The organism is Mesorhizobium sp. LjRoot246 (assembly GCF_964254115.1).
Taxonomy (GTDB): domain Bacteria; phylum Pseudomonadota; class Alphaproteobacteria; order Rhizobiales; family Rhizobiaceae; genus Mesorhizobium.
The window spans coordinates 5,570,427-5,628,097 of sequence record NZ_CAXUSN020000001.1 but is presented as its reverse complement, the minus strand read 5'-3'; the positions used below and the strand labels follow the sequence as shown (position 1 = coordinate 5,628,097).

General features: G+C 61.9%; 43 protein-coding genes (2 of these 43 cut by a window edge). 13 read left to right on the top strand and 30 right to left on the bottom strand.

Features of this window, described 5'->3' with window-relative positions; translation table 11 throughout:
- From ACSQ3L_RS27515 to tagH (ACSQ3L_RS27485), 7 genes are all read right to left on the bottom strand, one after another.
- Window positions 1-1,885, bottom strand: the 5' portion of a protein-coding gene (locus ACSQ3L_RS27515) for a M23 family metallopeptidase (RefSeq protein WP_436162765.1). The gene continues 446 nt to the left of window position 1, outside the view; 1,885 of the gene's 2,331 nt are visible here — the first part of the coding sequence; it begins with the start codon at window positions 1,883-1,885; its stop codon lies off the left edge, out of view.
- Window positions 1,882-2,292, bottom strand: a complete 411-nt coding sequence (locus tag ACSQ3L_RS27510) for a DUF1036 domain-containing protein (RefSeq protein ID WP_436162764.1) — start codon at window positions 2,290-2,292, stop codon at window positions 1,882-1,884. Before ACSQ3L_RS27510 ends, ACSQ3L_RS27515 begins: the two co-directional genes overlap by 4 nt.
- 108 nt (window positions 2,293-2,400) lie before the next feature.
- Window positions 2,401-4,851 (bottom strand): protein kinase domain-containing protein, encoded by a 2,451-nt coding sequence (locus ACSQ3L_RS27505; protein ID WP_436162763.1) that lies wholly within the window; start codon window positions 4,849-4,851, stop codon window positions 2,401-2,403.
- Entirely contained in the window at window positions 4,851-5,630 is a 780-nt protein-coding gene (locus tag ACSQ3L_RS27500) for a PP2C family protein-serine/threonine phosphatase (protein WP_436162762.1), read from the bottom strand. The genes ACSQ3L_RS27505 and ACSQ3L_RS27500 overlap by 1 nt, the downstream gene beginning before the upstream one ends.
- 168 nt (window positions 5,631-5,798) lie before the next feature.
- Complete coding sequence (gene tssM / locus ACSQ3L_RS27495; protein ID WP_436162761.1) at window positions 5,799-9,365, bottom strand: type VI secretion system membrane subunit TssM; 3,567 nt, start codon at window positions 9,363-9,365, stop codon at window positions 5,799-5,801.
- A 22-nt stretch (window positions 9,366-9,387) separates the two neighbouring features.
- Window positions 9,388-10,893, bottom strand: coding sequence for a type VI secretion system protein TssL, long form (gene tssL / locus ACSQ3L_RS27490; protein WP_436162760.1), 1,506 nt, complete (start codon window positions 10,891-10,893; stop codon window positions 9,388-9,390).
- Between the two features lie 302 nt (window positions 10,894-11,195).
- Window positions 11,196-12,251, bottom strand: coding sequence for a type VI secretion system-associated FHA domain protein TagH (tagH, locus tag ACSQ3L_RS27485; RefSeq protein ID WP_436162759.1), 1,056 nt, complete (start codon window positions 12,249-12,251; stop codon window positions 11,196-11,198).
- 260 nt (window positions 12,252-12,511) lie between these two features.
- Here tagH (ACSQ3L_RS27485) and tssI point away from each other — a divergent pair, with 260 nt between their 5' ends.
- The 3 genes from tssI to ACSQ3L_RS27470 are packed head-to-tail and all read left to right on the top strand — an operon-like array spanning window position 12,512 to window position 15,610.
- The gene (gene tssI, locus ACSQ3L_RS27480; RefSeq protein WP_436162758.1) at window positions 12,512-14,839 is read left to right on the top strand and encodes a type VI secretion system tip protein TssI/VgrG; all 2,328 of its coding nucleotides are present in this window, start codon (window positions 12,512-12,514) and stop codon (window positions 14,837-14,839) included.
- Window positions 14,840-14,846: 7 nt separating this feature from the next.
- A complete protein-coding gene (locus ACSQ3L_RS27475; RefSeq protein WP_436162757.1) occupies window positions 14,847-15,272 on the top strand; it encodes a DUF6484 domain-containing protein in 426 nt (141 codons plus the stop codon).
- Window positions 15,272-15,610: a hypothetical protein gene (locus tag ACSQ3L_RS27470; RefSeq protein WP_436162756.1), complete on the top strand. Its 339-nt coding sequence runs from the start codon at window positions 15,272-15,274 to the stop codon at window positions 15,608-15,610. The genes ACSQ3L_RS27475 and ACSQ3L_RS27470 overlap by 1 nt, the downstream gene beginning before the upstream one ends.
- 129 nt (window positions 15,611-15,739) lie before the next feature.
- Here the strand turns inward: ACSQ3L_RS27470 and ACSQ3L_RS27465 are convergent, their stop codons facing one another.
- Genes ACSQ3L_RS27465 through tssA form a run of 17 tightly spaced genes read right to left on the bottom strand, consistent with a single transcriptional unit; the run spans window position 15,740 to window position 35,976 of the window.
- Window positions 15,740-16,780, bottom strand: a complete 1,041-nt coding sequence (locus ACSQ3L_RS27465) for a hypothetical protein (protein WP_436162755.1) — start codon at window positions 16,778-16,780, stop codon at window positions 15,740-15,742.
- A gap of 60 nt (window positions 16,781-16,840) precedes the next feature.
- Window positions 16,841-17,782, bottom strand: a complete 942-nt coding sequence (locus ACSQ3L_RS27460) for a DUF4150 domain-containing protein (RefSeq protein WP_436162754.1) — start codon at window positions 17,780-17,782, stop codon at window positions 16,841-16,843.
- A complete protein-coding gene (locus ACSQ3L_RS27455) occupies window positions 17,779-18,804 on the bottom strand; it encodes a beta-ketoacyl synthase N-terminal-like domain-containing protein (protein WP_436162753.1) in 1,026 nt (341 codons plus the stop codon). Before ACSQ3L_RS27455 ends, ACSQ3L_RS27460 begins: the two co-directional genes overlap by 4 nt.
- Window positions 18,801-19,907, bottom strand: coding sequence for a DUF2169 family type VI secretion system accessory protein (locus ACSQ3L_RS27450; RefSeq protein ID WP_436162752.1), 1,107 nt, complete (start codon window positions 19,905-19,907; stop codon window positions 18,801-18,803). The genes ACSQ3L_RS27455 and ACSQ3L_RS27450 overlap by 4 nt, the downstream gene beginning before the upstream one ends.
- Window positions 19,907-20,449 (bottom strand): type VI secretion system-associated protein TagF, encoded by a 543-nt coding sequence (tagF, locus tag ACSQ3L_RS27445; RefSeq protein ID WP_436162751.1) that lies wholly within the window; start codon window positions 20,447-20,449, stop codon window positions 19,907-19,909. Before tagF ends, ACSQ3L_RS27450 begins: the two co-directional genes overlap by 1 nt.
- The gene (gene tssM, locus ACSQ3L_RS27440; RefSeq protein ID WP_436162750.1) at window positions 20,431-23,970 is read right to left on the bottom strand and encodes a type VI secretion system membrane subunit TssM; all 3,540 of its coding nucleotides are present in this window, start codon (window positions 23,968-23,970) and stop codon (window positions 20,431-20,433) included. The genes tagF and tssM (ACSQ3L_RS27440) overlap by 19 nt, the downstream gene beginning before the upstream one ends.
- Window position 23,971: 1 nt before the next feature.
- Complete coding sequence (gene icmH, locus ACSQ3L_RS27435; protein WP_436162749.1) at window positions 23,972-25,294, bottom strand: type IVB secretion system protein IcmH/DotU; 1,323 nt, start codon at window positions 25,292-25,294, stop codon at window positions 23,972-23,974.
- A gap of 4 nt (window positions 25,295-25,298) precedes the next feature.
- Window positions 25,299-26,633 carry a type VI secretion system baseplate subunit TssK gene (gene tssK, locus ACSQ3L_RS27430; RefSeq protein ID WP_436162748.1) on the bottom strand — a complete coding sequence of 445 codons (1,335 nt, stop codon included), beginning with the start codon at window positions 26,631-26,633 and terminating at the stop codon, window positions 25,299-25,301.
- Between the two features lie 39 nt (window positions 26,634-26,672).
- Window positions 26,673-27,125, bottom strand: a complete 453-nt coding sequence (gene tssJ / locus ACSQ3L_RS27425) for a type VI secretion system lipoprotein TssJ (protein WP_436162747.1) — start codon at window positions 27,123-27,125, stop codon at window positions 26,673-26,675.
- A gap of 3 nt (window positions 27,126-27,128) precedes the next feature.
- Window positions 27,129-28,601, bottom strand: a complete 1,473-nt coding sequence (gene tagH / locus ACSQ3L_RS27420) for a type VI secretion system-associated FHA domain protein TagH (RefSeq protein ID WP_436162746.1) — start codon at window positions 28,599-28,601, stop codon at window positions 27,129-27,131.
- A complete protein-coding gene (tssG, locus tag ACSQ3L_RS27415; RefSeq protein ID WP_436162745.1) occupies window positions 28,598-29,662 on the bottom strand; it encodes a type VI secretion system baseplate subunit TssG in 1,065 nt (354 codons plus the stop codon). The genes tagH (ACSQ3L_RS27420) and tssG overlap by 4 nt, the downstream gene beginning before the upstream one ends.
- The gene (gene tssF / locus ACSQ3L_RS27410; RefSeq protein WP_436162744.1) at window positions 29,626-31,500 is read right to left on the bottom strand and encodes a type VI secretion system baseplate subunit TssF; all 1,875 of its coding nucleotides are present in this window, start codon (window positions 31,498-31,500) and stop codon (window positions 29,626-29,628) included. The genes tssG and tssF overlap by 37 nt, the downstream gene beginning before the upstream one ends.
- Window position 31,501: 1 nt before the next feature.
- Window positions 31,502-32,257, bottom strand: a complete 756-nt coding sequence (gene tssE / locus ACSQ3L_RS27405) for a type VI secretion system baseplate subunit TssE (protein ID WP_436163542.1) — start codon at window positions 32,255-32,257, stop codon at window positions 31,502-31,504.
- Window positions 32,244-32,705 carry an Hcp family type VI secretion system effector gene (locus tag ACSQ3L_RS27400; protein ID WP_436162743.1) on the bottom strand — a complete coding sequence of 154 codons (462 nt, stop codon included), beginning with the start codon at window positions 32,703-32,705 and terminating at the stop codon, window positions 32,244-32,246. The genes tssE and ACSQ3L_RS27400 overlap by 14 nt, the downstream gene beginning before the upstream one ends.
- Before the next feature lie 46 nt (window positions 32,706-32,751).
- The gene (gene tssC, locus ACSQ3L_RS27395) at window positions 32,752-34,254 is read right to left on the bottom strand and encodes a type VI secretion system contractile sheath large subunit (RefSeq protein WP_436162742.1); all 1,503 of its coding nucleotides are present in this window, start codon (window positions 34,252-34,254) and stop codon (window positions 32,752-32,754) included.
- 3 nt (window positions 34,255-34,257) lie between these two features.
- Window positions 34,258-34,797 (bottom strand): type VI secretion system contractile sheath small subunit, encoded by a 540-nt coding sequence (gene tssB, locus ACSQ3L_RS27390; RefSeq protein ID WP_436162741.1) that lies wholly within the window; start codon window positions 34,795-34,797, stop codon window positions 34,258-34,260.
- Window positions 34,798-34,803: 6 nt separating this feature from the next.
- On the bottom strand, window positions 34,804-35,976 hold the full coding sequence (gene tssA / locus ACSQ3L_RS27385) for a type VI secretion system protein TssA (protein WP_436162740.1): 1,173 nt from the start codon (window positions 35,974-35,976) through the stop codon (window positions 34,804-34,806).
- A gap of 330 nt (window positions 35,977-36,306) precedes the next feature.
- Between tssA and tssH the strand changes: the two genes are divergently transcribed.
- From tssH to ACSQ3L_RS27335, 10 genes are all read left to right on the top strand, one after another.
- Window positions 36,307-39,087 (top strand): type VI secretion system ATPase TssH, encoded by a 2,781-nt coding sequence (gene tssH / locus ACSQ3L_RS27380; protein WP_436162739.1) that lies wholly within the window; start codon window positions 36,307-36,309, stop codon window positions 39,085-39,087.
- 796 nt (window positions 39,088-39,883) lie between these two features.
- On the top strand, window positions 39,884-40,864 hold the full coding sequence (locus ACSQ3L_RS27375; protein WP_436162738.1) for a helix-turn-helix domain-containing protein: 981 nt from the start codon (window positions 39,884-39,886) through the stop codon (window positions 40,862-40,864).
- Window positions 40,865-41,030: 166 nt separating this feature from the next.
- Window positions 41,031-43,058 carry a hydantoinase/oxoprolinase family protein gene (locus ACSQ3L_RS27370; protein WP_436162737.1) on the top strand — a complete coding sequence of 676 codons (2,028 nt, stop codon included), beginning with the start codon at window positions 41,031-41,033 and terminating at the stop codon, window positions 43,056-43,058.
- 3 nt (window positions 43,059-43,061) lie between these two features.
- Window positions 43,062-45,029, top strand: coding sequence for a hydantoinase B/oxoprolinase family protein (locus ACSQ3L_RS27365; protein WP_436162736.1), 1,968 nt, complete (start codon window positions 43,062-43,064; stop codon window positions 45,027-45,029).
- 157 nt (window positions 45,030-45,186) lie between these two features.
- Window positions 45,187-46,038: an FAD binding domain-containing protein gene (locus tag ACSQ3L_RS27360; protein ID WP_436162735.1), complete on the top strand. Its 852-nt coding sequence runs from the start codon at window positions 45,187-45,189 to the stop codon at window positions 46,036-46,038.
- Window positions 46,035-46,532, top strand: a complete 498-nt coding sequence (locus tag ACSQ3L_RS27355; protein WP_436162734.1) for a (2Fe-2S)-binding protein — start codon at window positions 46,035-46,037, stop codon at window positions 46,530-46,532. Before ACSQ3L_RS27360 ends, ACSQ3L_RS27355 begins: the two co-directional genes overlap by 4 nt.
- On the top strand, window positions 46,525-48,873 hold the full coding sequence (locus ACSQ3L_RS27350; protein WP_436162733.1) for a xanthine dehydrogenase family protein molybdopterin-binding subunit: 2,349 nt from the start codon (window positions 46,525-46,527) through the stop codon (window positions 48,871-48,873). Before ACSQ3L_RS27355 ends, ACSQ3L_RS27350 begins: the two co-directional genes overlap by 8 nt.
- A 12-nt stretch (window positions 48,874-48,885) precedes the next feature.
- Window positions 48,886-49,617 carry a 5-oxoprolinase subunit PxpA gene (pxpA, locus tag ACSQ3L_RS27345; RefSeq protein WP_436162732.1) on the top strand — a complete coding sequence of 244 codons (732 nt, stop codon included), beginning with the start codon at window positions 48,886-48,888 and terminating at the stop codon, window positions 49,615-49,617.
- Between the two features lie 94 nt (window positions 49,618-49,711).
- The gene (locus tag ACSQ3L_RS27340; protein WP_436162731.1) at window positions 49,712-51,094 is read left to right on the top strand and encodes an aspartate aminotransferase family protein; all 1,383 of its coding nucleotides are present in this window, start codon (window positions 49,712-49,714) and stop codon (window positions 51,092-51,094) included.
- Entirely contained in the window at window positions 51,091-51,759 is a 669-nt protein-coding gene (locus tag ACSQ3L_RS27335; RefSeq protein ID WP_436162730.1) for a nuclear transport factor 2 family protein, read from the top strand. Before ACSQ3L_RS27340 ends, ACSQ3L_RS27335 begins: the two co-directional genes overlap by 4 nt.
- Before the next feature lie 114 nt (window positions 51,760-51,873).
- On the opposite strand, the gene ACSQ3L_RS27330 is transcribed toward ACSQ3L_RS27335, so the two are convergent.
- The 6 genes from ACSQ3L_RS27330 to ACSQ3L_RS27305 form a co-directional block, all read right to left on the bottom strand.
- A complete protein-coding gene (locus tag ACSQ3L_RS27330; RefSeq protein WP_436162729.1) occupies window positions 51,874-53,067 on the bottom strand; it encodes an ABC transporter substrate-binding protein in 1,194 nt (397 codons plus the stop codon).
- 43 nt (window positions 53,068-53,110) lie between these two features.
- Complete coding sequence (locus ACSQ3L_RS27325) at window positions 53,111-54,202, bottom strand: branched-chain amino acid ABC transporter permease (protein ID WP_436162728.1); 1,092 nt, start codon at window positions 54,200-54,202, stop codon at window positions 53,111-53,113.
- A gap of 4 nt (window positions 54,203-54,206) precedes the next feature.
- Window positions 54,207-55,112 carry a branched-chain amino acid ABC transporter permease gene (locus tag ACSQ3L_RS27320; protein ID WP_436162727.1) on the bottom strand — a complete coding sequence of 302 codons (906 nt, stop codon included), beginning with the start codon at window positions 55,110-55,112 and terminating at the stop codon, window positions 54,207-54,209.
- 1 nt (window position 55,113) lies between these two features.
- The gene (locus tag ACSQ3L_RS27315; protein WP_013533157.1) at window positions 55,114-55,848 is read right to left on the bottom strand and encodes an ABC transporter ATP-binding protein; all 735 of its coding nucleotides are present in this window, start codon (window positions 55,846-55,848) and stop codon (window positions 55,114-55,116) included.
- Window positions 55,845-56,597: an ABC transporter ATP-binding protein gene (locus tag ACSQ3L_RS27310; protein ID WP_095483665.1), complete on the bottom strand. Its 753-nt coding sequence runs from the start codon at window positions 56,595-56,597 to the stop codon at window positions 55,845-55,847. The genes ACSQ3L_RS27315 and ACSQ3L_RS27310 overlap by 4 nt, the downstream gene beginning before the upstream one ends.
- Before the next feature lie 249 nt (window positions 56,598-56,846).
- Window positions 56,847-57,671, bottom strand: the 3' portion of a protein-coding gene (locus tag ACSQ3L_RS27305; RefSeq protein ID WP_436162726.1) for a biotin-dependent carboxyltransferase family protein. It continues 147 nt past the right edge of the window; only the last 825 of its 972 coding nucleotides appear in the window; the start codon falls outside the window, past its right edge; its stop codon occupies window positions 56,847-56,849.

Genomic DNA, 57,671 nt, shown 5'->3' with positions numbered 1-57,671 from the left:
GGCGGTACGTGTTCATCATCCTGATCCAGGTTTTCGTTATGAACTGCCCGGCGCCGGTCGCTGAAGAATTCGGGTTCTTGGCGCGAGCGCTGCCGCCACTTTCGACATGAACGATGCGGTCGGTGAGCGTTTCGACAGCGGAATCGTCCGAAGCGATCGCTGTAACCGTGCCCAAGGGGTCGATGGCCACGCCATTTTGATATAGTTCGAAATGCAGGTGTGGCCCGGTCGAAAGGCCAGTGGTGCCGATGTAGCCAATGATATCGCCGGCTTTCACCTTGGTGCCGACACCAGCCTCGATTGCAAATTTCTGCATATGCGCATAGCGCGTCTCGCGTCCGTTTCCGTGTGAAATCTTCACCAGATTGCCATAGCCGCCTCCATCACCCTGGAAGCTGATCTCGCCATCGAAGGCCGCTGCAATCGGCGTGCCCACCGGAGCCGCCCAGTCGACGCCCTTGTGGAGGCGAACGATCCCGAGGATTGGATGCTTGCGTGGCCCGAAGGTCGAAGTCATGACCCCGTTGACCGGCGTGACCATGCCGTTAGTCACCGTCAGCGAGCGAACCTGATCGTCACCGGTGACGCACGCAAACTGGCCGTCGCTCTGCTGGAAGACGAAACAGTCGAGGCTTTTTTCGGTGCCCTGGACGCCCACATACAGCACCCGCCCGGCACCCTCGTCCTTGCCGCGCGGAGTTTGCGAATAGATCAGCACGAGGCGCTGGTCCTCGCTTGCAAAGGCGTCCAGGTCCTGTCCTCTCGAGAGATACATGATCGCTTCGCCGATCACACCGGTCGGGACATTGTTGCGGGCCGCCGTCGAGTAGATCGCGTCGAGCAGACGATATTGCCTTTTGTGCGTGCCTTCCGCTTGCGCGCCCGAATAATTGAACAGGTCTTCGCGGACCCAGGGATCGACTCCCGACACGAACGCGCCGGCGGCGTTGCGCGTTAGCGTGCCGACAAACACGTTCCTGGCGTAGATCGAAACCTGCATGAGGGACATCGTGGCCGTCCCGCGGCTCGGCCTGAAACCGCGCATGGCAACGACATAACCCGGTTCCAAACTGTCCCGATTGAAAAGTGCCTTCAGGGCCGAGCCTGCCAGCTTGGCATCGTCGGCGGAGAAATGCGCATCAAGCACAACACTGTCCAGGCTGCGGTCGTTGAGGATCTTGACGAACGTGTCCTCGGTCGCCTCGAACCGCTGATAATCATTCGCGACGACCGCGACGCTGGTGTTGTTTTCGATCTGGGTCTTCTGGAATGCGGGAAGGGCTGCGTCGCCCGCATCGATTGTCTCGCCCCAGCCGGCTTCGGGATCATCGTCATCCGCCTTCTGGTCCGGAACTGCCGCGGGTTCCTCTGCGGTGGGCGATGGCTCAAGATCGTTCTGCAGATCGCCGGATGGCGCGGCAGCGGTCTTTCTCTGCGCCTGGAAGAATGCGAAATCCTCCTGCGTCGACGGTATCGTCGTCATGAATTTTTCGCTGGCGCTAAGCATGACGTCGGACAGAATTTCGATCTGGGGAGAAACGCCGGCCTGATCGAGTTCCGCCGGGCGCGGCATCGTTCGGCCTTTCGTTGCGGCGCCGGCATCGGGCGCCAGCGTGATCCACATCGGATCCCCGGCAAGGTCGATGATGGCTGGCACATAGACGGATGCATCGGCCGGCACATCGTCCGCGCCTTCGACCGCGTGCAACTCCTCGTCTTCGTCGCCGAACGACCAATAGTCCGCGGTGAGGTAGAAACCGGCGGCGATCGAAAGCAGGAGAACCACCGCGAGACCGGCAATAAGCCTGCGCCAAAGCGTGCGCCTGCGAAGGGCGGCGCGCGCCTGCTTTTTCTGCCTGAAGCTCGTGTCGATATTGTGAGTCACGGATTGCTTCCGGTCAGGAAGAAGGTCCAGCGGACTTGTTCGAGCGTATCGACTTCGAGAAATCTCGCCGCGATATGGCCGCGCTGCCAGCATTCATCGATGCCGCGTATCGAGAAATGTCGCCGCTCGATGCACATTTCTGTCGATCCAGTGAGGATCGCATGACCGAACACGTCCGTGGCATAGATGTAGATGTAGCGGTTCGTCAGTTCCTCGCGGATGACGTTCACGCATTGATTGGCGCCGATGGTCCACCAGCCATCGGTCTGGTCCGCATTGTCGACCTTCTGGCCGACGGCGAGATTGACGACGTCGAGTGTCTGATTGCAGACCGCGAATTCGGCGCGTGCTTCGCTGGATGACAGCACGGCCAGCAGCGCGGCGCCCGCCATGACCGCAACCCTCATGCGGCCTGTCAGGGTAAACAGGGCTCGAAGCGGATCATGCTGCTCTATGGGCAGGTCGGCAGACGAACGGGGCAAACGCGAGCGGCGGAGTTCCATCGGGCGCCCATGCTATCCGCCGAGCCGGAAATACTGGGCGGTGGCCGAGAACCGAGACCCATCGGTCTCGATTTCTTCAAGAATTTTGGGGAGCAGCACCGCGGCGGGTGTCGGCGTGGAGAACGCGGCCGCCTGAATATCATGGGTCCCCGTGATCACCATTATGATCTGCGGCACGGCCTTTCCGGCGGCTATGTCGGCCGCGCCGAGACCAATCGGGATGCTGAAAGTGGCCTTGCCCGGTTCTACGACGATGCGGTCGTCGAGATTGAACACCATGCCTTTGTGATCGATCAGCAGCACGCTGGAAACGAGCCCGCCGCGCGTCACCAGCGTGCCGCTGATCGGCGTACCGTTCGGCACCGACGTCCGATCGAGAACAAGCTGCGGCTTGTCGGCGGCGGTCTGCCCCAGAAAGCGGAGAAAATTGGTGACTTCGCATTGGTTTGGCTCGATGAGGCGGACGCTGATGTCCGGCTCGATATGGAATTTTGCCTGGAAATCGCCCAGCATGCGCTCGAATGGCTGCACCGCAGTTCCAAATCCTTCGATCGCGGTGGCCTTGTCGGTTGCCGACGTCATGGTCGCATAGAAACAGTCGCCGCCGCCGAAGTCGCGAACCCAGGAGACCCGTTGAGCGATGTCGTCGACGGCCGCGGGAACCCCTGGTTTGGGCACGTTCAACGCGACGACAGGCTGGTCGGGTTGTTTGGCTTCCGGCAGTACAGCTTTCTGACTCTCGGCGTTCGCGGTATCCGTCTGGCTTGCGGTGGGTTCAGGCGCCGGCGTGGTCGCCTTGGGCGGTGCCGGCTGGCTGGTCTGTGGCTCGGGCTTTTGGCTCTCGACAACCTCTGGCTTGGCCGGCAGCGGCGTCGAGATGCTCTCGGCGGCTGGCGGCGCTGGAGCGCTCGTGACAGGTGGCGCCGCCGACGTTTGGCTGTCGCTGGCCATTGCATCCGGCTGGATTGCCGGTGATGCCTTTTCGGGCGGCGGCTGCACATCCGTCGTTGATGGCTTCGGGGGGGCCTCGGTCGGCGAGGGGACTTCGGTGGGCTTGGCCGGCTGCGGCTTTTGAGCTGCCGCTGCGTCTTGCTGATTTTCAGCCGGCGGTGCGCTAGCCTCCGGCTGCGCGGGTGGAACTGCCTTTGCCGGCGCGGGGGCGTTCGCGGCAGTGTCCGCCGGGGGCGGCTTTGACAGCTCTGGCGCGGGCTTTGATGGCTCCCGTGCGGAAAGCGATGTGTTGCCGGCCGTCGGCGTCGCAGGCGTCATGAAGCCGCCCAGATAAAGGCCCGCGCCGGAGGCGACAGCCAGCGTCGCCAAGGCAGCGATCGCCATGGTTCGGGTCTTTGTGGATTTTCCAGGCACATGCGCCGTGACCGCGCGCGGCAGGCCGGCGAACTCCGGAGGCAGCCGTTCGGACAAATGCGCGGGCCGCACGTGCTGGACGAACGGCTGTCCACCTGGACCCGTTGCGATTGCGGCGTCGTGCCTCTCGACATTGGATGGCCGCGCCTGGATCTTGGTCTCAGGCGCAAAGGTTTCCCTGGTTCGCGGCAAAGCCGGCCGATCGCGGGGTGTGATGGACGTCGGCGGCGTTGTCCGCTCGTTGTCGTCACGCGTCATCCTGGCGATTTCCGCCATGCTGACCGGTCGGTCCTGCGGATCCGGTTGCAGCATGGATTCAACGATGTCACGAAAATCATCATTGATGTCGGAAAGATCAGGCACGGTCCGGCGCTTTTCGATGACCTCGAATTGCGATCCGCTCATGTCGATCGGCTTGCCGCGCAAAGCGGCAACCAGCACCAGCCCCAGGCTGTAGATGTCGGATTGCTCACTGACGTCGCCGCTGTAGAGCCCGAGCTGTTCGGGTGAAACGTAGTTGTATTTTCCCGCGAACTTTCCGCCGATCAGGGTCTCACCGCCCACGCTCGCCGACCGGGCGATACCGAAATCGATGATCTTCGCGCGGTCGACCCGGCCTCCCGGCAGGATGATGTTATCCGGGGAGAGGTCGCGGTGTATCGCTCCCGCCTGGTGCACGGCGCTCAGGCCGGACGCGAGGCGGTGGCAGAGCTTGCGCACATCTGCCGTCGGCATCGCGCCACGTCGCATGATGTCGAACAGCGACTCGCCGTCGACGAATTCCATGGCAAGGTAGGGACGGCCGATCCCGGGATCGATCGTGAAGACGTGGTACCGCACGACCGCGTCATGCGACAGGTGATTGAGGATCGTTGCCTCCTTGCGGAACAGCGACAAGATCGTCTGGTCACGGGCGAACTCGGGCAAGACGATCTTGATCGCGACATGGTCACCGGTCTGGATATTATGGCCACGGTAGACCTCGCCCATGCCACCGAATGCGATCCGCTCGTCGAGCTCGTAGATGCCGCTGAGTTGCGTGCCTACGGCGGTGTTGGCCATGCCGCCCGATATTCGCGTCTTATCGTCGGCGCCCATCAGCCTGAAGCCTCCGCTCTATGCGGATCTGGACGAGGCGATTGGCCATCGCGCCCGTCTCCGATCTTTACAAGCACGATCGTCACGTTATCCGTTCCGCCGCGCGCCAGCACCATGTCGAGCAGGTTCTCGCAGGCTGCCTGAGGTGTCGCCGACACCGTCGCCGCCCCGATCTCGGCGTCGGTGACATGTGCCGTCAGCCCATCCGTGCTCAACACAAAAATGTCCCCCGGCATGATTTCGCCCTGCTGGAAATCGATGACAATCTCGTCGCTGACGCCGATCGCTTGCGTGATGACATTGCGGCGCGGCCAGGTGCGCGCTTCGGCTGCGCTGATGATACCCCGGTCGATGAGCTCCTGAACTTCGGTGTGGTCTCGCGATATCTGCGAGATCGAGGCGTTGCGGATTAGATAGACGCGGCTGTCACCCGCCCACAGGCAGGCAAACCGCCCGTCCATCGCCAGCAGGGCGGCAACGGTGGAACCGATGGTTATGCCGCGAGATTCGGATATGCCCCGGATCTCGGCATTGGCCCGGCTCAGCCTGTCCTCGAAGCGCGCCCGAAGATCGGGTGCTGAGCTGGCAATGCCGATCGTTGCCAGATGATCGACGATACTGGCTGAAGCGACCTCTCCGGCGTCATGTCCACCCATTCCGTCGGCTACCACCCAGAGGCCAGTTTGTGGCTCGACCAGATAGCTGTCTTCATTCAGCTCACGGACACAGCCCTTGTGGCTCACGCCGAAGCTTTCAATGGGAAGGGCGACAGTATTCAATTTGCCACCAAGCGCTTTTCAAGCGTCCTTCTGCGGCGCACCTTTGGACGCTCGCTCGCGCCACTTTGCCACAGGCTCAAACATTAAAGTATCGAAAACTAAGGAAAACCAAGGTTCGAGCGTGTGTGGTCCGCGGATCGGCACCATGCTCAGCAGATCAACCCCATCTCAAAACGCCTTGGGACAGCTGAACCCGGAAAGCGCGGGGAGGAAGAAGGGGTTGGAGCCTGAGCCTGTCTGGAGCGTATAAGTAACGTCGCGTCCGCCGATCACGAAGCGCGCTTGCATGTTGCTGTCGTCGCCGGTGACGGCAGCCTTGTCCAGAAGCCGTTTCAGGGCCCACGGCCCTTCGAACTTGATGGCGGATTCGCGACCTGGCATTTCCGGCGTCAGGCTTAGGCTGGCGGACGCGGAAGCCGTGCCGCCCGACCAGGTGACCGCGCTTGGCGCGTTGCCCGTCTGATTGCTCTGGACGATCTGGCCTTCGGCATCGAGTATCGCCGTATCGGCATCGCCACTCAGTGAGAATGGTGTGAAAGTGATGCTGACCGAAGGCACCGAACCGCCCGATGGAAAGAAGGCGCTGCGGATTTCCGCGGCCAGCTGGAAGTCTTTCAGGGTTGATTTCGACAGGTCGCGTCCAAAGCGCGCATCCTGTTTCCAGCTCCAGTCCTGGCCGGTCATGTCGATCAGCGATGCGAGATTTTGTGCGAAGAACCGGTCCAGCAAGCCGCCCGGGGCGAACAATTTCGCGAAATCCGCCATCGCAACATCATCGGCAGCGTCGCCGGCGAAGGGATAACGGCCGTTGATCGCGGCTTCACAGGGAGCCGTGACCGTCTGGTCTAGTATCTGGTTCAAGTTGGTCACCGAGGTTTCGGCGACGTTGCCTTCGAACTCATCCGCCGTCGCGTTGACCATCCGGCCGAGTTGCTTGGGCAGGCGCGAGACATTGGCGCGAAGCGTGGCTATCTGCAGCTGCAGGTTCGAATTGACGCGCTCCGTCTGCGAAGGAACTTCGGCCGCCAGTTGCAGGCTCTGATAGATATCGCTGAAGTTCTGGGTCAGGGCATCGATAGGGCGGTGTCCGGCAGAGCCGTTCACCAGTGCCTGGAATGGTCTGAACTGCGCTTCGATGTTTGCACCTGGATTGAGGTTCGTTGCGTCGGCGGCCCCCGTGCCGGCGCGGCTTTGCGATTTGGCTGTGGCGATTTGTATGCCGATGCGGGCCAGGCCCTTGGCCGGATCCGCGGCGTTGCGCGGCGGGTTCTGAGCCGTGCCTGGTTCGATCTCGGTGCCGGGACCGTTGCCGTCACCTGGGTCCCGCGTCAGAGCTGTTTCGTTGGCGATCGCCGCAAAGAGCTGGTTCATCGGTGAGCTTGGGGAGGCAGCGGCTGAAAGCGCGATGTAGTGCGGCTTGTCCGTCAGCATCGCCTTGAATTTCAACTGGTCGAGAACGCCGTTCCACGAGGCCGCGAACTCCTTGCCGTAGCGATCGAGAAGCTCGGGGCCGAGCTTGAGCAATTGCTGGTTGATGTCGCCTTGTTCGCCGCCGCCGCCGAGAACCCACTGCTCGTCGACAAGCATCTGCGCAATGCGCGAAAGTTGCCGGAGATAGAAGATGTTGAAGCCGGAATGGGTGTAGATTCCGGGAACACGAAGCCCTGACAGATCGCTGCCATCGATGCGCTCGAACAGCAGCCGCGCTTCCGGCCCGCCTTTCTGGGATACGGAAAAATCGTCCAGCGCGGCAGCGTATGTCGCCGACTTGATCAAAGCCGAAGCTCGATCGGCAAGGCTCATACGCCCGAGAGAACGTTGAGCGGCTTCAACAAGCGGCTGGTTGAGTTCGAAGACGGGATCGTAGGCGTCGTCCAATGCCAGCATGGCGCGCAGGTGCTTTTCGAGTTGCTCGCGTCCTTCGCTGTTGTTTTTGCCTGGATATCGGTTCTGCTCCCAATCCTGCTTCATCCAGGAAACGATCAACGCGTCATCGACCTTCGGTGCCTTGCCGCCAAGCATCAGATAGATTTTCAAGGGTTCGTAGAGCGCGACAGGATCGGCCATCTTGGCTTGGATCGTCCGCTCGGTCTGGATCAGCAGGCGCGATCGGAACATTCGTTCCAGCGCCTGCCGATAGGCCGTTTTGGATGCCGAAAGAAGTCTCTCACGCTGACTGAGGCCGAACGTCTCCTTGATCGGTGTCGGCAGGTCACCGGTTTCGAACCCGGCCGGCAGATCGCGCAACTGGTCGAGCGGGCCGATGACGTTTTCAAGGTCGACATCGGTAACCGTGGCCGTCTTGAGCAATGGGGCCGCCGTCTCGCGATACTGGCCCATGGCAAGAGTTGTGGAGGCTATCAGCGATCGGTTGGCCGCAAAGCTCAGGGCGAGCGTACCCAGTGCGGCGGCAGCGATCAGCGTTATTGTGCCGAGGCCGCCAAGTCTGGCGATCGCCGCACGCCTTGCAGCCGATTTGTCATACGAAACCCATCCGGATTCGGCAAAAATGACGTCCGTCAGCAGATCATGCAAAAAGAAGCTTTTGCCAGTTCCGGAAAGGTGAGGGCGAGAATTGCCGCCGAAATTGCGGCCGATCGCGCCCAGCACCTGATCGATAGGCGTTCCCTCCTGCGTGCCTGACGAAAAATACAGTCCACGCAGGCTGACATTCACCTGGCTGCGGGTCGGATCGAACAGGCTAGCGACAAAACTGGTAATTCGACTCCTCAGCGCGCCGAACTGTGCCGGAAAGCCGAAGATGGAGATGCGCGTGACCGGATCAGCCTCTTCCTGGAGGCGGTCGGCCATCTCGTCCGCCAGTCGTTTTGCCAGCGTATCGAATTCGGCAGGGACCCCGGCGGCCATGTTCCTGTCGCGCTCCGCGGTCTGGAATGTCGCGCCCCATACCTTGCGCCTGCGTGACTCGTCGAAACCGCCGAAATAATCCATGAACCCGGAGACAAGATCGGCCTTGGTGAAAAGCAGATAGACTGGAAACTGGATTTTCAGCGTCTCGTGGATTTCCCTCAGCCGGCTGCGTATCTCGGTGACGTGGGCATCAAGCTGCGGATCGTCGAAGCTCATTAGATCGGCAAGGCTGATGGCCAGGATGACGCCGTTTATCGGTTGTCTGGTGCGGTATCTCTTGAGCAGCGACAGGAAGGCGAGCCAGCTCTTCTTGTCGCTCTCGGCATTAGAGTCCTGCGTCGTGTAGCGTCCTGCGGTGTCGATCAGCACGGCCTGGTCGGTGAACCACCAGTCGCAGGAACGCGTTCCACCGACGCCAGCCACCGGTTGGGCGTCCCCCGAACCGGCAAGCGGAAAATTCAAACCCGAATTGACCAGTGCCGTTGTCTTGCCGGCACCCGGCGGGCCTATGACGACGTACCAGGGGATCTCGTAGAGGAAGTTGCGCTTGCCGCTGGACCGTTTGAGCGCCGCCACGGCCTCATTCATGCGGGCTTCGAGCACTCCCGCATCATCATCATCGCGGTCGTCATTGTGCGCAACGACGGTTTCGAGCGCTTTTTGCGCCTTCCTCGCTTGCCAGAAACGCAGCCCGTAGAAAAGCACCAGCGTCGCCGCGATCACACCGATAATCGTGGCGCGCAGCCACGCAGGTCCCAACGGGCGGATATCGGCAAAGCGGATCAATGGCCCGGCAAACCACAGTGCCGCCGCGAAGCCGGCCAGCGCCGTCACGCTGAATATCCGCAGCAGCCAGCGCGTCATGGGTGTTTCCAGCAGGCCGTGCTCACAATGTTTCCTCCCTGGGGATCATCACATCGACACGGCGGTTCTTGGCGCGGCCTTCCGGCGTCGCATTGTCGGCGATCGGTTCGTCTTCGCCCTTGCCATCGACAGTCAGTCGCGAGGGATCGCTGAATTTCGCTGCCATCAACGCTTCCACGGCCTTCGCCCGGGCGACGGAAAGGTCGAAGTTGGATTTGAAGGCGCTCGACTTTCGCGGTTTGACATTATCCGTGTGGCCGACGATCCGGATTGGTCCAGGCTCGTGCTCCAGAGCCGCGGCGATGTCGGTGGCAATGGGCTGGAATTCCGGCTTCGTCTCGGCCCTGCCAGACTGGAACAGCAGCAGATTGTTGATTTCCACCACGATGAAGTCGCCCTTCGTGCCGACGGTCAGCCCGCCGCCTTCGACGTCCTTGGCTAGCGCTGCACGAATACGGTCGATCTGCCCGGTGGCCGCGGGTGGGGTGACTTTCGCCGGCTCGGCCACCGGCGCCACGCTGGCGCGCTCGATGGCGACTGACGTCGATGGGTTGAGTGCCAGCAATTCACCCGCGGCGGCGTCGCCTTCATTGGTGATGAAGACCCGCAATGCGAAGAACGCCGCTGTCAGCAGCGCCGCCGCCGCCGCCGCGACGACCCAAAGCGGCAGGCGGGCCGATGACTGTGCCATCGTCGCCGCCAGGCCCTGCCAGTGCGGCGAGATGTCTTCACCTGCATGCGCCCTGAAGTAGCGAAGCGTCTCGTAGACGTCGCGTCGAACGCGCTCAAGATTGTTGTCTTCGCGCTTCACGCCTCGATACTGGCCCTCGAACCCCAACGACAGGCAGGCATGCATCAGTTCGAGCAGATCGTAGTGCGTCTCGGGATTGGCCAGTATCTTGTTCAGTGCTTCGTAGAAGCCTGTGCCGGTGCGCTCGGTATGAAAGAACTGCCCCAGCATGCTGTGTTGCGCCCAGTCGTCCCCCCTGGGCCAGGGCAGGTTGCCGATGAGATCGTCGACGGTTTCGCAGAGGGCGAATTTCGCAATCCGCGCATCCTCTTCGGCAACGCCTGACTTTTCCACTGTCCGGTCGAATTTTTCAATCGCCTCGGTGACATGTTCCGCCAGTGGCTCCGCCTGTCTTTCGACGGGCATGAGCCTGAGCTGCCCGAGCAGCATGAGCAAAGGTGCCGCCCCGGCGAGAATAGGGTTTGCCGCGGAGTATTTGACGATGTCGGCGGCGCCGAGCAGCATCACTTGCTCGATGGCTGGCTTTGGCGCGGCGGCGGAAGAGCTGGTGCCTGCCGCGGCACCCAAGGCTGGACCTTGATAGATGACGGTTCCGGATGCCCAGCCCGGCGGCCGCACGACACCAGGATCGAACACGGTTGAATCCTTGACCCTAGAGGCTTGGTCTCCGTCCGCGACGGGTTGCTCAGGAGCTGGCGGCGATTTTGGCGTGCGCCGTGGATTTGCGCGAATGACGGTCTTGCCCGCCGGGCCGAAGGGGTCGTCCTTCGAGCTCATCGCCGATCGTCCCTGCAGGCCGGGTGCCCGCGATTGGGCGAGACAGGCGCAAGACGGTTTCTGGTCAGGTAAAGGAAAGGCAGCCCCGGCCGGCCGTAGTAGTGTCCGGAGGAGGATTGGCTAGAAAACGCGATCCCGCCGTAGCATGACATTTGCCGCAGACCCCCAGGTCAATGAGTCTTACCCGCTTGGCGAACTGTCGTATGCGATCGTAATCTCAGAAATTGTCGATTGGAACCGGATGCTGGGCGTCGGAGAGACTTTTCTTCGCCGACTGCCGTGCCATGCGTTCCTGGGATCGCCTATTTTTGCTTGTCGGCTTTGGCGTAGGCCTCGCTGAAATACGCCAGGAAGATATCCAGCATGCCGTTTTCATGTGCCTCCTCCATGGTCCGCCATGTCGCGACATAGGCGTCCCAGGCCTGGCTCTTCTTCGATGTAAACGACGTAGGCGGGAGTTTCCTGCCGATCGCCTCGGGCGACAGGTCGTCAAGCAGCCGGGAGAGCGCGGCTTGCATGGCGGCATAGGTAGCGAATTCATGCGTCTTGAGATCGCGGAATGCATCTTCGATACTGCGCCTGGCATCAAGATAGCCGGCCCTGCGACGGGCGAACATGATTTCGAGGATGTCGTCGGTTCCTGGAACGAACTTCAGCGGATTGTTGTCGGCGGCGCTAATCATCGTTCGTTGTGTGCTCTTGGCCAGCATTTTCGCGGCCGCACGTGCTTTCAGCAGCAACGTCAGTTCCTCGACCACCGCCCGCAGGACCGCGCCGATTTCGGCGGCAACTTCATGCGGGTCGCGCAATTGAAGCAATTCCGGCGAAATGCCGGCTCCGATCGCTATCTCCCGCAGCACCTCGTTTCCGGTCGAGGGCAGGGGGGGGGGACGCGACGACAATGTCGGCGCTGGAATGTGTTGGCCGGACCGTTGCTGCGCGGGATCGAAGAAAGGCCCCTCGCCGAATTCCAGCGACTGGCTTGTCGCGACCGGCATATCTCGCTGCGTCGGATCGTGGCTGGGGTAGCCTGCCGTGGCGCGCTCCTCGTCGATCGACACCAAGACAACATAACGGCCGATCAGCATCCGGTCGCCATCGCCCAGCCGATGCGGGTTAGTCATGCGCTGGCTCGATCCATTGATGAAGGTGCCGTTGCGCGAGATATCGTGCAGCCAGAACGCGCCGGCCTCGTATCGAACCTCGCAGTGCCGGCCCGAGATGAACTTGTCGGGGTCCGACAAGGTCCAGTCACAACCATCGCGTCCGATTTCGAAGCCGCGATCACGCGCCGCGTAGCTGGTCGAGGTACCAGCGGGCAAGGCGTCGACATTGTTGATTTGCAGACTGATGTACATCCAAGATCGCCGTCGATCGTTGATCGATACTCCACCATTCTAGCAGCTTGCAGGTAAAACAGGACAGCGGCGTTTCAAGCCGACGAATCGACGGGTAAGATCTTGTCGCTGCCTCTCTTTGGCCAGCGGGAAAACATGTGGTAGGCTCAACATGGCCTGGCGTGGCGGATTTAAGAAGTTCCTGAGCGTGATGCCCGTTAATATAGCGGGAACTTCAAATCCATCACATTGGCGGCCGCGTCCAGGAGAGGGCTCGACCCATGCCGAATGAACGTGCCACCGTTGTCCGGACACCGGTTGGCTCCGAGCTGTTGACCTTCACGCATCTTGTCGGACGCGATGAGATCAGCCGCTGTTTTGCCTACACGGTCGGGTTCGTGAGCACCGACTCCGACATCGATCCGTTGAAGATGCTGGGCGGGCCGCTCTCGATCGAAGGTGAATCCGATCCGAAACGCTGGTTCAGCGGCATCGTCTCCGAGTTCCGGCTCACCCGGCTCGAAGATCGGCTGGCCTACTATGAGGCGGTCATCCGGCCGTGGCTCTGGTTTCTCGGCAACACCACCGATTGCCGTATTTTCCAGAACAAGAGCGTCGTCGACATCGTCAAGGACATCTTCAAGAAATACGGTATCGCGGAATTCGATCTGCGCCTGCAGGGGTCCTATCCTCCGCGCGAATATTGCGTGCAGTACGACGAAACCGATCTGGATTTCGTGCAGCGGCTGCTGGAGCATGAAGGCATCCTGTATTTCTTCGAGCATGATGACGGCAAGCACACACTTGTCCTGGCCGATGCGATGAGCAAGCTGAAGCCTGCGCCGGGCTACGAGAAAGTGCTCTATAATTTTGAAGGTCAGGGTTCGCGGCGCGATGTCGAATACATCACCGAATGGATACCGGGCAGTTCGGTGCGCCCAGGCGCCTATGCCCACACCGACTATGATTTCACGAAGCCGGGCGCCGACCTCATGGCCAAGTCGGCCCAGCCGTTCAGCCACAAGGAGGCAGCGGGCGAGAACTACCGCCAGCCCGGTGCGCATCTCGAAGTGGGCCGGGGCGACAGCCTGGCCGCGATCCGGCGCGAGGAAATCCAGGCCGTCCACCAGCGCATCGCCGCTGTCGGCACCGTGCGCGGCCTCTATTCGGGCTGCACGTTCAAGCTGGATAGCTTTCCGCGCGAGGACCAGAACCAGGAGTATCTGGTGGTCAGCGCCGAATACAGGCTGTTCGATCCAGGCTACAGAGCCCATGCCGACGTCGACAGCGAGAACTTCAAGATGATCCTCGGCTTGGCGCCGACCGCCTTGCCCTATCGTCCACCGCGGATCACGCCACGGCCGATCATGCGCGGGCCGCAGACGGCGACGGTGGTCGGCCCGTCCGGCGAGGAAATATTCACCGACAAATACGCGCGGGTGAAGGTGCAGTTTCATTGGGACCGTCTGGGCAAGAAGGACCAGAACAGCTCCTGCTTCGTGCGGGTGTCGCAGACCTGGGCCGGCAGTGGCTGGGGCTTCATCCAGATCCCGCGCATCGGCCAGGAGGTGATCGTCGATTTCATCGAAGGCGACCCGGACCTGCCGATCATCACCGGCAGGGTCTATAACGCCTCCCAGATGCCGCCCTACGGGCTGCCGGGCAGCGCTACGCAATCTGGCTGGAAGTCCGACTCCTCCAAAGGCGGTGGCGGCTACAACGAGCTTATGTTCGAGGACAAGGCCGGCTCCGAACTGGTCAATTTCCAGGCCCAGAAGGACCACAACCTTCTGATCAAGCACGACCGCACCAAGCTGGTGCAGCACGACCAGTCCGACCGCATCGACCACGACGCCAAGCACTCCGTCGGCCACAACCTCGACGAGGACGTCGGTAACAACAAGGCGGTCAAGGTCGGCGTCGACCAGACCACCAACATCGGCTCCAACGACACCGAAACGGTGGGCGCCAACCGTTCGCTGACGGTCATGGCCAACGAGACCATCCATGTCGTGTCGAACTCGACGGAGAATATAGACGCCAATCACACGCAGACGGTGGGGATTGTCCAGACGGTGACGGTGGGCGCTGCGCGTGTCGACACGGTTGGCGCGGCGGAACAACGCACCGTCGGCGGCCTCCAGAGCAATACGATCGGTGCGACGCGCTCGGTCACAGTTGGTATAAGCCAGAGCCACAGTATCGGCACAAGCGATAGTTGGGACATCGGGGCAAGTCAGAGCGTAAAAATCGCAGCAGATCAGGGCGTCAAGATCGGCGGCTCACTAATGGCCGAGGTAGCCAAGACACGCACCTTCAAGATCGGCGCAGACGATTCGACGCAGATCGGTGGGGCACACGAAATAAAGGTCGCCAAGAAAAGTCTGACAGAGGTCGGGGACGACGCAGCTATCGCGGTTGGGAAAAACTTAACGATAGAAGCTGCCGAAAGCATTACTTTCAAATGCGGCAGTTCTATAATTACCATGAAGAAGGACGGCACAATCACCATCAAGGGCAAGGATGTGTCTATCGCGGCTTCAGGCAAGATCACGGCAACGGCCTCTGGAAAGATGACGTTGAAGGGTAGCGAGATAGCAGAAAATTGAGGAAGCGATGGTTGAGCTAAATCAGCGAATCGAAGGGGTAGTCATCGGTATATTCCTCGGAATGGACGACGGTGTGCCCCTCGTCGTATTTCCTGGCAATCCCAAGGAAACTGCGCTTAGGGCACGCAGCCTGGCGCAACTGTCATCTGATATGATCGGGTCTGAGGTGGCGCTCCTGTTTCAAGACGGAGATCCCGAGCGGCCGTTGATTGTCGGTCGCATCGTCGAGCCGGTGCGACCGTCCGGCTCGCCCAAAGTTCTGCAAGACGGAAATCGAGTGCGCATCACCGCCGACGAGCGCCTTGAACTCCGCTGCGGAAAAGCAACATTGATTATGGAGAAGGATGGTCGGATCGTGATCCGAGGCACATATTTGACCAGCCACGCGAGTGCAACGAACCGTATTCGCGGCGGATCAGTAAATCTAAACTAATGCCAGTGCCGATTGTCGTCGAAATAGTACGTCAGCATGCGGAAATGGCTGCATTTCTCTGGACTCTTTACGATTATCATCTGCTCCACCCCGGTGAAAATCCCGACATGGATGAGGAAAGGTTAGGCCGATTGGTTGACCGCATCGATGCCCATTTGGATGGTTTGCGGGTTGCTGGTGACGTCGGCATTGGCATTGCGAAACAGTACTACGAAGAAAATCCTGAAGCTGGAGAGCTATTTGTCGTCCGTATGTTGTCGACCAAAGAGCCTTTTCTGGTATCGGAGCTGGACTTGGCTACGGTCCGCGTTTATCTGGCCGCGACTTTGCCTCGATAGCTTGAGGAACGTGTCTAAGGCGCGGCAAAACTTGCTACCTCCTTCAGAATATAATATCCGTTATGAAAAACATTGCCAAATTTGCGTTGCGTTGATCCTAGACCAAGGTAGCAGCCAATCCAAACTCAATTAGTTCCAAAACTGAGGCGGAATGTCGACGATATGCCATGTTTGGTCCGTGTATTTGGCAACACCCTTGTAATCGAAATACCAAATTGCGTTGTTCACAACGTCGAACGTGTTCGAACCGGACAATTCGTCAGGAAGAAGTATTGCCCCAATTTGTCGGAGATCGTTGTCAAACACAAATATCGACGATTCGCCAAGTACATAGAAATTTCGGGAATCGTGTCTCACAGCCCAAAGACTCTCTTTTAGGTTAGGTGGTGATACATCCTCTATGTCGTCAGGGCTCGATCCTCGAAGGATTGTGCCGCCATTTCCGACGGCGATAAAACCGCCTGCAAATTCGATTATATCGTTAAGGTGCTGGGACGTTGGTAGAGTAGCTGAAAACCATCGCGCGTCTCGACGGAAATAGAGACAACCCCCGGGAGATCGGGTCACCCTCTTGTATTCACGGCTTTTCTGCAGGTATTCCTTGATCGGTCCATTCTCAAGTCTATCAAGCTCAGCCTGTTCCTCTTTGGTCGGTACACGCCGCCTTGCACCAGAATAGCCGCATGCTGCAAAAGCGTCACCGGGCCTGAGGCCAAGGCCAGAGAAATTGTTTTCGCCAACGTCTTCTTGTGTATCTTTATCGCACAACCTCTCCCAATCCCCAGCCGCGCGACGCCTGTAGATCTGCGATTTGATGCCACTTGCGATCAGATCCCCATCGACGTTGCGAATTTTCAGCAATGAACCCAAGCCACTGCCATCATCTTGTACACCTGAACCCGCGATATTCTCCCGTACCGGCTGGCGGTCGAAGAAAATGACGTCGCCGTCTATCCCGAGGGCCACATACACCGTGCCCTCTCCGCTCTGCGTTTTTTCCACAGACGTAAGTGACATAATGGTGATGTCGAGCGGCGTGACGGTCCATTGTCCGTCAGCGTAGATGACCACCTTGCTCTGCTGCGGGTCGTCCTCCATAGTGCCGATCGAAATTGCGAAGCCGCTTTCGGACTTGGAGTGACCAGCCCAGATACGATTTTCCTCAGCCATTACCTATCCTTCCGATGCCTATCGCCAAGTCCAGTGTTGTCTAGCGGCGCGATTGCCTGGTCACGGGGGGCACATCAATTTACAGGCCGCTTCGTTGGGCATTGCATTGGATGTTCGCCCTACCTGGCCATCCTTAAAATTCTCTGTCTGTTTCTCAACTTGATCTTTTGCGTCATCAATGCAGGCGAGGTCGGGTTGCTTGCCATCTTTCTTTTCCAATTCATCCAAGGTACTGCACGATTCCGCGACAATCTTGGCAATTGGGGCGGTTCCATTGTTGGCTATGGCTCCAAGCGCCGCGCGCTCGTTGGCGTGCGTGTCAGAGTGAGCCTTAGGCGCCAAGCAAATGCAGATGCCTTCTTCAAACTTGGGGGCGTTGTCGATCCTTGCGTTGACGGAGCCCCAGGCTTTCTCAACTGTCGCCACGCCAGCCTCGGCCATTGCGCGATTGCAGGTGCGGTAAGCCTTGTCTGGAACGACATGATGGGCTTGGCCACCAAGCTTACTACACTCCGCTTTAATCTTTTGGTATTCGCCTACAAGGCATTTGGTGTCTGCGGTACTCGCAGTGCCCGCCGTGCTTACCTGCGGCATCGGAGTGGGAGCGTTTGGGTTCGAACCGTGGTTGTTCGTTGTGATATCCGAAAAGCGGGTTACCGGCATCTTTTCGGCTTTTACATTCGGTGACCATGCCTCGTTATATTTCTTTCCCGTATTATTCGAATTGATGATGCCTTTTTTTGCCGCGCATCCAGGTTCTGTGCCGGTCGTTTTCGTATAGTATGACTTATTCTTTTGGCTTATATTTTCACCCCCAATTTTTACTGATCCTGTCCCCTTATCGGTATCGGAATCTACACCAAAAGTCGGGTACGGAACTGGCACGCCAGGGGGGGTGGCTGGGTTCTCGGGAGGGGTGAAGCAAACGTCGGGGAACGCCGCTATCACCTTGTTAGATTGCGCCTTGCACGACACTTCAAGGCCGTTCGCAAATACAGTCATCTCTGAAACTCGCGTGCCAGCACAACGGCGCCACAAGCGCCCTCATCATTCGATGCCTCGATAAGAACTGACTTTCCCGCTGCATAACCTTTTCTAGCCGCAATGTCAGCCATCCCGACAATGAGCGGAACAACGGCGGCGCCAATGTTTCCAAGCGACTCCGCAGGGGACCAAATGTCTACGAAGTCCCGATAACCGCGCATAACGCGATTGAGGGCCAATGAGCTTTGCTTGAACCAGTAATGCTCGCCGATCAAATCGGAAATGCGATAGCCAACGTTATGCATTTCCATGCCTGCTTCGCGAAGTGCTGTATTGTAAGCCGAAGTCATTCCGTCGGCCCTGAGCGGGAGAGTACTACTATTGTATATCGCGGCGCTTTCACGGGATAGACCTAGCCCTAGCACGCTGAGACCCGAGCGACTGGGCGCGGCGCACAGAATTGCGGAAGCTGCCTCACCCGGAATGAATCCGTTTGGATTGTCGCTCGTAAGGAGACGCCCTTGACGCGCATAATAATCGATTGAGTCTGGCACCAGATAGCTGTCGGCTCCGACAATCAAAGCATATCGTACTTCGCCAGCGGCAATTAGCTTGCGTGCGTGATCGATAGCGACATGTCCGGACGGGCGGCCATATGAGATGATCTTTGGCTTGGGGCGGGGCTGGAGGTTCAGTATTTCGTTTACCAAGCCAAGAAATCTGGGGTAGTCCGTGATCGGTCGACCCGGCCGACCCTCTTCGGCTGCGCATAAGATCAACGCTGCATCAGCCTTGGCATATGGCGCGCGGTCAAATGCCTCACTGATCGCACCTGCCGCCAAATGCGCCATGCGTTTTTGACCGATCCATCCTCTTGGGAGCGGAACCGGCGCACCTATCTGCCAGTCGCCGTTTGAAGCCGCGAATCTTGTCTCCTGGAACCCATCCAGCCCCGCCCGCATTGCAGCGCAACTCGATGGTGCATCCAGTCCGACAGCCGTCACCATCCCGACCGAGACAATATCGAGGCTGGCGCTCATGCAGCTTCCTCATCGTCGTCCCGTGCCGGTAGATCGAAGGTGCGGATGTAGCGCTTGCCCGTGGCTTTGGCACGCAGCATCCCTCTCGTCGGTGAGCCGACCCAGCATTCCGAAAAATCCAGGATCGTACGCTGTATGCGCTGCGACACACGCCACACTAACGAAAACCGCCGGTTCTCCGGATCGAACAGAATCGTGTCGGCCACAACCGGTGCATCGAATGCTTTCACCCGACCCTTGAATAGGGTCACCGGCAGCGCTGTGTCGGGCAACCTGAAACTCACCCGCCCCTCAGGCGTCAAGTTAATCAGTTGCACCTCTTCGCCGCGCCGGGGCATCTCGATCTGCTGGTCTGGCGGTGCCATCTGAAAATAACGCTCGTCAAAATCAGGCGGCAGGAACGGAAAAATATTGTCGATCCAGTTCTGGTCGTAAGTGCCGCCATATTCAATGCGTCCCGGCCAGCCGCGGCCCATCGGTCCAAAACTCATCGGCGTGTAGTCGCCGAACGGCGTGCGGATATCCTCGCCGACAGCTTGCGTATTCGGCAGCCGCAAGCCAGGAATGAGGCGTTGGTTCCTGGTCCGCGACCAGCCGGTTCCGAACGGGTTGTATTTGTAGCTGGCGGGAAGCTCGTCTTTCGGATCCAGCCTGTCGACTCCGCCCCAGGCAACGTCATAGGAGATGGGCAGCTTCAGGAAGGGCTGCGGCGACGTGGCGGTAAAGAGCGGGCCGATGGAGCGCCATTCGCGGTGGCCGACGACCTCGAACAGTTTCGACCAATTGCCAACCTTGATGCCGACCGGCACGCGCTCGGCTGGACGCCCGCCCGGTGCGTAGGCACAGCCATTGGCGATCACGTCGCAGCGCGGCTTGCGGAAGGCGAAGTCTGTCTCCCACAGCGTCGCCGAATAGCCGGGCACGCCGGTCTGGGTGTCGGCCATGACCAGCGGCACCTGCTCGGCCGACTTGCGCACAGGCCCGCCCGGCTCCGTAGGGAAATCGTAAGTGCCCTTGACGACAACGACGATGTACTCACGAGCTTCCTTGTCCATGCCCATGGTGAATTCATGCGCAAAGCCGGTCTGGTTCCAGATCTGCATCAGCTGGCCTCCCAACTGGCGGCAAAGATCTGTTCCAGGGTCGCTTGCGGCGATTGCGGATCGATGTCGAAAATATCCGAGCGGGCGGTCCACATCACCATGCCGCTGATGACCTCTTCGCTTGGCTCGACAGGCGGCACGGGCAGGGCGGCCAGCGCGGCATCCAGTTCGTCGGGCGTCAGCTCGCCGCGCTGGGCGGCGAAGGCGGCCTCCTCGATCCCAGAGAACCACGCCTCGGCGTCAGCGAGTTGAACGGGAGCCTCAGCAAACTGCGCAACGACGCTCAAAGGAAACTGCCTGCCGACTCTGTCGGCACTCTGCAAAATGATGCCTGCCGATGCGCCGAAGGAAGCCGGGCCGGCCAGGAAGCGCAGCGCGGTTGAACTTAGCCAAAAGTCGGAGCCGATCAGCGGAACAATGTGCTGCGCCAGCCAGCGGTCCCAGACGCGCACAAACTCCCCCTGCAGTCGCCGCGCGACGAAATCGCCGGTGGCCGGCATTTTGCCGTAAAAGCCAGGCAGGATCATATCTGTGGCGGACATGAGAATTTCTTGAACATTTCCAGATTGTACGGATTTTCGACGCTGGCGGCCTTGAGCTCGAAATCGGCGTACATGCCTTTCGTGCCCAGGCGCAGGCTGTAGACATCGGTCAGCGAAGTGCCGGTGAAGCGGCCGCTGCGCAGCATCCTCAGCCACGCCCAGCTGCCGGTCTCGTTGAGCAGGATCTCGGGCGATCCGTCGATCGGCTGGAAGGCGAGCGAGATGACCCCGGTTCCGTCCTTGCCGGGCCATGTCATGGGTTGCGGCCGCGTCGCGTTGTTGTAGTAGACGAGGCTCTGGCCATCGAGATTGAGCGTGACGCGCGTGACGTTGGGAGACAGGTCCTTCGGTTCAAGCGTGAAGCTCATCACCGGTCCGGTGCCGCCCGGAAACAGATCGTCGCGGATATGCCTGGCCTGCTCGAACGCTGCCAGCGCCGAAGCATCAAGGCCGAAATCGGCGCGCCATTTCCATGGCTGGCTGGTCATGTCGACATAGTTGATCAGGTGGTCGTTGATGAAACCGTCGATCAGCCCGGCCGGTCCGAACAGGCGGGCGAAATCACGCACGTTGACGTCCACCGCGCTGCCGGGGCTGAAGGGATAGCGGTCGGTCAGCGCCGCCTGGCAGAAGGGCAGTATGTCGGCCCGCCAGATGGCATTGAGCTCCGAAGTGACCGCCTTCTGAGTCAAATTGCTGGTGTCGCCGGCAATCCCGCCCAGCCAGGCGTTGATGGGATCGGGCAGGATCTGTGCCTGCCTGGCGACCGCTCCCGTCAGTTCGGCAAGGCCGCCCTGCTTCTTGATGGCATCCTGCGGATTGGGGTTCGCGGTGACCGTCTGCAGCACGTTGGAAAGCGCGGTCAGCGCGACGACTGCGGCATCCAGTGCCGGCGGCTGGCCGTCGACCTCGGCGATGGTGCTCTTGAGCGGTTTGAAATGTTCGGCCACAAGATTGCCGGTCAGGTCGACCTCGCTGGCCGAACCCGCCCGTGGCAACAGTTTCGCCCCTGTTTTCACGATCTTGCCAAGCTTGCCCAGTTTGCCTAGCAGTTTCGAGCCGCCTTTGGCTGCCGCCTTGTCATCTCCGGCGGGCGCGTCATCCGAACGGGTGAGCTCCGTCTCCTGCACCACTGCCGTCAGCAGGCGCTTCAGCGCGGAGTCGGCGCTCGAAAGATCCTTGAGGTTCTCACTGGCGACAGTGAGATCGGTCAATGGCGCGAGCCTCATGTCTCGCAGGAAGCTGTCCCATTGCGCGATATAGTCGTCATAGTAGAGCTTCAGAATATCCTCGGACAGCGCCGAGACCGAGGTTTCGGAATTTTCCGAGCAGCCGCCGGCGAAGACGGCACGATCGAGCGCCGCCTGTGCGGCGACATCGTCGATGCGATCGAGAATGACGTCGTGGAAGCCGGTATAGGTGAATGCTCCGGAAATGCCGACGCGAAGCGTCTTGGCGGAACGCCGCGCAAACACCTTGCCGCCGTTGGGGCCGGCGAAATTCGCCGGGATCCACTCCTTGAGCCCGGCCACTGCCGGATCGGCCAGCAACTGTTTGTAGGCGCGCGCCGGCAACGAAATGGTGCACACCGTTTTCAGCGCTTCGGCAACCAGGGCCTGGTCGGGCGCGACATAGCTCTCGTCGACCGTCATCCGGCGGATGGCGGCAAGCTGATGCTCTTCGGCATCGGCGGTCGGAAATGGTGCCGCGGCCGCGAATTCGGGCAAGCTGTTCACCCACCAGTTCTGGGCGTAATCGGCATCCATCTGCGACAGGCCCGTCATCATGCGATAGGTTTTCAGCGCTCCGAGCATGAAATCCGGGTCGCGGATCTGCCGCCACATGGTCGCCTCGAGCAAGGCGACCATGTGTGGCTCAAGGATATTGCGCAGGGCATGATCGTACGTGTCGGTCTGCGCCCGCACCATTTCCGCCGAGGCCGATGGTCCCAGCAGATCCTGGGCGGCGCCAGGCGGTGCTGTCCGCGCATTCGCGACTGCGTCCATCGCATCGAGCGCGCCATCCATGGCGGGCTGCTCCACCGATGCCGGAGTTGCGGCGATGGAGGTCAGCGGCGTCTGCAGCGCTTCGAACTGGCCTGCCTGGGCCGCGATGGCATTGCGGTTGTCGTAGTAGGACCAGGTGAACACCGCACCGGCCAACAGGGCCGCTGCCGCACATCCAGCCGCCGCACCCCGCCAGATCCAGGCGCGGCGCCGTTGCGCAAGCGGGTCGAACGTACCGAGGCCCGCTTCCTTGAAGATGACGTCGGTGAGCAGGTTCTTCAGGAAGAAGCTGCGTTTCTCGACCCTTTGCGCGGGCAAGACCCGCCGTGGCGGAAGGCCGAAGGACGAAGACAGTGCCGCGGTCAGCCGATCGATAGGCGCCCCTTCCTGCGTCGCCGATGTCAGATAGAGCCCACGCAGCCAGGCGACCTCTTCATACCGGCTTTCGCCGAACATCGCCTCGATCAGCACCTGGATCGGTTCGGACAGGCTTGCCAGTTGGGCGGGAAACCTGAAGATCTCGGCACGGGCGGCGAGTTTTTCCTCATCCTCCAGGCGCGGCACCAGCCGCCGCTCGAGTTCCGTCGCCAGCGTCGAAATTTCCCGTTCAACGGTCTTGGCATCGACCCGCGCATCCAGAGCGAAGGTCGTTCCCCACACCTGTTCGCGCGAGGCGGTGGACAGGCCGCCGAAGAAAGCCTCGAAACCCTTGATCAGATCAGCCTTGGTCAGCATCAGATAGACCGGAAGGCGGATTTCGAGCCGGTCGTTGAGTTCGGCTAACCGGCGGCGGATCTTGCGGCCGTGCGCCTTGATGGCTTCATCGCCCTCCGAAAGCACGTCGATCGAAAGCGCGACGATCACGCCGTTAAGTGCGCGGCGGCCCCGGTGCTTCTTCAAAAGGTCAAGGAAGCCCAGCCATTCCGCAGCGTCCACATCGGGCTGGCTCTCCTGTTGGACATAGCGGCCGGCGGTGTCGATCAGAACCGCGTGTTCGGAAAAGAACCAGTCGCAGTTGCGCGTGCCGCCGACCCCCTGCAGGTCGTCGGTGAGGTCGATCGGAAAATTCAGCCCGGACTGCCGCAAGGCCGTGGTCTTGCCGGTGGCCGGCGGCCCGACGATCACATACCATGGCATTTCGCGCAGAAACTTTCGTCCGCCCAGCTTGCGGCGCTTCAGTTCGGCCATCACCTCGGCGAACTTGGCACCGACGGCCGCGACATTCTCTTCGCCGGGGCCGAGCGGCTTTTCCACCACTGGCGCGGCAATCTCGGCGACGAACATGCGGTTGGCGCGGATCGCCCGGCGCTGGGCGACGATCAGCCAGATCAGCCAGAAGATGACCAGCAGCGCGATGATGACGATGCGCACGTTATCAGAGGCGAACGGTTCGTAGGGACCGACCCTGACGATCGGACCGAACACCCAGATGATCAGGGAAAGCAGCGTGAGGCCGATCAGCGTCCATAGCCAGCGCGATGTCAGGACCGCCCAGAGGAAGCGCAGGATGAACATCTCACAGCCTCTTTTCGACGAGCACCTCGACGCGGCGGTTCAAGGCCCGCCCCTCGCGCGTGCTGTCGGTGGCGACTGGATTGGTGGCCGCGCGGCCCTCGGAATGGACGCGATCCCGCGGCACTCCGTTCTGGACCAGCATGTCGGCAATTGTCTGGGCGCGAGCCTCGGACAGTCGCTGGTTGGTCGACAGCGGATTGGTCTTTTGCAGGGGAACGCTGTCGGTATGACCGACCACGGTGATGTTTCCGATCAGCTCCTGATTGGCGAGGATCACCTTGGCGATCGACCCGATCAGGGGCTCGAAGCCTTCGGTCAGTTGCGGCCGCGACGACTGGAACAGTTCGGGGTTGGAGGCCTGAATGATCAGCTTGGCCAGCGAAACGCTCTCGGTGCCGCTGAGGGCGGGTTTGAGGTCGGCGGGCGCCCCGGCCTGAAATTCTGGCAACAGCGCAAAATCCACCTTCTCCGGCGGCGGGGCATCGACCTTGGGCGACGTGCGGGTGATGTCGCCGCGCGCGGGCGGCGGCAGCGCGCGAACAAGTGCGGAAAGCTCGACCGCCTGGCTGCTCAGTCCCATCGAGAGCCCAACATGGATTGCCGTGGCGACAACCGCCGCGCCGAGCGCCATGACCCAGATCGGAACGATGAAGCGCTGCGGCTCGTCTGAAGCGATCACGCCTTTCCAGTTTGGCGACAGTGGAGCGCCTTCGGCGTCGGCATCGCGCAGGAAGCGTGCCGCCGCCACGCGAACGGCATTGAGCGAGCGGTCGCCCGACCGGCCTGGTACGCGATATTTGCCGCGGAAGCCCAGCGCCATGCATTGATACTGCAGTTCCAGCAATTCGCGATCCCGGTTCGGATGGCGCTCAAGTTCGTCGAGACGCGTGAAGAACTGCGTGCCGGCATCGACATCGCCGCGCAGCATGACCACAAGCGGCTGCCGCGGCCAGGCGCTGGCACCGCCCCATGGCGTGTTCAGGGCCAGATCGTCGAGCAACGCCGCCACCACCCAGGCCGCCTGGTCGGCGCGCTCCATCGAGGATCCGACCGACATAGCCGTGTCGCGTGCCCGAACCAGTTCTTCGAGCAATCGGGTGCGCAAAGCTTCCGGATTGTCCGGCGGCAGCGCACTTTCAAGTTCGGGAGCGAATTCGAGCAAAGGCGCGAAGGCGTTGACGAGTGCGTTCGGATGGGTGCGGGACCGCTTCACCACCGCGCCGGGCAAGAGTGGCGCCATCGGCCGCGGCATCGGCGCGCCGGTCAATCGAATGCGAGTGCGTTCGCGATCCTCCGACAGTCCGAACGGATCATCGCGGCTCATGATCTCACCTGTTCACCGAATAGCAGTCCACCTGCGGCTCGCTTGGCAACACGCCCGAAACGCCGATGACGAAGCCGGGAGCATCGAGCAGCGACGCCCAGTGCTCACTTTTCTGGTCCAGCTCGAGGCATAACCGATCGCCATCGTAAGGAATCTCGCGCGGCTGGGAATGAAGCGGTTTCAGCGGAATGCCGGGTAAACGCGATTTCCACAGACCCTCGAACTGGTCGGCCGAGCCGACAGTCGCCTGATTGACGAATATCTTGCGCAGCGCGTCCTCCGACAGCTCCGAACCGACCCGGATGACGATCCGGCTGGCCACCAGCAGTTTCGGGTTGTCGATGCGGATTTTCCAGACATTGGTCGAATGCCGCATGACCGGCAGCGCACGCGATTTCGGCTCGATGTAACGCAGGCTGAGGATGAGCGAGCGCAGCGCATCCGCCAGCGCCGAATAGGCGGGGCCGGGCGCCATGTGATCGTAGGCGGGCAACTCGCCCAGCCGCCGCGCGCTCGATCCGTAGGTCGCCATCGATCCGGCGAGCCCGGCAAGTTCCAGGTATAGCTCGGCTGGATGGAACACATCCTGAGCCAGCATGTGGGCCAGCCGCGGACGTGCCGCATTGGCGAGATTGAGCATCAGCAAATCTTCGACGCTGCGCCCAGGTCCGCCCATGACCATCTTGCCATGCGCCTCGGCGATCTGGTCGAGGCCGGTGACAACTTCCAGCAGCAATTGCCGGTACCAGGCCACGGCGCCGGTAACCAATGTCGGTGGCAGGAAGGTCTCGTCAAGGGAGACGCCGCCATCGGCTCGAACCCCCTTGAGGTCGGCTATCGGCAAGGCCGTGTAGCCACCGACCGACTTGCCGGGTGCGAGCAGCAGCGCCTGCGGCCGGGCGATTTCGATTTCTTCAGGGTCTGAACCGCCCTGGACGGCGTCACGCACCGAAACGATCCGCCCATGATATCGTGCGCCCGAGGCGGCAGCGTGTGCCGGATCGAAGCCGACACCGCCCGAAGGCTCCAGCGGCAAGGCGATCAGCACCGGTCCGGCGCCCGTATCGGGGGTGACCGGTAGCGGGCGCGGCGCGTCCATCATGTCTGGAATCGAAAAAGGTGTCCCGTCCGGGAAGATGCCCCGTGCCGATAGGATCGAGATCTGGCCGGCGTCGAGCAATGCCTGATCCAGCGTCAGCTGTTGAAAGCCGAACGTATGCAATTGCCCGGCCTGCAACGCGCCGCGCACCGTCGCCTCGAAGAAGCGATCCTGCTGCTGGAAATGCTGGGTCCGCAGGAAAAGCCCTTCGGACCATAGCACCCTGTTTGCATCGCTCATGCCGCTACTCTCTGCATTGAGCTCCCCTTGCCCTGGCCGCTAGGCAGAAATGCCGCCGCTGCCAAGCGTGACGTTGATCGTGAATGTCGATCCCGGCGATACCGACTTGGTTGTCCGCCAGTTCCTGCCGCCAGGCTCGCGGATCAGTGCAACGAAGCCTAGCGCCGTCGCGTCCGGCTCGACGGTGATGGTTTTGGACGCGGATTTTCCCGGCCCGACGGAAATCTGGTCGGATCCGATAAGATCGCCCGCCAGCGCCGTGCCGGCATCTCCCTGCAGCGCGAAATAGTCGGCGGAATTGAATTTGCCGGTGCTTTTCAGCCGCATCACGAGAACCGTCACCGGCCGGTCGCCGCCACCTGGTCCCGGGTTCATGCCGGCGCCGCCGGTCATGTTGACGGTGATCACCGATGGTTTTGGCGGACCACTCTGGCAAGCCGCAAGCAGCCCTGTCGCGCCCAGGGCAACGACAAATTCACGTCGATCGATCATCTCTCACTCCTCCTCATATGCATCTCGAAAATCGGCGCCGATTTCGCCAAGGAAGCTTTTTTCCGCGCTCTCGGCGATTTCACGATGGCGTTTCTGGTAAAGCTCCCACAACTTGGCGCCCCGCCCGCCAGAGAGCAGGGTGCCGATCGCGGAATTCGATTTCAGTTCTTCCTCGATCGCTGCCGGGTCAAAACGGTCGATCATCCGCCGCAAGGCGGCCTGTATGCCTCGCCAGGCACGCACGTGATGTTGCGCGAGATCGCGAACCGCATCGGCGATTGCCGCTTCGCCGGCGAGAAATCCGGGGCTGCGCTCAGCGATAAGCGTCACGATGGCGTCGTCGACCGTCGGCAGGAACTTGAGCGGATTGACTTCGGAGGCCCCGACCATGGTCTGGGCGACGCGCGCGTTTCCCTTTTCCTCGGCCCGCTTGCGCAGAAGCTGCATCAGGCCTTCCATCATCATCCGGTATTCGCGACCGAACTTCTCCATTTCCGCGATGCTGTCGCGTCCGGGGAAATCGGCTTCCTCGACACCCATGCCGTGCAGGAATGCGGCGCGAAGCGCCATCTCCCCCGGCTGCGCCGCTGCCGGCGGGCGGGCGGCTTTGGGAGCAGCACCCACACGTGGTGGAGGAGGGGTATCCGCCGGCTGCACCGGCAAATCCCAGGGATTGGCGGATTGGGATCGCTGGGCGATGCGCTCGCGCTGTTCGGTCGAACTGGCGCCGTTCGCCGAACTGGGCGCCGCGGCTGGTCCGAAACCAAAATCATCATTGAAATCGGACGGCTTTCCATGAGCGGCCTCGGCTCCGCGGCTGGGGGACGGTACCGGGTCGAGGCTGAATGGGTCCGCCTGGCTCGCCGCGCCGCCCGGTTCGCGATAAGGGGCGGGATTTTTCGACGCCGGCGTTGAAACCGGATCGAGGCTGAACGGGTCATCGAAGGCGGGCGAGTTGCGCTGGTCGGAGTTGGCACGTTCGAATGCGCCCGGAACCGGCTGCTCGAACGGGTTCGGCAGATCGGCCGGACGTGGCCGTCGCGGCTCTTCCTCGACCTTGGCGGAAAAGAAGTCATCGCGACCGATGCTCACCGGCGCCCGGGACGCTGGCGGCGCGCGTTCAGGAACCGGCCGGCCGGCCGCGGGTGCTTGAGTGGCTGGCGTTTGCAGGTCGACATGGACGATGTAGTCGCCCAGTCTCAGCCGCATGCCGCTTTGAAGGCGCGTCGACTTACCGGCACCGAGCGGGCTGTCGGAGTCGTTTATGAACAATCCGCTGCTCGACGTGTCGGTGACGAAATATCCGTCTCGCCCGCCAGAGATCTTGCAATGCGCTCGCGAAACGAACATGTCGGGATCGTTGATCTGCCAACCCGCGTCCGCGCTGCGGCCGATCACCAGCTCACCCTCGTCCAGCCGGGTCTGCCGTACCGCCTGGGTGCGTGGCCCTTGCTCCAGTGTCAGCAGCAGACTCATGCCGCGACCCCCGTCATTTCCGGCCGCCATCCGACGATTGTCCGCAGCCGCATGTCGTCAGCATCGCCCCTTTCAGCGGGTCGCGCAAGCCAGGCGGTCCGCCCGAGCTGAACCGATCCGATACGGGGCGGCGGTACGGCTTCACGCGCAAGCACGATGCGCAGGTCGACGTCGAGCGATTCCCCGACCATATCGCGAACGGCCTGCTTGAACAGTTTGAGCCGCTTGCCGCCAGGCAGGAACGCCTTGAACTCCTCGTACCCCAACGGGCCGACACGCAGTTCAATCCTGCTTTGGCGGCTGAAAACGCGCGGGCCGATCGTCGCCCCCTTGCCGAGCCCTGCAAAGGCCTTTGCAAGACGGGTCTGGAGGCCGGTTGGCACTGTTATCCAGGCGGCGATGAATTCCTTGATCTGTACCGGCACCTTGAACGCTTCCGCCAGGAACAGCGTCAGCCGTTCCGGGCCGTCGACCTGATTGGCGAGCGAAGCCGCCTGGCGAAGCTTCACCGTGTCGAGGTCGGGGTCCTGGGTGCCGGGAAGTCCTATCCCGGCCATGGCTTCAAGCATGGCGCGAACGCGCCCGCCGACCGCGCGTTCGACCTGGACAGCCGGATGCGCATCCGCCCACGCCCGATAGTAGAGGGCGATCATACGGTGCTGCAGAATGTTGACGAAGTCCACGAACGTCGTGTCGCTGGTCATCTGTGCGTCGGCGCCAGCGAACCAGCGTTGCGACAGCCGGTCGAGCACCCAGCGCGTCAGATGCAGCGGCAATGGACCCTCGGGTCCCAACAGACCGAGATTTGCAACCGTGACCCGGGCCGGCGCCCCGTCGCGGGCTTCGCGGAATTGAACCAGGTCCCGTGCGGAAAAGGCGAGGCGCACATGCTGGCCGAGCCGTGCCGGCTCACGGTCGGGGCGGCCGGAATGGCCGAACAGACCGCTCCGTTGTTCGAGACGGCGCAGCAGTTCGAAAAAGTCGAACGTCTCGGACAAACCTTCCCGGTTCGGGCCGGGCTTGTCTAGATCAGGTAGCGATTGCCGGGCGTCATCGGCCATGGCACATCCTCCTGCTTCTGCAGCAGCCGCGTGCGGGTCCGCACGAACCCGTTTATCCCGGCGTGGCGGGCAAACAGCCGCGCCAGCAAGGCCGAAAGCAGCAAGGTGCTTTGGCCGGCCAGGACCGATTGATCAACATGCAACGTCACTTCGGTACCGCGTCCGAAGCACATCGGCCCATCGATTTGCAGACGTTCGATGACCGGCTGCGAGTCGATACGCACGATCGAATGCACATTGCGAGCAAGGCTCGGATCGCCGCGATCGGCATAGAGGTCGAGCAGCGCATGCAGGGGGTCGATGCCGCGGCCTTCCTTGGCAAGACTGAGAAAGTTGAGCGCGAGCTGCGCCACCAGCCGCCAGGCGAGATCGTCGGCCCGCGATTCACCATCGGCCCCAGCCGGCAGTGCCGCGGGGATAGCTGGCTGCGGCGGACGCAGCGCGCCAAGAAGCCTAACGGTTTCGACCGGGTCGCCGGCCTCTAGCGTCAAGGTCGGATTGTCATCGAGGATCGGCAGATCACGATTGGTGCAAAGGGCCATGACGTCGAGACGCTTCAGCGGCCGGGTCGCCGGGCTTGCGAGCGGCCGGGATATGGCCAGGAAAACGTCATCCCCGGTGTAGGACGTGCGGGTCAGGCCGTCGCGGCGCTCCTCTTCCGTCGCGCGGCGAGGGCGTCGCTCGGTTGAATAGACCCAGCCACTACCGCGGTTCTGACCCAGGCTGAAGAGTTCGGGGATTTCGGCGTCATTGCCTTCCGTGTCGGCGTCCTCGACGCGGATGACCCGATAGATTTCAAAATCGCGCGCCCGCGTCCGGTCCGCATGCAACACCTGCCGCGTCTTGCGCTCATCGACTTCGACGACGTTGCACTCGCGTTCGAACAGATTGATGATCGGCGTCGCGAAAAGTTCGAAGTCCGCCGGCGTCAGATCGGCCAGCTCAGGCACCGCGCGTCTGAACAGGAAGATGATCTCGAGCCCGGCCGTGCATTTGCGCACGACGGGCCGCAGCCCCGAAACCCGCGCATAGTGGAAGCGCTCGGGCATCATGAAGTATTCGCGCAGCAGGCGGTACCCTTCGAATGTCGGGCGCGTGCGCGGCATCAAGGCTTCGTCGTCGCTGATGCCGACCATTGCGGGTATCGGCAAGGCCGACAACGGGTTGGTCTTGCCTTCCGGTCGTGCGCCGGCGGCCGTGCAGGCGCCGAAAATCGCGTCGAACAGAAGCGGCGCCTTGGTGCGCCCGGCAAAATAGAGGTCGAGTCGGTCGAGCGCCAGTTCGTCGAGCTTGCCTTTTCCGGTTCGGGCCAGCGTGATGCGGAGCGCCGCCTCGCCGCCGGCGCCGCCGATCGGCCCTATGCCGGCCATCGCCATCGCACTGCGATCCTGAAAATAGCCGACCGAAGCTATCGCTATCGGCCACAGGGTCATTTCTTGCGCGGTGGAGAAAATACAGCGTGTCGACAGGCCGGGCTGCAGGCTGGAGACCAGCCGCGTGTTGCGCTTGACGACGTGGCCGGCGAGCATGGTCTGGACCTGCTGGCCGGGTTTCAGCACCACCATCGCCGTTGCCGGCGCCGGCGTGACCAGATCGGGATAGAGAACATCGAGCACACTGCGTGAAAATCGCGAGCGCTCGGCGTCGACCTTCAGCCGAGTGCGCGCGGCGAGGAAGGCGACGCCGTCCAGCAGCCGCTCGACATATGGGTCCGGACACGGGACCGTGTCGAGGGAAAGGTTGCGCGCCACCGCCGGATGCATGTCGGCGAATTCCGCTGCAAGGCCACGGATATGGGTCAGTTCCTCCTCGTAATATTCGACGAAGACCCGATCCATCTCAAGCGTCCCTAATTTCGGTCCGCGCCAAGCCGTTATCGAGATTGATCGTGGTGCGCAGGCGCATACGTTCGGGCGTCGGCGTCATGATCAGCACCGCGTCTATCTCGATCTTCAGACCAACGGTCTTGTCGCCAAGAGTGACGGTAACCTTTGTTGCGCTTTCCTTCAGGCGAGGCTCGAAGGTGGCGAGCACCGTGCGGATCTCACGCGCCAACACGTCGCGATCGAAATCGCGGGACGAGCGGCCCGAGAAGGAAGGCACGCCATAATTGACCACGCTTCGGCGGACCTCCGGAAAATCGGCGAGCGAAGGTGGATTGTCCGAAACCTGTTCATTTTCCAGATCGGAAAGAAGCGGCGTGGCCTCGAAGCGCTCGGTGTTGAAGAGCGCCTCGATGTCACGTCGTACCGCTTCCCTGAGCACTCGGGCCGATACCACCACGCCACGGCTTTCGATCTCGACGCGGTGCTGGGTCTGAAAGGCCAATCGATGCAGACGGCGTTTCTGATCCGGTGTCAGTTCCGCATCGGCGTCGATGGCCCGCGTACTGCCGGCAACGAGTGTGTCGAGGCGTTCTGCGCCAAGCTCATCGAGCAGGACATGGCGCAGCCCGTCTATTTCCGAGGTCAGACCCGGCAGGTCATTGACGAGGCGATCCCAAAGCGATGGCTGGACGGCTTCGCTTTTCGCCCGCAAGCTACCGGTGGTCTGCTGCTTGCCCGCGCCGGGCCGCCGAACCTCACTTGCCGACATAGACATCCATTTCGGCTTCATCATTGCCGTCATAGACGAACTTGATCTTCTTGTAGGCGAAGCTGACTTCTTCCTGGATCAGGTCTTCCTCATCCTCGGCCTGCGACATGTCGTATTCCATGACGAAGGCGTCATTCAGTGTGATGACCAGATAATCCTTGCTTTCGCCATCGATGGTCCGGCGCGCCGAAAACACCACCTCATCAAGGGCCTTGTTGTCGAACAACGCCTTTTTCAGGTAGGGCGAGGATTTGTCGTAGTGCTTGGTGAACTTGATCATGCCCATGTTCACGCGGCCACGGCGCGAGACCGAATTCGGATCATAGGGTGCGACCATCTTGTAGTCGACGCCATGGATTTCGATCTCGTCCTCGTGGCCGTCGCGGGTGCTGGGGCCTTTGATATCGGGAACCTTCAGAAAGCCATCAATCTTCGTAGTTGTGGGCATTGTGTTTCTCCACCGCTTTCAAAAAACCAAGTTGTCGTTGCTGCGATCAAGTCTTCACGGACGGTAGTTCCGACACCAGTCGGAGCGAGGCGTTGATGCCCTCCAGCTGGTAATGCGGGCGCAGATAGAAGCGGGCATTGTAATAGCCCGGCCGCCCCTCCACGCTGTCCACCTGGACCTCGGCGGCGGCAAGCGGGCGCTTGGCGCGCGCCTTGTCGTCGGCAAAGGCCGGGTTGGCCAGCACGTATCGGTTGATCCACTCGGTCAACCAGATCTGCATGTCGGCGCGCTCCTTGAACGAGCCGACCTTGTCGCGCGCGATGGCCTTGAGGTAGTGCGCAAACCGCGAGACCGGGAACAGGTAGGGCAGGTTGGCGCTCAGCCGCTCGTTCGACTGTGCATCGGGATCGACCAGCCGCCCCGCCCGCGTTTCGTCGTCCTGCAGCGAGTGTGCTCCGATGAAGGCCGCGAGATCGGTATTCTTCCGGTGCAGGATGGGCATCAAGCCAAGCTTGGCCAGTTCCGCCTCGCGCCGGTCGTCGATGGCGACTTCCGTCGGACATTTCATCGCGATCGAGCCGTCATCGGTCGGGAAGCTGTGCACCGGCAGGTTGAGCACCGTGCCGCCATTCTCGACGCCGCGGATCTGCGTGCCCCAGCCAAACAGCTTGTGGCTGCGGTTGATGTTGACGCCCATCGGGAAGGCGGCGTTCATCCAGACATATTTGTTGTGGTCGCCCTGCACCTCTTCCTCGAAGGTGAAGCCCTTCACCGGAACGGTATCGGTGCCGTAGGGCAGCCGCGCCAGGACGCGGGGCATGGTCAGGCCGATGTAGCGAGCGTCCTCACTCTCGCGCAACGATTGCCACGAGGCATAGGCCGGGTTGGAGACGATCTGCTGCAGATCTTGCGGGTTCGGCAATTCCTGCCAGCTGTCCATGCGGAACAAGCGCGGCGAAGCGGCCGCGATAAACGGCGTATGCGCCGAAGCACAGATGCCGGAGATGTTGCGCAGCAGACCGACGTCGCGCGGGTGGTTGGAGAACTCGTAGGCGCCAATCACGCAGCCGATCGGTTCGCCGCCAAGCATCGAATACTCGTCCGTATAGACTTTCTTGAAGATCGGGCTCTGGTCCCACATCTGGCCTTCATAGTCTTCGAGCGTATCGGCCAGCTGTTCCTTGGAAATGTTCATCACCCGGATCTTCAGCTTCTGATCCGTCTCGGTGTTGTTGATGAGATACCAGAGGCCACGCCATGTACCTTCCATTTCACGCACTTCCGGCGCGTGCAGGATCTCGTTGACCTGGGTCGTCAGCATCTTGTCGATGCCGGCGATCAGCGACTTGATCGATTTGATCGCATTGGACGAGATGGTCGTTGTGTCTGAGCGGGACTGCGCCGCGAGCGCCAGATTGCGCACGAGTTGCTGCAGCTTCTCGCTGTCGTCCTTTTTGACCTTGAAATCCTTCTCGAGGAGCCCGCTGAATTCTCCAAGATCTATGGCTTCGGCCTCGGCGACTGCGGCGGTCTTTTGCTGTTCGGCCATGATTTATTCCCCAACCTTGTCGTCGTCGGCCAGCGCCTGGTTGGCGATCTTGCCAAGCAACGGTTCGTTGTTCAGAAGCTGCGCGATCCGCTTTTCGGCGTCGACGCGGCCATCCATGAAGCCGAGCAATTCCTCGAGCTGACGACGCATCTTGAGGATCTCGGCCAGTTGCGGAACTTGCTCGGCGATCTTGTCGGGGGCGAAATCACCCATTTTGGAAAATGTAAGATCGAGCGCCAGTTCCTCGTCGCGCTCCTGGCCCTCGGCCTGCGGCAGCGTGTTTTTCACGCGGGCTTTGACGCGGGGTCCGAGCGCCTCCATGAACTTGGGGAAGCGGTTCGCGTCGGTCTCGACAAAGGAGCGGTCCAGCACCGACTTTGACGCTTCCTTGGTTTGCGAAGCACCGGCAAGGTCGGCCATCACACCCATGACAAACGGCAGTTCGATCGTCGTCGGGCTGCCATAGGTTTCCACATCGTAGGCGATCTGCACTCGCGGCGCGCGATTTCGTTCGATGACCTTCGCTTTGCTTTCGGCTGGCATGTGTCGTTACCTTTCATCCTTCTGAGCCGTCTTCTTGGCATCGGGAACGCCGGCAAGCAGCCTGAATTCCTTCAGCCCTGAAGGGGCGAGATCTTCCATCAGTTCAACAAAATCCATGTGCACCATCCGGCGTACGCGCCGAGCCAGGTGCGGAATTGGGCTCGACGGTTCCGTGCGGTCATAGAAGGCGACGACGAGGTCGAGGCATTTCACCACGTCGTCGCGCGAGGAGATCCGGTCGGGAAGTCCCGTGCTCGAGTCCGCGTAGCTTGCCATACTTGCCATCGCATCGGCTCCATGACCGTTTCGAGCAGGCGTTGCCGGTTCCGCCGGCATCGGCGGCGTGGCCGCGCCATTCGTCACCGCGCCGGCTGCCGAATTCCGTTCGAGTGTCGTCAGCAAACGCTGCAGGAACCGTTTTAAGTCCGGAACGGGAGCGCCGCCGCCCTCGAGACGAGCGTTGAGCGCGGTCTCGACCGCATCGAGTGCCGCGATCGTTGCCCGGGCGTCGGCGATGAGCTGGACCATCTCCGCATTGGCCTGATCGATCTGTGCCGCACATCCGGCACGCACCCGGTTCAGGAGTTGTGCGTGCGCACTGACCAGCGCGGCCTTTTCCGCCGCATTCAACCCCGAGGCGGCCTCCTGGAGCATGACGCGCTCGTCGAGCGCACCTTTTTCCAGATCCTTGCCCTGAATCGGGCCGATTGCGCGCGGCGCAAAGAACGTCATTTGCCGCAGGTTCGCCAACAATCCGTCCTGCCTATTCTGTAGGTCGAGCAGCGCGTTGATGCGGCGCAAGGCGGCATCGCGTGGCGAAGCGTTGGGCCGCAGTGCCGGATGCATGGTTTCCCAATGCTGATCGAAGGTCCGCGCAATGAGGGTCAGACCTTGCGCCAGCCCGGCCAGCCCTTCTTCATTGGCCAGCGCGCGCGTAACGATCACGAGCAGGCGCAGGTCCCGGCCATGAGCGCGCAATTCCTCTGCCTTTGCGAGCACAGCGGGCCAGTCGACTGGAATGGTGCTTTGCGAGGCGGCCTTGTTGTTGCCGTCGTGGACGACCTTGAGTTGGGCTTCGGTCAGGCGCTCCAGCTCATGAAAAGCCGGGTCGTTGCGCAAATCTTCCCCGGACGGATTCTCGCCGTCGAGCGAAGCAAGCCAGAGTGCGAGATCAATCACACCAACCCCCAGCGAAGGCCCTCAAACCAGATGTGACCCAACGTTATCACACCGTCGCACTTTACCACAATTCAACGACTGCTCAAAAATTAACAGAAGCTAAATGCAACCGCCTCCGGGTGCTGAAATCCGTAGCATGATTGCCGATCCTGCATGAGAAATGCATCGCGCAGGGGCGCAATTCCGCGGTGTTTGCAGCCGGCGGTGCAGGACTTCCACAAAGGCAAGAAGCTGGCTGGACCGGTCATCGAGACCTCGTCCATCACGCGCTTTGTCAAGTGGCGGCTTATGTGGCAGGTTATCGGCTGGCAGATTGCAGGAGCACGTTCGATGGAACAGCGCCGGTCGTCGCAGAGCTTCAAGCGTAAGGAACTGGTCGGCAAGCTCAATCCTGTCGGTGTGCGCGCCTTCAAGGCCGCCGCCGACACCGCCAAGCTGCGCGGCAATCCTTACGTCGAACTCGTTCACTTCATCGAGCAACTTGTGCTTTCCGACCGCTCGGATGTGCAGATGATAATCGCCGATGCGGGACTGGATGCGAGCCGGCTCACGGCCGACATGACCCGCGCCGTCGACAAGCTGCCTTATGGCGCAACGTCGATCGAGGAATTTTCCGACCATATCTTCCATGCCATCCAGGAAGCCTGGAACCTGGCGACGCTGGAATTCGGCGTCGAGGAAGTCCGCAGCGCACATATTCTCCTTGCCTGCCTGAAGACGCCGGTGCTGGAAGGCCTGCTGTCGAAGATCAGCGCGGAATTCGACAAGATCGATGCCGACGCCGTCATCAAGCGCTTTGCCGACGTAACTGAAGGGTCGCTCGAAGCCGGGGCTGCGCCGGCTGCTGCCGCCGCCGTGACACCGCCGAAGCGGGCTCTGGGCGGGGATTCGGCGCTGGCGAAATACGCCACAGACCTGACCCAGCGCGCCCGCGACGGCAAGATCGATCCGGTCGTCGGCCGCGATCCGGAGATCAGGCAGATCGTCGATATCCTGATGCGACGCCGGCAAAACAACCCGATCCTGACCGGCGAGGCCGGGGTCGGCAAGACGGCGGTCGTCGAGGGGTTTGCTTTGCGTATCGCCGAGGGCGACGTGCCGCCCACGCTGCGGGATGTCAGCGTGCACGTGCTCGATGTCGGATTGATGCAGGCGGGTGCAAGCGTGAAGGGCGAATTCGAAAAACGGTTGAAGGCCGTCATCGATGAGGTTCAATCGTCCGAAACGCCGGTCATCCTGTTCATCGACGAAGCCCACACCTTGATCGGCGCTGGCGGCGCGGCGGGCACGGGCGACGCGGCCAATCTCCTGAAACCCGCGCTGGCGCGTGGCGAACTTCGCACCATCGCGGCAACGACTTGGGCCGAATACAAGCAGCACATCGAGAAAGATCCGGCGCTGACCCGCCGTTTCCAGGTGGTGAAGATCGATGAACCGTCGGAGGCGGTGGCCGTTCTCATGTTGCGCGGCGTGGCCGGCGTTCTTGAGCAGCACCACAAGGTGCAGATACTGGATGAGGCGATCGAGGCGGCAGTCGGCCTGTCGCATCGCTACATCCCGGCGCGGCAACTGCCCGACAAGGCGGTGAGCCTTCTCGATACCGCTTGCGCCCGTGTCGCCATATCGCAGCACGCCACCCCGGCCGAGGTCGAAGACATCATGCGTCGCCGCCAGGCGCTGGAGGTCGAGCACGGCATCATCGGTCGCGAGGCCGCGATCGGCATCGAGGTGAGCGAGCGCCAGGCACGCGTCGACGCCGGACTGGCCGAAACCGAGGTCACGCTGGCCGCGGCGCAACAACGTTGGGACCGGGAAAAAACCCTGGTCGCCGAGATACTCGAATTGCGTGCCCGGCTGCGCGGCGAAGGTGTGCCGCTCGATGCGGTGGAGACGGAGGAGACCACTATCGAGGCAGCAGGCGCGGTCGCGGTTGAGACCGAGCCGCCCAAGACTGAATTGCCCAAGACCGAAACGGCCAAGGCCGACTTGGAGGCAACGGCGGCCAAAGCCCCTCCACACGATCCAGCCGCCGATCTTGCCCGGCTGCGCGAACTGATGACCGAACTGGCCGAGGCGCAAGGCGAAACGCCGCTGATCCTGCCGTCGGTCGACCGCAACGCCGTGGCGGCGGTGGTTCAGGACTGGACGGGAATCCCGACGGGGCGGATGCTGTCCAGCCAGACTGAAAAGGCGCTGCGGCTCGCCGCTACCCTTTCCGAACGCGTGGTCGGCCAGGATCACGCCATGGAGATGATCGCCAAGCGCGTGCAGACCAGCCGCGCCGGCCTCGGCGCGCCGGAAAAGCCGGTGGGCGTGTTCCTGCTCTGCGGCCCCTCGGGCGTCGGCAAGACCGAAACCGCATTGGCGTTGGCCGAAACACTCTATGGAGGCGAGCAGAACCTCATTTCGATCAACATGTCCGAATTCCAGGAGGCCCATACGGTCTCAACCTTGAAAGGCGCTCCGCCCGGATATGTCGGCTATGGCAAGGGCGGAATCCTGACCGAGGCGGTCCGCCGCAAACCCTATTCGGTGATCCTGCTCGACGAGGTCGAGAAGGCGCATCCGGATGTGCACGAAATCTTCTTCCAGGTCTTCGACAAAGGGATGATGGACGACAGCGAGGGCCGGCGCATCGATTTCAAGAACACGCTGATCCTGCTCACCTCGAATGTCGGCTCGGAAGTCATCATGGACCGCACCAGGAACGGCACGCTGCGGGCCGGGCTCGACGATCTGGACGTTGTCTTGCGCGGCCCGTTGCTAAAGGTCTTCCCTGCCGCCTTTCTCGGCCGCGTGGTGACCATTCCCTACTATCCGCTCTCGGATTCGATGATCGAGGCGATCACCCGTCACCAGTTCGCCAAGATCGCCCGCCGGCTGCGCGCGACCAACGACGCGGAATTGGTGATCGGCGACGGCGTGATGGATATGGTCAAGGCCCGCTGCACCGAGATCGAATCCGGCGGGCGCATGATCGATGCCATCCTGACCAATACGCTTCTGCCGGAATTGAGTCGCGGGGTGCTGAACCGATCGCTCGAGGGCGAAAAAATGACAAAGGTAACCGTCGGTGCCTCCAAGGAGGGCTTCACCTATTCTTTCGAGTAGGAATGCTGATGATGATTTGCTTCGGTAACTAGGCAGGTGTGCCAGCCGGCTCCAATATTTGAAGGCACGGAAGCCCATGCCTGCCGCTCCATCTCCGCCCAAATAGGGCGAGTTTGTGTGGCGTGATTGACTACTGACGGTACTTTGCGTAGCGCAACGGTGATGGTGTCGGGCAGTGGGCAAAAGTCGTCCGATTGATCCCGATAATTGGTGAAACCTCAAAATATTTTTTGCGGCGATTTTCCCTTTAAAATCAAAAGCGTAACTTTTTGACGGGCCATGCGTCGGCTTTTGATCCTGCAGGCAAGAAAAACCCAGCTAGATCAATAACCTAGCTGGGTTGAAAACAATCGAGTGGGAATAGGGGAGCGCACTGCAGCGTAGGTCCGGTTAGAGTGGCGTACTAGATGCGACACTGCTTTCGCGATAGCTGCCGATAGATCTCGCCGCCCGGTGGAATGTTTCGGCGCGCCAGCCGAACAGCCAACCGGTCAAGCTGGCCTCAGGCTGACGCATAGCCTAGTGACCCTCATCATGGCTGCTGCCGTTCGAGGCAGGCGGTAAACATCAGTGCGGCCAAGTAAGATATGGGCGCGGGGGCAGGTGGTACCGGCGGCCGCACGGCGACTTGCGAGCCATCGCTGGGAGGTTTTAGGCAATCGCGACTGCATGGGAAAGCGAGCCAGCTGCCAAACGACCACATAAGTTTATTCGTTTTTGACCAATACGCGCCGGTGGATTCCTGTAATCTTCAGAAAAACACCGGGACAACCGGGCCAACCAGAAAGGTCGGGGAATGAAATACGTCGTCGATACGATCGGCGGTCCCGCAGGCGGTGATGCCTGGCAAGCCGCTGTTACCGAAGCCTATTTTCCGCTCGACACCGAGTATCGGAACCGTCGCGAATTTTCAGGCACGCTCGAAACCTTCTCCCTCGGGCTCGTCAGCGTATCTAAAATGCGCTGCGATGCCGTAAGCTATCGCCGCCATCGCCGCCACTTCCTCAACGAGCGTGACGCCAGCCTGCTCATCACCATCCCGGAGATGTCGGAGGTGAATTTCTCGCAGGGGTCGAGAACCGTCAATTGCAGTCCGGGGGGCTTTCTCGTCGAGAGGGGAGATGCGCCTTACGAATTCTGGCACGGCAAGCCAAACGCGCTGTGGGTCCTGAAGGTGCCGTCATCGAGCGTTCGGGCACGGATCGGATCCGCCGAACGGCTCAGTGCGCTCAGTTTCGACGCGACCCAAGGCATCGCCGCGCTCTTCCTCGACACGGTGCGAACCACGATCGGCCATCTCGATGAGATCACTGAAGTCGCTCGTGAGATGATGGGCAGGCACATCCTGGAAATGCTGTGCCTGTCGATCGTGAGTGACGACCGCGTGCTGGACAGCAGCATCTCGTCGATCCGGGCCGGCCATTTGCATCGCGCCGAGCAGTATATTCGCGACAACCTGAAGAATTCCGACCTCGGCCCGCAGGCGGTGGCTGATGCCTGCGGCATCTCCCTGCGTTACCTGCAGGTTCTTTTTCAGGACAGCAACCAGTCGATCAACGGCTTCATCCGCGACGCCCGGCTTGAACTTTGCGCCGAGGAGCTGATGTCGGTGACCAACATCAGCAGCGTCGCCGAGATCGCTTACCGCTGGGGCTTCGCCGACCAGTCTCAGTTCTGCAAGCACTACCGGACGCGGTTCGGCTGCGCACCGACCGATACCCGTCGCGAAGCAGCGAACCGGGCAGGCCGCGCTTCGACCTCAAGAGAGCGGCACTAGAGCAATTCCAGGAAAAGTGTGAAGCGGTTTTCCGTCCGGAATTGCGCCAAACAAAGAGTTAGACCCGACGAAATCCGAGCCAAGTCCACAATCTATTGCGACGTCACCCCGGCAAGGGGCGACGAAAGCCGAGCCTTGCCCGCAAAGACCCCGCGAAGGAACTGTCATGAGCCGAATCAGAGTTGCCGTCGATGTCGGAGGAACCTTCACCGACATCTGCATCATGGACGAAGACAGCGGTGCGATCCGCATCGAAAAGACCGCCTCCACGCCTGACGATCCGATGCGGGCCATCATGAACGGCGTGGAGCAGGGCCGCATCGATCTTTCGGAGGTGACGATGTTCTCTCACGGCACGACGGTCGCCACCAACGCGTTGATCACCCGCCGCCTGCCACGCACCGCAATGGTCTGCAGCGAGGGTTTCCGCGACGTTGTCGAGATCCGTCGCGCCAACAAGGAAGACCTCTGGGACACCTACAAGGATGTCGCCAAGCCCTATATCCCGCGCCGCGACCGGCTGACCGTCCGCGAACGGGTCAGTGCCGAGGGCACGATCCTGGAAGCGCTGGACGAAGAGGCCGCGCGCCGTGTCGCGGAGATTCTCAAGAAACGTCAGGTCAAGTCCATCGCCGTCTGCTTCATGAACTCCTATGTCAACGGCGCCAACGAGCGCCGCATGCGTGAGATCCTGAAGGAGGCAATGCCCGATCTGCCGGTCTCGATCTCCTCGGAGGTCATGCCGGAAATCTTCGAGCACGAACGTTTTTCCACCACCATGGCGAACGCCGTCTGTGCCCCGGTCGTCGTCGACTACGTGTCGCGTCTTGGAGAAAAGCTTGCCGCCGCCGGATACAAACGAGATCTCCTGCTGCTGCACAGCGGTGGCGGGGTCATGACGCCCGCGAGCGTCAAGGATTTCTCGGCCCGGCTCGCGGGGTCTGGCATCGCCGCTGGCGCGATCGCAAGTCGCTTCATCGGAAATCTCTGTGGCTTCCCGAACTCGATCGGCTTCGATATGGGCGGCACCAGCACCGACGTCTCGCTCGCTTGGAACGGGGAGTCGCGCATCACAAAAGACTGGTACATCGAATTCGGATATCCGATCCGCTTCCCCTCCATCGAGGTACTGACCATCGGTGCGGGCGGCGGGTCGTTGGCATGGCAGGACGAGGGCGGCAGCTTGCGCAACGGACCGCAGTCCGCTGGCGCCTTTCCAGGTCCGGCCTGCTACAAGAATGGCAACCGCATTGCCACCAACACCGATGCCAATGTCGTGCTCGGCCGTCTCGGCACCAGCCTCGCGGGCGGCAAGATCACGCTCGACCCCGCCTTGGCCGCCCAGGCTGTTCAGGAGACGGTGGCGGCACCCTTCGGCATGGAGCTCCATCAGGCGGCCGAGGCGATCATCGCCGTCGCCAACGCCAATATGGGCAATGCCGTCCGGCTTCTCTCCATCAGCCGAGGCTATGACCCGCGCGACTTTGCACTTGTCGCATTCGGCGGTGCTGGCGCTTTGCACGGAGCGGCCGTGGCCAAGGAGCTTTCGATTCCAACCGTGATCGTACCGCCCGATCCCGGCGTCACCTCCGCGCTCGGTTGCCTTCTCGTCGACGTGCAACACGATTTCTCCGAAAGCTTCATGGCCGATGCTTCGACTGTCTCGCCCGCCGAGATGCAGACAGCCTTTGTTCTAATGGAAAAACAGGCGGTTGAGCGTCTGGCCCATGAGGGCGTGGCGCGGGAAGACATGGCGCTGCAGCGCACGGTCGAGATGATGTACCAGGGCCAATGGCGCTCGCTTGCGGTGTCAGCGCCGGCGCGCATCGAGAGCATCTGCTCGCTGATCGAGGCATTCCACAACGAACACGAACGCGAGTTCAACTACCGCCGCGAAGAGGCGCCGGTGTCGATCTTCCGCATCGCGGTCAAGGCGATCGGCATCGTTCCGAAAGCCGAGATACCGCGGCACGAAGTCTTGCCTCATGTGCCCGAGCCCTTCGGCCGCCGCGGCGTCTGGTTCGACGGCGTATCTCATGACGCGGCTGTCTATGAACGCGACCAACTCAGCGCCGGCGCTGCCTTTGCAGGACCCGCCATTGTCGAACAGTTCGATTCCACCACCGTGGTTCCGCCGGGAATGAGCGCGACCGTTGACGGCTTCCTGAACATTCTCATCGTGACGAAAGGCTGAGACATGACAAAGCTGATTGAAACGAGCCCTGGCCTCGATCCGGTAACGTTCGAGGTGCTGAAGAACTCCTTCATCACCACCGTCGACCAGATGGCCGAACAGATGCTTCGCACCTGCTATTCCTTCGTCATCTACAACCGAGACTTTTCGAATGCCCTGCACGACGCCGATGGCAACTCGGTCGCCCAGGGCAACTACGACATCGCGGTCCATGTCGGTACACTGCACAACACATGCAAGGAGGTGATCCGAGTGTTCGAAGGTGATATGGCACCCGGCGACGTCTACGCAATCAACGATCCCTATGCCGGCGGTACGCATTTCAGCGATGTTCGGCTCGTCCGGCCGATCTTCGACGAAGACAAACTGATCGGCTTCTCCCAGTCGAACGGACACTGGTCGGATCTCGGCGGCTCGGTGCCGGGTTCCTTCGACGTCACCGCCCGAGACATGTTCCGCGAAGGTCTGCGGATCACGCCGTTGCGCCTTTTCCAGCGCGGCCGCTTCTGCTCCGACGTCGCCAACATGATTGCGGCCAACACGCGCGATCCGGCATCGATCATTGGCGACATCCATTCCCAGGCGCAGGCGACGCAGGCCGCCGAGCGCGAACTGTTGCGGCTGGTCAAGAAGTATGGGCGCGGCCAGGTCATGCGCGGTATGGAGGAGGTTCAGGACTACGTCGAACGTGCCGTGCGAAAGCGTCTGGCGGAGCTGCCCGACGGCACCTGGGAGACGGTCGACTACATCGACCGGGATCTCGGTGCCGGCGAAGGCATGATCCCGATCCGCATCAAGATGACGATCAAGGGCGACACGATCCACTACGATTTTACGGGAAGCCATTCGACCATTGCCTCGATGTACAATTCCGCCCCGGGCGCGACCTTCTCGGCCGTGGTCGCCGGCATGAAGACCTTCTTTCCGGACCTTCCACTCAACAGCGGGTTTTACCGGATGATCGAGGTGACCGCGCCGAAGAACAGCATCGTCAGCGCGGAATGGCCGGTGGCGGTGACCGGGTTCCTGATGCCGTTCGAAAAGATCATGAACGCGATCTTCGAGATGTGGTCGAAGATCATGCCCCAACGCGCTATCGCCTGCGCCTTCAACCTCGAATATCTGCTGGCCGGGGGGCGGGACGCACGCAAACCCGAAAAGCCGATCTTCATGTTCTACGAATGGCTGCCCGGCGGCTGGGGCGGGCGCAACGGCAAGGATGGTGCCGATGTCACCACCGCCTGCTTCGGAACCGGGTTGATGTCACAACCGAACGAAGGCAACGAGCGGGTGAATCCGACTCGGACGATCGAGTTCCAGATCAAGCAGGATTCAGCCGGACCCGGCAAATGGCGGGGCGGTGTCGGCGTGCAGAAAACCTCGTTGTTGCTTGAGGCTGAAAATGCCGTCATGTCCTATATTTGCGACCGCGAGCGCGCTGTCGTCTGGGGTGTCGAAGGAGGCCTGCCGTCGATGCCCCACGGCTTGACCATGAAGCGCGCCGGAGAAGAGACCGAGATCTGGCTCGGCTCCGTGTTCTCCGATTACTCCGTCCACACAGGCGACCAGTTCGCTCGTCCGACGGCCGGCGGCGGCGGTTTCGGCGATCCATTGGAGCGCGAGCCCCGCAAGGTGATGGAGGACGTGATCGACGACTACGTTTCCCTGGAGCGCGCCAAGACTGACTACGGCGTGGTGATCCGCGAAATCGACCGCGACCTGTGCCAGTACGAAATCGACGGGGCGGCAACCGAAGCCTGCCGTGCCGACATCCGGGCGAAACGGAAGGACTGGGCACGCATGGATCCTGAGGAGGTCGCGCGCAAATACCGCTCCGGCGGTATCGATACGCTCGATGCGGTTCGGCACTATGCCGTGATCCTCGACTGGGAGACTGGCGAACTCCTTCCCAAAACCACCGCCCAGTTCCGTGAGAGCTTTGAGAAACGGACGGTCGCTCACTGGACCTGAGCGCTAAAGAGCGCGCCGCAAACCTTGCGGGCGCTCGCAGGGAGTTATCTGTTTTTTCGATACCATTTTCAAAGAATTACTATTTCACAGGAGCCTAACGCTGGAGCAACAATGTTGCAGCGCTGCGAAAGTCGGCTGCTTCCGAGGGGTATGACAGATGGCAACAAGCGTGGAACGATCGTTCACCGCGGCCAGCACACTTGAAGAGGCAATGGCCGCACGCCGGCAAGGCGCGGCGGTGCTTGCCGGCGGCACCTGGATGATGCGTGATCCGCGGCGCGGGGTCGACCTTCCCGAGGCGGTGGTCGCACTCTACCGAATACCGGCCTTGTCCAGGGTCGAAATCGAACCGGACCATGTCGTGATCGGCGCGGCCGTTACCCATGCAGTCCTTGGCCGCGCGTTGTACGGGGCAGTGGGCTTCGAAGGTCTGGTTGCCGCGGCGGAGAATGCGGCCAATCCCGGTATCCGAAGGGTCGCCACCGTGGGCGGCAACCTCTGTGCCCTCGACTTTGCCGCCGCCGATCTCGCCCCTGCGCTTCTCGTCTGTGAGGCGACGGTGGAGCTGGAGACGTTCGAAGGCCCAAAACTCCTCGGTATTTCGGATTTCCTCAAAGACAGGCATACGCTGCTGGCCGAAGCGATTGTGACGAGAATTCATCTGCGCCGCGACCTTGTCGCAAGTGCTCACATCCGCCTGCCGCTTCGGAAAGCCGGCGACTACCCCGTCGCCATCGTCTCCCTCGCGGTGGACAAAGACAAACGATGTCGCATTGCCGTCGGCTCGGTGGAGCCTGTAGCGCGGCGCTGGACGGCGCTCGAACAAGCCATGGCGGCGGACCCGGCCTCCGCGCTCGATCCGGAGCGCGCCGCCGGGCTTGCACTGGAGCACAATGATTTTCAGGGCCGCGACGGCAAGGAAGCGGAGGGTTGGTACCGGCGCCAGGTTCTTCCGCCGCTGGTCAAGCGCGGTGTTGCCGCACTTCTCAAGACCGGGGACCTGGCATGATTGTGACATTCCGGCTGAATGGCGAGGACTGCCGCTTTGATGGCGATCCGATGACGCCGCTCGTCGACATCTTGCGGCAGGAACGATTCCTGACGGGGACCAAAGCCGTGTGCCGCGAAGGCTTTTGCGGCGCGTGCACGGTGCATGTTGACGGCGAAGCGATGCCTTCCTGCCTGAAGCCGATTGGACTCGTCCAGGGATGCGCGGTGACGACCATCGAGGGATTGAGTTCCGGAAACCAGGCGCTGCACCCGCTCCAGGCCAATTTCGAGGCGGCCGATGCCGTGCAATGCGGCATGTGTTTTCCGGGAATGGTCATGAGCCTTTCGGCGTTCGAGCGTGACAATCCGCATGCGAGCCGTCCCGAAATCAAGGCGGCGATGGTCGGCAACATCTGCCGCTGCACGGGATATGAGCGGATCGTCGACGCCGTGGCCGACTGCCTCGACCAAGCGCGGAAGGCTGGCCAGTCGGCGGGAGGCATCCATGTCTGAGCTGTCCGCGACGGTGATGAATCTTCCCCGCCGCGATGCGCAGGACAAGCTGCGCGGGCGGACAAAATACACCAACGACCGGATTCGCCCCGACATGTTGCATGCCGTGCTGCTGCGGTCGACCGTTCCCGCGGGGCGCATCCGCAAACTCGACGTTTCGGCGGCACTTCGCTGTCCTGGCGTGCGGGCGGTGGCGACCGGCGCCGATGCGCCAGGGCTCTACGGCATCGGCATTGCCGACCATCCGCTCTTGGCCATCGACACGATCCGCTATCACGGCGAGCCAATCGCCGTCATCGCCGCCGAGACGGAGAAGCAGGCGCGGGCGGCACTTGCCGCCATCATGCTCGAGGTCGAGCCGCTGACACCGGTGTTCACCATGGCCGAAGCGCTCCAGCCCGCCGCCCGTCTCGTCCACGAGGGCTGGCGCGGCTATGAGGTGATCACGCAGGGCGGTGCACGTGCCGGCAATATCGCATGGGAGGCAAAATCCAGTCGCGGCGACGTCGATGCTGCCTTCGCCCGTCCCGACATACGCATTGTCGAGAGCAGCTTCACCGTCGGCCGGCAGAGCCATGTGCCCTTCGAACCGCGCGTTGCCATCGGCTCCTGGGAGGACGGCCGTGCTCATATCCAGACCTCGACGCAGGTGCCTTGGACAGTGCGCAATGTCACCGGAAGGGTCATGCAGCTTCCGCCCGGGCGTGTGCGGGTCACTGTACCCCCTGTCGGCGGCGGGTTCGGCCTGAAATTCGATGCGTCCATCGAGCCTATCACGGCACTTCTGGCGCGTATGACCGGACGCACCGTGGTCCTGGAAAACACCCGGCAGGAAGAGATGGCAACCTGCCTCTGCCGCGAGAATGCGGAAATCCGTATTCGGTCCGCTGTCACCGCCGAAGGACACATCGCCGGGCGCGAGGCGGTCGTGCTGATGGACTGCGGCGCGTATGGAGGCGAACAGGTTTTTCTGACGACGATGACGGCGCACACGCTGGGCGGCAATTACAGGGTTGGCGCAATGCGGCTCGTCAGCCGCGCCGTATACACCAACACACCACCCAACGGCGCTTTCCGAGCTTGCAACGGCGTCTACAACACATTCGCGTTGGAGCGGCACACCGACGAAATCTGCGATGCGCTAGGCTTCGACCCAATGGAGTTCCGGAAGAAAAATGTCCTGGGAGATGGTGATCTCGGTGCCACGGGCCAGGTTTTCGAGGCCGACGTGCTGGGTCCGATGCTCGATCGTATGGAGGCGTTGCGTGCAAGTACCGGCACATCAGAAGCGAAGGCCGACGGCAGGCTCTATGGAATTGCGACCACGGTCGGCACATGGTTCGTTTTCGTCGGGCCCTCGGCGGCGACGGTGAATTTGAACGCCGACGGCAGCGTGACGCTGGTCACGTCGGGTGTGGAGATCGGATCGGGCACGATGGTGCAATCGCTGCCGCAGATCGTGGCTGGGCAACTCGGCCTTGCTCCCGACCAGGTGATCGTGCGCGAGGCCGATACAGATGCCGCGGGTCTCGATGTCGGCGTTGGCGGTGGGCGCACCACCGTGTCCATTGGTGCTGCGAGCATCGCCGCCTGTGCAGAGGTGCGGGAGAAGCTGCTGCGGAGCGCCGGTGAGATGCTCCAGACCCGACCGGAAGACCTGGTGCTGCGGGATGGTCGTGTCGAGATCACGGGACGTCCTGGTTCGGGCATGTCGATCCCCGCCGTCGTCGCCCATGCGCAGGCCACCACCGGCCCGATCTCAGGAAGCGGAGCCTTTACCGCCAGGAACACTCCGGCCATGGCGGGCTGCGCCATGGGGCATTTCATCGATGCGCTCGACATCCCCGTCTTCGTCGTTCACGAGGCCGAGGTGGCGGTTGATGCGGACACCGGTCATGTCGAGGTGCTGGCCTATCGCGTGGTTCAAGATGTCGGTCGCGCGCTCAACCCGCGCGCCATCCTGGGCCAGATACAGGGCGGCGTGGTGCAGGGGCTGGGCTATGCGTTGCATGAGGAGGTGACGCTCACCGCCGATGGACGCATCGCGCAGGACGATTTCGAGACCTATCGCCTGCCGCTGGCGCAGGACGTGGTTCCGGTCGCCGCCGACCTCTACGAGGGCGCACCGTCGATGGGGCCGTTCGGCACCAAGGGCGCGGGCGAGGTGCCCATCCTGGCCGTGGGCGCGGCGATCGGTTGCGCGGTGGCACGCGCCATCGGCAAGCCGGTGCGGCAACTGCCACTGACGCCGCCGCGCGTGCTTCGACTGCTGCACGAGCGAGAACCACCGCCGGAACTCCCACACATCGCCCCCGGCTGGGCAGCAAACACTCTGGGCTGAGGCAAGCAAACCATGGTCACCCTGAACTGCGACATGGGGGAAAGTTACGGCAACTGGCGCTTCGGCGACGATGCCGGCATCATGCCTCATATCGATTGCGCCAACATCGCCTGCGGCTTCCACGCCTCCGATCCATGGACGATGCTGAAGACCGTGCGGCTCGCGCTTTCGCATGGCAAGCGGGTTGGCGCGCACCCCTCCCTTCCCGATCGTGAGGGGTTCGGCCGGCGCGAAATGAAACTTCAGCCGGAGGAACTGACAGCCGCCTTCCTCTACCAGATCGGTGCGCTGACAGGGATGCTGGCCGCCGAGGGCGGGCAGCTCAGCCATGTCAAGCCGCACGGCATCATTTACGGCATGGCCGCGCACGACATGGACGCGGCCCGGGCAATTGCCGCGGCGGTCAAGCCGTTCGGCGTCCCGCTCTTCGGCATGGCGGGAACCTGTCACGAGACGGCGGCAGCTGAACTCGGCGTTGCCTTCGTGGGCGAGTTCTTTCCCGATCTTGCCTACGCTCCCGGCGGTAGCCTGATCATCCCGCGCGTACAGTCGGCCATCGACCTGACGCTTGCCGAGCACCGCATGGTGGGGGCGCTTACCCGACGCGAACTCGTCACCACAGACGGCACGATCCGCCCGGTCGACTTCGACACCGTCTGCATCCACTCCGATCCGCCGAATGCGCGCGACGTCGCCGCGCTGATGCGGCGGATCATCGACACCCATTCCAACGGCCTTCCATGATTCATTCTTCCGAATCGAGATAGTCCACGCATGGGATCGAGGACTATCTCGAACTCACTGCCCGAACCATTTCCACAAGCCGCTGAGGACTTCCATGGACGCGCTTTCCAACTCTCTCGCCGCCGCCGACATCGCCACCACCATGCACCCCTACACCAACCTGCGTCAGCACGAAAAAACCGGGCCGCTGATCATCAGCCGCGGCGACGGCATCCGTGTGTATGACGAGCGCGGCAAGGAATATATCGAAGGGCTCGCGGGGCTGTGGTCGGTGGCCGTCGGCTTTTCGGAAAAGCGGTTGGCCGACGCTGCCTATCAGCAAATGCTGAAGCTGCCTTACTACCACACCTTCTCCTCCAAGGCGCATGAGCCGTCCATCCGGCTCGCGGAGAAACTCGTGGAGATGACGCCGGAAAACCTGACGCGTGTTTTCTTCACGTCGTCGGGCTCGGAAGCCAACGACACCATCGTCAAGATGATGTGGTTCATGAACAACGCGCTGGGCCGGCCCAAAAAGAAGAAATTCCTGGCACGGACCAAGGGCTATCACGGCATCACCGTTGCCTCTGGCAGCCTGACAGGCCTGCCGATCAATCATCGCGACTTCGATCTGCCGGCGATTCCCGTTCGCCACCTGACCTGCCCGCACTTCTATCGTTTCGGCATGGAAGGCGAAGGCGAAGCCGCCTTCACGGCGCGTCTGCTCGCCGAGCTGGAAGCGGTGATCGCGGAAGAAGGGGCTGACACCATCGCAGCCTTCATAGGCGAGCCGCTTATGGCGGCCGGCGGCGTTCTGCCACCGCCCGTCGGGTACTGGGAAGGGGTGGAGAAAATCTGCCGGGCAAATGATATCATTCTGATAGCAGACGAGGTGATCTGTGGTTTCGGGCGGCTCGGCACGCCCTTTGGCAGCCAGAAATTCAGTTTCACGCCTGATATCATGACGCTTTCCAAGCAGATCACCTCCTCCTACATGCCGCTGGCCGCGGTGGTGTTCTCGGAGGCGATCTATCAGGCGATCGCCGACAACACCGCAACGATCGGCAATTTCGGCCACGGCTTTACGGCGTCAGGTCATCCGGTTGCCACGGCAGTGGGTCTCGAAAACCTCGCCATCTTCGAGGAGCGGGACCTGATCGGAAACGCGGCCCGCCTTGAGACGCCGTTCCAGGCCGGCATCCGCTCATTCGCCGATCACCCGCTTGTCGGCGAAGCGCGGGGCACCGGTCTTATCGGCGCCGTTGAGCTGGTGGCAGACAAGGCGACGAAACGCCCCTTCGCCAAGATTGGGCGCGCAGGGACTATCGCAGCAGGGATCGGCCACGAAGAAGGCCTCATCTTCCGCGCCATCGGCGATCAGCTCGCGCTCTGTCCGCCGATGATCTCGACAGAAGACGATGTGAAGGAAATCATGACGCGCATGGGCCGGACGCTTGAGCGCCTGACCGGTGCGGTTGCCAAGGAGGGACTTGAATGACCCGTATGAAAGCCGAACCGGTCGTCCATATCGACGACGAACGCTTTCGGGTCACCGAATGGCGGTTTGCCACCGGGGCCGAGACCGGCTGGCACATCCATGGCCATGACTACGTCATCGTGCCGCTTACGGACGGCAAGCTCGGTCTCGAAGGCCCAGACGGCGCGCAATCGCAAGCCGCTCTCACCCAAGGGGTGCCCTATTCGCGGCGGACGGGTGTGGCTCACAACGTCATCAATGCCGGCGATGCGCCGCTCGCCTTCCTGGAGGTCGAGGTCGTTGAGGCTGGCGACCTCGCAGCCAGGCGGCTCGCCGTGCTCGACCGGTTCCTCGCGGCCTGGAACGCCCGCGACGTGGGCGCGCTGATGGACTGCATGGCTGAGAATTGCGCTTTCCACGGCTCGGCTGGCCCCGATGCCGAAGGGCGCAAGCATATGGGACGTGACGCCGTGCGCGCCGCCTATGCAGCGCTGTTCGATGCCTTCCCGAAAGCCGCGTGGGCCAGGGGACGGCACGTCGTGACGGGCGACGCCGGACTTTCATCATGGCGCTTCGTCGGCACCACGGCAGCGGGGCAGAAAATCGAAGTCGACGGCTGCGATATCTTCGCTTTCTCGGGGGAGCTCATAGCGCTCAAGGATTCCTACCGCAAAGCGCGAGCCTAGCGAAAATCTGAATTCATCGGGCGATGAGGGCGGTCCAAGTGGGCCGCCCTCCTTTTTTGTCCAAAGGCAAGATCCTCAAAAGACGAAAGGGCCGGGCTTATCCGGCCCATCTTCCTACTTGAGCAAGGCTTCCATCGGTACCGGCTCGGAAATCGTCCAGTTGCCTACAACACCCGGCTTGCCGGCCTTGGTCTCGACGATCAGGTACCGCGTCTGGTTCTGGTGATGCAGTTCCGGCGTGAAGGTACGAGGCCCGAACAGCGTCGGCTCATTCTTCATCTTTTCCAGTTCCGCGACGACCGCGTCGGCATCGGTCGTGCCTGCACGCTCCACCGCCTTGGCCCAGACGTCGACCATGACGTAACCCGGAAAGACATACTGGCTCGAGGGATCGGCGCCTGTCTTCTGCTTGTACGTGGCATTGAACTTCAGCACGGCCGGATTGGGATCGTCGCCATAGATCGATCCCTGAACGGGGACGTAGAAGTTCGTCAGATCGGGCACAGCCGAGAGCCAATAGCTACCGTCGACGCCCGAGCCATTCAGGATCATGGAGTTGATACCCGCGGCGCGAAGCTGCTTGATGGCCGAGACAGCGCCCGGCATCATCGTGCAAAGCATGATCGCATCCGGCTCCTTCGGCAGAGACTTGATGCGGGTAATCTGTGCGGCGATGGAGGCGTCCTCGTTCTTGAAGGTGTCTTCACCGACAAGCTTCGCGCCCTGGGCTTCGAGCTTCGGCATCATCCAGTCGAAGCCGTCGCAGATGCCCTTGTTGTAGGCCGTCCAGGTATCGAGCAGACGGTAGAAGTCCTTTGCGCCCTTTTCCTTGAATGCCCACTCGGCCATGGTCGCGCCCTGCACGGCCGCCAGCACCGACGCGGAGAAGCTGTGCGGGCCGACACCCTGGATACCGGCCTTGACCGATTCCGCGCACAGGAAAAAGGAGATACGGCCTGCGTCCTCGGCCGCGAGCGCAGCCGGCGATCCGAAGTCGTAGTCGCAGGAGACGACCACGAGATCCGCACCCTGGTCGAGCACGGAGAGGCCCGCCTTGGCGCCTTCGGCCCGGTCGGACTTGGTGTCGGCCTTGACAACCTTGATCTGCTTTCCAAGCAGACCGCCAGCCGCATTGATCTCGTCGATGCGGATCAAGGCCGCCTCCTGGGCAGGCTTGTCATACGCTTCCATGAAGCCCGACTCCGCAGTGGCGAAGCCGATGACGATAGTCTTGTCATCGGCCAGGGCCGGGTATGCGATGGACATCGAGGCCAGAGCGGTTGCGACAATTCTCATTTTGTATGTCATGCACGTCTCCTTTTTTGTTTTCCAGTCGGGCTTGTGCCGCCGGTCACTTGTTGCGACTGCTGCGGGGTAAGGTGAGCTCGCGGTTGCCCATGAGTCCGGATGGGCGAAGCGCGAGGATCACGATCATGATGACGCCGAGGGCTATTTCCTGAACCCCTTTCGGGAGGGCGAAAGTGGACTCGCCGAGCGATACGCCTGCCTCCAGCCAGCGCAGCGCCTGGATGAGGGCGGACAGCAGGACGACACCCACCACCCCCCCCGACAGGCTGCCCATGCCGCCGACGACGAGCATGGAAAGGGTGATGAAGGTGAGACCGAGATAGAATGTGTCGGGTGTGACCACGCCGATGGAATGAGCCATGAGCGCACCGCCCAGCCCCATCACCGCGCCTGATACGACGAACGCCACCAGTCTTTCCCTGGGAATGTCGACTCCGGAAGCCGCGGCGGCGGTGGGCTCGTCGCGGGCAGCACGAAGGGCCAGGCCGGACCGGGAGATCGCGTGCGCCCAGGCGATGAAGATTGCGACCACGGCGCCGATGAGATACGGCCAGATCACGCGCACGATCGGAATGCCGACGACCGATGAGGTCGCTCCGGTCACGCTCTCCCAGTTGGAATAAATTGTGTTGATCATGGCGAGCATCGCGAAGGTCGCGATCGATGCTGCGATGCCCGATAGCCGCATCAGCACCCGCCCGAAAATGAGAGCGGCGAGGGCGGCGAACAACGCCGCCAGCACAGCCGATTGCCAGTACGGCAAACGGGTCGCCAGCAGCCATTCGGGCAGTCCCGGCAGCGAACCGCGTTTCATCATCGGATTGATGGTGAGCCACGCGGCCGCGTAGGCGCCAAGGCAGGTGAAGCCGATATGCCCGAAGCTGAGAACGCCCGAATTTCCGATAAAGATGTATAGGCCCACGACGAGGATGACACGGACGAACACGTCGATCACCGTCTGGTTGAAGGGCCGCGATCCGGTCATCACCGTGATTAGCGCGATGGCCAGCAGCAGCAGCGAAAGCAGGACCGGCGTCAGGATTGTGCGGCGGGCAAGCGCGAAGTGGGCGGGCTTTCGCTCGGCAGCCGCGGCACCGGCAGCGGTAGAGTTGGCAAGGGAGGCGGCGACAGCCATGAAATCAGACCCTTTCCTTGGTGCCGCGCGCGGCAATGAGCCCTTGCGGGCGGAAGAGGAGAACGAGGATGACCGCTCCATAGACAAAGGCATCGCGGAATGGCCGGGCGTCGATGGGCAGCATGACCTGCATGATCACCGAGGCGGCACCCAGCAGGAAGCCGGCGAGCACGGCCCCCCCGAGGCTGCCGAGGCCGCCAATGACGGTGGCGATGAAGGCCATCAACATGATCGAGGCGCCCATCTGAATGTCCAGCGTGCCTGTCTGGATGCCAAAGATCAGCGCAATGGCGGCGGCCAACGCGCCGGAGAGGGCGAACGCGCCCATGATAACCCGGTTCGCACGCACACCCAGCATGCGGGCCATCGAGAAGTTCTCGGCCGCCGCACGCATCTCCAGGCCGAAGCGGGTTTGACGCAGGAACAGTGTCAGGCCGATCAGGATGACCATCGTGGTGACGATCGTTATCAGTTGGAGGAGGGGAAGCCGGGCACCAAGGATCTCCACCGGTTGGGACAGTTCGGGCAGCAGCGAGATCGATTTCGGCCGACTGGAGAACAGCATGAGCAGGAAGTAGCGAATTACGAAACCGAGCGCGAAGGAGGCGATCATCATGGTTGCCGGATTTGCCTGGCGGAACCGCCTGAAGACGACGATTTCGCACAGCACCGACAGCCCGGCCCCGCAGAGGAGCACGAAGGGCACCAGCAGGTACCACGGCAATTGGCCAGCGAAGACGATGGCCATTGCGTCCGTAGACGGCCACAACAGGGCGAAGACGCAGAAGGCGATGACGTCGCCATGCGCGAAGTTCACGAGCCGCATGACGCCGAAGATGAGGGCAATGCCGAGCGCCCCGAGCGCGTAGAGCGAACCAAGCGAGAGTGCGTCGAACAGGATCTGAAGCATCTCAATTGTCCTCGTAACCGAAATAAGCAGCCTGGATCGCCTCGCCGTTGCCGAGCGTCCGCGCGTCGCCATCGAGCACGATCTGTCCGCCACGCATCAGGATCATCCGCCCGCCCACCATCATCGCCCGGGCCGAGCTCTGCTCAACGATCAGGAGCGTGAGCTGGCGCTGCGCACGCAGCGCGATCAGCCGCTCGTAGACCTGGTCGTTGATGTTGGGGGCGAGGCCCAGCGAAGGCTCGTCGATGGCTACAAGCCGCGGATTGGTCATCAGCGCGCGTCCGATGACCAGCATTTGCTGCTGCCCGCCGGACAGCAATCCCGCCTGCCCGTGCCGCCTCTCTTTCAGCATCGGGAAGGTTGCGTAGACGGCTTCGAGTTCGTCGGCAGCTCGGCTGCGCCAGCCGCGTTCGCGGGCGTGCATGCCGGTTCCGACCAGAAGGTTCTCTTCCGTCGTCAGCGAGCCGAAGACATCGCGCCCCTCCGGCACCATGGAGAATCCGAGCCGGGCGATGTTCTCCGGCGCCTGGCCGGTGATCTCATGACCTGCAAGGTCGATCCGGCCGCCCGCCACCGGCGTAACACCGGCGATCGCGCGCAGCAGCGAAGACTTCCCGGCTCCGTTCGGGCCGGTGATGAACAGGATTTCTCCCTCGTCCATGGAGAAGGAGACATTGCGGACCGCCGTGAGACGGCTGTAGCGGATGGTGATATCGGAAAGGGCGAGCAGGCTCATTCCATCGCCTCCAGCACAGGCAGGTCGGTGTTCGCGGCCGTGCCCATATAGGCGTGGCGCACCTTCTCGCTGTCGCGGATCGCGGCCGGCGGGCCTTCCTCGATGATCGCTCCGGAATCGAGCACGACGATATGCTCGCAAAGGCCGAGCACCAGCCCGACATTGTGCTCGATGAGCAGGACACCGCAGCCGAGATCGGCGGCGATGTGTCTTATCAGGGCCGAAAGTTCCCGCGCCTCCAGCGCGCTCATGCCAGCCGCGGGCTCGTCGAGCAGGATGTATGCGGGCCGCCCCATCAGGGCGCGGCCAATGGCAACGCGGCGCTCGTCCGTATATGGCAACGTTCCGGCGATGCGGGTGCCCAGCGCACCGATGCCTATCCAGTCGAGCATCGCTTCGGCTTCGGCGATGGCAGCGCGCCGGCTCATTCCCAGACCAACGCCGGTTACCTCCAGATTGTCCAGCACAGGCAGGTCGCGGAAGAGCCGCCCACCCTGGAAGGTGCGGGCGATGCCGCGCCGCCGGACCTGATGCGGCTTGAGACCCGTGAGTGCTGCCCCGTCGAGCTTGATGGTGCCTTCCGTCGGTGCCTGGAAGCCGGTAAGCACGTTGACGAGTGTGGTCTTGCCGGCGCCATTCGGGCCGATGAGGCCACTGATGCGGCCGGGCGTAATTTGGAGGTCTACCGATGACAGGGCCTTCAGCCCCGCAAACGATACCGAGACGTTCTCCGCGCTCAGATGACTCATGTCCCTTTCCTTCTTTTTACCGACGGAAAGGCGCGAAGCATCCGGCCTTGCGGCCAGTCACGTTGCAAATGTCTTCCCCTGTCGGTTCCGGCGATCTCTAGCGGACTGCTCGGATGCCAAATTCACGCCGTTGCCCGGCGTCGTCTTGTCGTTTCGCGCACCGGATTTTGTCTTCCGCCACGCGCGGTCGGTTTTGGCCGACCGATCTCCTCGCCTCCGGCTCCTCCGCCGGCATTTTCCCGGCTGACGTCAGCCGGCCAGATGCCCTTCAGCACGCGCCAACGCGGCGCGCTGTTCGGTTCGCGCGGCAAGCGCGTCTTCCAACGTCACCGGAACGAAGCGCGCCGGGGTGTGCGGCTGGAGCTGGGCGATCAGGTCCATGTCGGCCGATATCACCACGCCCAGCATCATGTACCCGCCACCCGAAACTGCGTCCCGGTGAAGAACGATCGGCTCTGTGCCACTCGGCACCTGGACGGATCCATAAGGATAGCAGGCATCGACGATGTTCGAGGGGTCGGAGCCGGCACCGAAAGGCTGCTCGCGCTCAACGAACTCCAGCGGCGTTCCGCCACGGAAGCGATAGCCGATGCGGTCAGCTTCGGGCGCGACCTTCCAGGTTTCCTCAAAGAACCGATTGCCGGCAGCTTCAGTGATCCGATGCCAGTACATGCCGGGAAGCATTCTGAGTTCCGCCAAACTATTCCGCGCGCGGCGCAGATTTGCAGGCAGTGAAAGACCGATTTTGCCGGAACCTTCGCCGACGGGAAGCTCATCACCCGCCTTTAGCGTGCGGCCCTGATGGCCGCCGAGTGCGCCGAGAATATAAGTCGAGCGCGAACCAAGAACCACCGGTACGTCGACGCCGCCGGAGACGGCCAGATAAGCGCGCGCGCCGCCCTTGAGGAAGCCAAAGGAAAGCCGGTCACCCGCCTTCACCGGAAAACTTTCCCAGGTCGGCCGTTCCTCGCCATTAAGTTTGGGTGGGAGCTCTCCTCCCGTGACGGCGATGACTGCGGATTGGGTGAATTCGAGTTCAGGGCCCATGAAGGTGGCTTCGAGCACCGCAGCACC

Excerpts from the sequence above, each read along its gene's own strand:
- ACSQ3L_RS27510 (WP_436162764.1), bottom strand. The coding sequence starts at position 2,292 with ATGAGGGTTGCGGTCATGGCGGGCGCCGCGCTGCTGGCCGTGCTGTCA.
- ACSQ3L_RS27505 (WP_436162763.1), bottom strand. The coding sequence starts at position 4,851 with ATGGGCGCCGACGATAAGACGCGAATATCGGGCGGCATGGCCAACACC.
- tssM (WP_436162761.1), bottom strand. The coding sequence starts at position 9,365 with ATGACGCGCTGGCTGCTGCGGATATTCAGCGTGACGGCGCTGGCCGGC.
- tssL (WP_436162760.1), bottom strand. The coding sequence starts at position 10,893 with ATGAGCTCGAAGGACGACCCCTTCGGCCCGGCGGGCAAGACCGTCATT.
- tagH (WP_436162759.1), bottom strand. The coding sequence starts at position 12,251 with ATGTACATCAGTCTGCAAATCAACAATGTCGACGCCTTGCCCGCTGGT.
- tssI (WP_436162758.1), top strand. The coding sequence starts at position 12,512 with ATGCCGAATGAACGTGCCACCGTTGTCCGGACACCGGTTGGCTCCGAG.
- ACSQ3L_RS27475 (WP_436162757.1), top strand. The coding sequence starts at position 14,847 with ATGGTTGAGCTAAATCAGCGAATCGAAGGGGTAGTCATCGGTATATTC.
- ACSQ3L_RS27470 (WP_436162756.1), top strand. The coding sequence starts at position 15,272 with ATGCCAGTGCCGATTGTCGTCGAAATAGTACGTCAGCATGCGGAAATG.
- ACSQ3L_RS27465 (WP_436162755.1), bottom strand. The coding sequence starts at position 16,780 with ATGGCTGAGGAAAATCGTATCTGGGCTGGTCACTCCAAGTCCGAAAGC.
- ACSQ3L_RS27460 (WP_436162754.1), bottom strand. The coding sequence starts at position 17,782 with ATGACTGTATTTGCGAACGGCCTTGAAGTGTCGTGCAAGGCGCAATCT.
- ACSQ3L_RS27455 (WP_436162753.1), bottom strand. The coding sequence starts at position 18,804 with ATGAGCGCCAGCCTCGATATTGTCTCGGTCGGGATGGTGACGGCTGTC.
- ACSQ3L_RS27450 (WP_436162752.1), bottom strand. The coding sequence starts at position 19,907 with ATGCAGATCTGGAACCAGACCGGCTTTGCGCATGAATTCACCATGGGC.
- tagF (WP_436162751.1), bottom strand. The coding sequence starts at position 20,449 with ATGTCCGCCACAGATATGATCCTGCCTGGCTTTTACGGCAAAATGCCG.
- tssM (WP_436162750.1), bottom strand. The coding sequence starts at position 23,970 with ATGTTCATCCTGCGCTTCCTCTGGGCGGTCCTGACATCGCGCTGGCTA.
- icmH (WP_436162749.1), bottom strand. The coding sequence starts at position 25,294 with ATGAGCCGCGATGATCCGTTCGGACTGTCGGAGGATCGCGAACGCACT.
- tssK (WP_436162748.1), bottom strand. The coding sequence starts at position 26,633 with ATGAGCGATGCAAACAGGGTGCTATGGTCCGAAGGGCTTTTCCTGCGG.
- tssJ (WP_436162747.1), bottom strand. The coding sequence starts at position 27,125 with ATGATCGATCGACGTGAATTTGTCGTTGCCCTGGGCGCGACAGGGCTG.
- tagH (WP_436162746.1), bottom strand. The coding sequence starts at position 28,601 with ATGAGTCTGCTGCTGACACTGGAGCAAGGGCCACGCACCCAGGCGGTA.
- tssG (WP_436162745.1), bottom strand. The coding sequence starts at position 29,662 with ATGGCCGATGACGCCCGGCAATCGCTACCTGATCTAGACAAGCCCGGC.
- tssF (WP_436162744.1), bottom strand. The coding sequence starts at position 31,500 with ATGGATCGGGTCTTCGTCGAATATTACGAGGAGGAACTGACCCATATC.
- tssE (WP_436163542.1), bottom strand. The coding sequence starts at position 32,257 with ATGTCGGCAAGTGAGGTTCGGCGGCCCGGCGCGGGCAAGCAGCAGACC.
- ACSQ3L_RS27400 (WP_436162743.1), bottom strand. The coding sequence starts at position 32,705 with ATGCCCACAACTACGAAGATTGATGGCTTTCTGAAGGTTCCCGATATC.
- tssC (WP_436162742.1), bottom strand. The coding sequence starts at position 34,254 with ATGGCCGAACAGCAAAAGACCGCCGCAGTCGCCGAGGCCGAAGCCATA.
- tssB (WP_436162741.1), bottom strand. The coding sequence starts at position 34,797 with ATGCCAGCCGAAAGCAAAGCGAAGGTCATCGAACGAAATCGCGCGCCG.
- tssH (WP_436162739.1), top strand. The coding sequence starts at position 36,307 with ATGGAACAGCGCCGGTCGTCGCAGAGCTTCAAGCGTAAGGAACTGGTC.
- ACSQ3L_RS27375 (WP_436162738.1), top strand. The coding sequence starts at position 39,884 with ATGAAATACGTCGTCGATACGATCGGCGGTCCCGCAGGCGGTGATGCC.
- ACSQ3L_RS27370 (WP_436162737.1), top strand. The coding sequence starts at position 41,031 with ATGAGCCGAATCAGAGTTGCCGTCGATGTCGGAGGAACCTTCACCGAC.
- ACSQ3L_RS27365 (WP_436162736.1), top strand. The coding sequence starts at position 43,062 with ATGACAAAGCTGATTGAAACGAGCCCTGGCCTCGATCCGGTAACGTTC.
- ACSQ3L_RS27360 (WP_436162735.1), top strand. The coding sequence starts at position 45,187 with ATGGCAACAAGCGTGGAACGATCGTTCACCGCGGCCAGCACACTTGAA.
- ACSQ3L_RS27355 (WP_436162734.1), top strand. The coding sequence starts at position 46,035 with ATGATTGTGACATTCCGGCTGAATGGCGAGGACTGCCGCTTTGATGGC.
- ACSQ3L_RS27350 (WP_436162733.1), top strand. The coding sequence starts at position 46,525 with ATGTCTGAGCTGTCCGCGACGGTGATGAATCTTCCCCGCCGCGATGCG.
- pxpA (WP_436162732.1), top strand. The coding sequence starts at position 48,886 with ATGGTCACCCTGAACTGCGACATGGGGGAAAGTTACGGCAACTGGCGC.
- ACSQ3L_RS27340 (WP_436162731.1), top strand. The coding sequence starts at position 49,712 with ATGGACGCGCTTTCCAACTCTCTCGCCGCCGCCGACATCGCCACCACC.
- ACSQ3L_RS27335 (WP_436162730.1), top strand. The coding sequence starts at position 51,091 with ATGACCCGTATGAAAGCCGAACCGGTCGTCCATATCGACGACGAACGC.
- ACSQ3L_RS27330 (WP_436162729.1), bottom strand. The coding sequence starts at position 53,067 with ATGACATACAAAATGAGAATTGTCGCAACCGCTCTGGCCTCGATGTCC.
- ACSQ3L_RS27325 (WP_436162728.1), bottom strand. The coding sequence starts at position 54,202 with ATGGCTGTCGCCGCCTCCCTTGCCAACTCTACCGCTGCCGGTGCCGCG.
- ACSQ3L_RS27320 (WP_436162727.1), bottom strand. The coding sequence starts at position 55,112 with ATGCTTCAGATCCTGTTCGACGCACTCTCGCTTGGTTCGCTCTACGCG.
- ACSQ3L_RS27315 (WP_013533157.1), bottom strand. The coding sequence starts at position 55,848 with ATGAGCCTGCTCGCCCTTTCCGATATCACCATCCGCTACAGCCGTCTC.
- ACSQ3L_RS27310 (WP_095483665.1), bottom strand. The coding sequence starts at position 56,597 with ATGAGTCATCTGAGCGCGGAGAACGTCTCGGTATCGTTTGCGGGGCTG.